Source organism: Duganella sp. 1224, assembly GCF_013408245.1.
In the GTDB taxonomy this organism is placed as follows: domain Bacteria; phylum Pseudomonadota; class Gammaproteobacteria; order Burkholderiales; family Burkholderiaceae_D; genus Rugamonas.
This window is the reverse complement of the sequence record NZ_JACBYS010000001.1, coordinates 2,616,219-2,673,056: the sequence shown is the minus strand read 5'-3', so window position 1 is coordinate 2,673,056 and position 56,838 is coordinate 2,616,219. Positions and strand designations below refer to the sequence as shown.

Below are 56,838 nucleotides of genomic sequence, written 5' to 3'. Positions count from 1 at the left end.
GTTCAGCGACAGGATATTGGTCTGGTCGGCCACCTTGGTGATGGTGGTCAGCACGCTGTTGATGTTGGAGGCCTTCTCCGACAGCGCCGCCAGCTTGGCGTTGATCGAGTCGGTGGCGCTGACCATGTGCTGCATGGTGCTGTCCATGCGGCGCAGGTTGTTCTGGGCGTCGGCGGTGGCGCTGGTGGTGTAGTCGGCCACCGCGGTGGCGTCCTCCATGGTCTTCAGCAGTTGCGAGGTGTTGGCCGAGATTTCCTTGGTGGTGCTGAGGATCTCGACGCTGGTCTGCGCCTGCTCGATGCCGGTGGCCTCCTGCTGCTTGGCCGAGGCGGCGATTTCGGTGGCCGAGGTGGTGACCTGGATGCCGGCCTTCTGCACGTTGTTGAGCAGCGCGCGCAGGTTGTCGAACATGCGGTCCAGGCCCGCCGCCAGGCGGCCGATGGCGTCGTCGCCGCTGACCTCGATCTTGCCGGTCAGGTCGCCCGAGGCGGCCTTGGACACCACGCCCAGCAGCGAGTCGACCTTGGCGCGCAGCGCGTTGGTGTCGGCCAGTTCGCGCGCCTGGTTGTCCTGGATGGCTTGCGCCATGCGGTTGAATTCCGTTGACACCTCGCCCAGTTCGTCGGCCGCCAGCACTGCGGCGCGCGCCGACTGGTCGCCGGCGGCGATGCGGTTGACCGCGTGGGTCAGGTTGTTGAGCGGCGACAGCAGCGCGCGCGCCAGCAGCCAGGCCACGCCCAGCGACAGCGCCACGCACACGGCGCCGCCGCCGGTCAGCAGCATGCGCATGGTGTCCTGCAACTGGTCGGAGGCCTTGGAGCGCTCGGCCAGCAGCTGGCGCTCCTCGGCGGCGGCGGCCGCCATCGATTTATAGATCTCGCTGACGCCCGAGGTGTTGTGCGCCAGCGGGCCGGTGCGGCCCATGGCGTCGGCGGCGCCGGGCTTGTCGCCCATCTGTTCGCGCAGCTTGAGCTGGGACTCGATCACCTCGCCGCTCCACACCTTGACCTGCTGTTCCAGCTGCTTGAAGCGCGCCACCTGCACCGGGTTGTCGGCGGTCAGCTTCTGCAGCATGGCGATGGTTTCCGGCAGATCGCTGATTTCCTTGCGGGTGCGCGCCAGCCGGTCCGGGGTGCCGGTCAGGTAATAGCCGCGCGCTTCCACCTGCACCTGCAGCATGTCGTTGCGCAGCTGGTCGATGGCCTGGATCACTTCCATCGTGTGACGGTCCCACGCGTTGGCGTCCTGCAGGCTGCTGAAGCGGTTATAGGCGATGGCCAGCAATACCAGGATGATGGCGAGGATGGCGCTGAAACTCAGATACAGCTTGGTCTTGATGCTCAAGTCTTTAAACATTTTTTCTCCAGGGCAGGCGGGTACCAGATGGCAACTGGCATTCTCCCACACCGGCCAGATTTATGGTGTGTTCAGGCCGCCACCGAGAAGGTGGCGACGCTGGTCTGCAGTCCGCCGGCCGCGTACTGCAGCTGGTGGACCGCTTCGCTGGTCGATTTCAGCGACTCCACGGTTTGCTGGGTGGCGTCGTTCAACTGCATCATGGTTTCGTTGATCTGGGCCGCGCCGACCGCCTGCGATTGCATGCCTTGCAGGACCAGGTCGAATTGCGGGGCCAGTTTCTGGACCTGGTCCATCACGCCGGACAGTTGTTGGGTCACCTGGCGCACCTCGCCGACGCTGCGGCGGATCTCTTCGGAGAACTTGTCCATGCCCATCACGCTGGCCGAGACGGCGGACTGCATTTCCTTGAGCATCTGTTCGATGTCCCAGGTGGAGACGGAGGTTTGGTCTGCCAGCCTGCGGATTTCGGTGGCGACGACGGAAAAGCCGCGTCCCGCCTCGCCGGCCTTCTCGGCCTCGATGGCGGCATTCAGCGACAAGATGTTGGTCTGGTCGGCCACTTTGGTGATTGTAATCAGAACGCTGTTGATATTGCTAGCTTTTTCGGACAAGGCCGCCAGCTTGGCGTTGATCGAGTCGGTGGCCGCCACCATGGTCTGCATGGTGCCGTCCATGCGCTGCAGGTTGGTCTGGGCGTCGGCGGTGGCGTGGGTGGTGTAGTCGGCCACCTTGGTGGCGTCCTCCATGGTCCGCACCAGCTCGCCGATATTGGCTGAAATCTCCTTGGTGGTGCTGAGGATCTCGATGCTGGTCTGCGCCTGCTCGACGCCGGTGGCCTCCTGCTGCTTGGCCGAGGCGGCGATCTGGGTGGCCGAGGTGGTGACCTGGATGCCGGCCTTCTGCACGTCGTTGAGCAGGGTGCGCAGATTGGCCAGCATGCGCGCCAGGCCGGCGGCCAGTTGGCCGATGGCGTCCTCGCCGTGCACGCCGATCTGGCCGGTCAGGTCGCCGGCGGCCGCCTTCGACACCACCACCAGCAGCGCGTCGACCTTGGCGCGCAGCGCGTTGGTTTGCGCCAGTTCCTTGTCGCGGCTGTCCTGGATGGCCTGGGCCATCTGGTTGAAGGCGGCCGACATCTGGCCCAGCTCGTCGCGCGCGATGATCTCGACCCGCGCGCCGTGCTCGCCGCGGGCGATGCGCTCGACCACCGCCGCCAGCTTGCCGATCGGCTCGCCAAGCGCCCGCAGCAGCAGCGCGCCGACGATCAGCGCCAGCACCGTGCAGACGCCGCCGCCGACGATCAGCAGCAGCATCATCGACTGCGACAGCGCGCGGCTGGTGCGGGTGCGCGCGGCCAGCAGCCGCTCCTCGTCGTCGGTGAGGTCCTTGATCATGCGGCGCGCCTCGGCCATGGCGCGGCCGCCGGCCAGCACCGCGTCCGGCGCCACGGCACCGCTGCGGCGCGCCGCCAGCTGCGGATTGACCATGTTGTCCAGCCAGTTGTTGATGAAAGGCGTCAGCCGCTGCAGGCGCGCCTGCTGGGCGGGATTGTCGGCGGTCAGGCGGGTGATGGTGGCCAGGTGGCCGCGCAGCGTGTCTTCCTCGGCGCTGATCTGGGTGGTGACGCTGGCGTCGCCGGTCAGCAGGTAGCCGCGCGCCGAGCTCTGGATCTGCACCATGGCGGTCTCGATCTGGTTGGCTTCCAGCAGCACCTGCAGCGTGTGCAGGTCCCAGCCGCTGGCGGTCGACAGCTTGGTGAAGTTGGCATAGGCCATGGCCAGCAGGACGACGATCAGCGCGACGATGACGCCGAAGCCGCTCGCGAGTTTTTTCTTGATACTGAGGTTGTTCAGCATGGTGGCTCCACTCCCGATCAGGACGTTGGAGCAATGTAGCAAAAAAAAGGCCGCTCAGCGAGAGCGGCCTTGGCCATGCGTGGCGGGATGCGGCTTATTGGCCGCGTTTCAGGCGGGCGTTGGCGGCGATGCGCATGCGCAGCGCGTTCAGCTTGATGAAGCCGCCGGCGTCGGCCTGGTTGTAGGCGCCGCCGTCGTCGTCGAAGGTGGCGATGGTGGTATCAAACAGCGAGTCAGTCTTGGAGTCGCGCGAGACCACGATGACGTTGCCCTTGTACAGCTTGACGCGCACCCAGCCGTTGACGGTCTGCTGGGTGTGGTCGATCAGCGTCTGCAGCGCCACGCGCTCCGGCGCCCACCAGTAGCCGTTGTAGATCAGCGCGGCGTAGCGCGGCATCAGGTCGTCCTTCAGGTGCGCCACTTCGCGGTCCAGCGTGATCGATTCGATGGCGCGGTGCGCCTTCAGCATGATGGTGCCGCCCGGGGTTTCGTAGCAGCCGCGCGACTTCATGCCGACGTAGCGGTTTTCCACCAGGTCGAGGCGGCCGATGCCGTGCTTGCCGCCCAGGCGGTTCAGCTCGGTCAGCACGGCGGCCGGCGACAGCCGCACGCCGTTCAGCGCGACGATGTCGCCTTTTTCGTATTCGATGTCCAGGTACTCGGCCTGGTCTGGCGCCTTCTCCGGGCTGACGGTCCAGCGCCACATCGATTCCTCGGCCTCGGCGCTCGGGTTTTCCAGGTGGCGGCCCTCGAACGAGATGTGCAGCAGGTTGGCGTCCATCGAGTACGGCGCGCCGCCGTTCTTGTGCTTCATGTCGATGGCGATGCCGGCGTCTTCCGCGTACTTCAGCAGTTTTTCGCGCGACAGCAGGTCCCATTCACGCCACGGCGCGATGACCTTGACGCCCGGCTTCAGCGCGTAGGCGCCCAGCTCGAAGCGCACCTGGTCGTTGCCCTTGCCGGTGGCGCCGTGCGAGATGGCGTCGGCGCCGGTTTGGTTGGCGATCTCGATCAGGCGCTTGGCGATCAGCGGACGGGCGATCGAGGTGCCCAGCAGGTATTCGCCCTCGTACACGGTATTGGCGCGGAACATCGGGAACACGAAGTCGCGCACGAATTCCTCGCGCACGTCGTCGATGTAGATGTTTTCCGGCTTGATGCCGAATTTCAGCGCCTTGGCGCGCGCCGGTTCCAGCTCCTCGCCCTGGCCGAGGTCGGCGGTGAAGGTGACGATTTCGCATTGGTAGTTATCCTGCAGCCATTTCAGGATGACGGAGGTGTCGAGGCCGCCCGAGTAGGCGAGGACTACTTTTTTAATGTCGCTCATGATAGATCCCAGTTGGTTGATTTACTGCCGTCGTCCCGGCGCAAGCCGGAACCCATACTCAGCATGGATTCCGGCTTGCGCCGGAATGACGGTGGTGTTACTTGTTCTCGATGCGGCCGAGCAGCAGGTACTCGATCAGCGCTTTTTGAATGTGCAGGCGGTTCTCCGCTTCGTCCCACACCACCGACTGCGGGCCGTCGATGACCTCGGCCGCGACTTCCTCGCCGCGGTGGGCCGGCAGGCAGTGCATGAACAGCGCGTCCGGCGCCGCGCGCGCCATCTTGGCGCTGTCGACGATCCAGCCGTCGAAGGCCTTCAGGCGGGCCGCGTTTTCCTCCTCGTAGCCCATGCTGGTCCAGACGTCGGTGTTGACCAGGTGCGCGCCCTCGCAGGCGTCGGACGGGTTGGCGAAGAAGGTGAAGCGGTCGGTGGACACCAGCGACATGTCCATCTCGTAGCCGTGCGGGGTGGAGACGTTGACGTGGAAGCCGAACACCTCGGCCGCCTGCAGCCACGAGTACAGCATGTTGTTGGCGTCGCCGACCCAGGCCACGGTCTTGCCGGCGATCGAGCCGCGGTGCTCGATGTAGGTGAAGATGTCGGCGAACACCTGGCACGGGTGGTGTTCGTTGGTCAGGCCGTTAATCACCGGCACGCGCGAGTTGGCGGCGAAGCGCTCGATGATGTCCTGGCCGTAGGTGCGCACCATGATGATGTCGCACATGCGCGACATCACCTGGCCGGCGTCTTCCACCGGCTCGCCGCGGCCGAGTTGGGAGTCGCGGGTGTTCAGGTAGATGGCGGCGCCGCCCAGCTGGTGCATGCCGGCCTCGAACGACAGGCGGGTGCGGGTCGAGTTCTTGTCGAACACCATGACCAGCGTGCGGTCGATCATCGGGTGGTAGATCTCGTAGTTCTTGAACTTGCGCTTGATGATATGCGCGCGTTCGATCACGTACTCATACTCGTCCAGCGTGAGGTCGGAAAACTGCAGGTAATGCTTGATCGGTTTTTGCATGGGCATAATGACAACTGACAGAATGGCTACGGCTTAGCCGATCAATTATAAAGGCAATTCGGCGAGTAGGGCTAATTACCGCAGAATATCCTGTCTAGACAGGCACTTAGCGGTGCCCGCACAGGCGCCATCGCGCACGCTGTCAGTTGGAACTCACGCCCCCTTGCGCGAACGGCGGCGGGCCACCATGCCCAGCATGCCGAGGCCAGCCATCAGCATGGCGTAGGTGTCGGCCTCCGGCACGGCGCTGACGGTGATGTTGGCGTTGGGCGCGAAGTCGGCCAGGCGGCCGGGGCCGGCCACGCGGCTGTCGATCGACCACACGGTCCAGGTGTAATCCTTCGGCGCCAGGCCCTTCGACGGCAGCAGCGCGGCCGACACGGTGGAGAAGATCTGGTCGCCAACGATGTGGGTGCTGATGGCGTTGGCGCCGGCGTTGCCGGTGCCGTCGGCGCGCAGCGTGACGGTGGCGTTGAACGTCACGCCTGGCAGGCCGACCGAGGCGAACGGCGCGTTGGTCGAGCCACCGACATCAAGGCCGAACACATAGGCGGCGCCGGCCACGCCAGCGATCGGGCCGGCGGTGGTGGTACGGAAAACAAACTCGTTGGTCGCGGCGTTGTAGGCGACGTCGGCCGACAGCACATCAAACGCCGCGTCATGGCTGCCGGTGTAGACCGACAGGAAGTCGTTGGCCGCGTCGGACACGGCGTAGGCGTTGCCTGCGGCGGCGAGGGCAGTGGCGGTAATCGCTTTCAGGAACATTTTTTTCATGGTGGTCTTCCGGATGTGGTTGTAGGAAGCGGCCTTGGGCGCGCAAACCGTATATTCCCGACAACATGTGAAAAGTTCATGTGTAGGCAAAATTGATGAGTTTGCACGGAGGCAATCTGTTATTCTCAATGTAATGCCAAGGTCGGCCGTCGGCTGACCGTCACGTGCGGAAGAAAATATGACTGCGTTTCCCAACCCGGATGGATCGAAGGCCTGCTCCAGTCAGGAGCGCCGTTTTCAGCTCATGTTTGTGGTGTGCTCCGGCCTGACGGTCCTGGCAGGCACGGTGGCGATCATCGCCACCGGCGCAGGGCCGAGTTTATGGTTGCGTAATCCGGTGATGTGGTGCGTTACAGTCGCACTGTGCGCGCGATTGCGCAGGTGGCGCATGCCGCCACCGTGGTTGCTGGTGGTGATGATCGCCGCGCTCGCGCTGAGCATCCTGGTGGGGCCCCATCAGTCAGGCGTGCATCGCTGGCTCGCGGTCGGTCCTGTGCTGCTGAATATTGCAGCGCTCATCATGCCCGCTGCAATCGTACTCATGGATCGCGGCTGCCGCATGCACGGGCGGCCGGGATATGCGCTGGCCGCGCTAGCGATGGCGGCCATGCTGGCGTGGCAGCCGGACATGTCACAGTTGACAGGCTTGATCGCCGCGGCCGTCATGTGGGCTCTGGCGCAGCGCAGATGGCGATCGCTGGTCTGGATCGCACCAGTCGCATTGCTTGCCTTGCTGATCTGCGCCAGCAGGCCAGATCCGCTTGCCGCCGTGCCTCACGTCGAGGGTATTTTTCAGCTGGCTGCGGACGTGTCGCCCCTGCTGGCCTTGGGCGGCGGGCTCTGCTTATTGCTCACATCCCTCAGCCCGTTGGCTGTGGCGAATGACGTCAACCAGCGGCCGGCGGCGGTGGCCTTGAGCGCGTACTTTTTGGTGTCCGGCTTCGCCTGGTTGTACGGCGCGTTCCCGGTGCCGCTGGCAGGCTATGGCATCAGTTTCATTCTTGGCTGGCTGATTGGTGCCACAACGCTTTTAATTCAACAAGCGAAAGGAAATTATCGGGGACTCACCGGCCCTGACTGATGCTGAGATGACCCCATGAGGTGCGCAGTACAGTTGATATTTCGCGGGCTAGTGATAGATCTGCGCGGTGGCGGCGGTCTGGTTGGCGGGGGCGGTCAGCGGCAGGTCGAGGGTGAAGGTGGTGCCGTCGCGCGAGCTGTGCACGGTGATCAGGCCGCCCATCAGCGAGGTCACGATGTTGTAGCTGATCGATAGCCCCAGGCCGCTGCCGCCCTGGCCCAGCTTGGTGGTGAAGAACGGGTCGAAGATGCGCGACATGTGCTCCGGCGCGATGCCGCTGCCGTTGTCGCGGAAGCTGATCTGCACCCGGCCGTCCGCCGGCGCGTGGGCGCGCAGCCACATGCTGCCGTTGTCCTCGCGCTCGAACGCGTGCAGCAGGGCGTTGTTGATGAAGTTGGCGATCACCTGGCCGTATGGCCCCGGATAGCTGTCCATCATCACCGAGTCCGGCACGTCGACCTCGATGCGGTGGCTGGCGGCGCGGATGCGGTTCATCATGGTGGCGATCACCTCGTGCGACACCTGCGCCAGGTTGAATTCGCGCCGCTGCTCGGTGGTGCGGTCCACCGCCACCTGCTTGAAGCTGTTGACCAGGTTGGCCGCGCTGGTCAGCCCGCGCATCACCAGCTCGTGCGCCTTGCGGGCGTCGTCCAGGTAGGCCGCCAGCGCCGAGCGTTTCAGGCCGCTGCCGTTCATCTGCGCTTCCAGTTCCTCGGTTTTTTGCAGCAAGGTGCTGGCGATCAGCAGGCTGTTGCCGATCGGCGTGTTCAGCTCGTGCGCGACGCCGGCCATCAGCGATCCCAGCGCCGCCAGCTTTTCCTGCGATACCAGCTGGGTCTGCGCATCCTTCAGCTGGCGATAGGCTTCGGCGTTGTCCAGCGCGATGGCGCCGTAAGCGCACAACGTGCGGAAAATCAGCCGCTCGCGCTCGCCGTAGGCCTGCGGCTGGCGGCTCTGCACTGTCATCACGCCCAGCACGCGCTCGCCCACCAGCAGCGGCACGTACAGCGCGCTGGCCATCAGCTGCGTGCCGGGGGCGAGGAAGATGTCGTCCGGGCCGGCGTCGGGCACGTAGATTTCGGCGCGCTCGCGCAGGCTGCGGGCGGCGTTGGCGCGCGGGTTGTCGACGTTGATGGTGTTGCTGGCCAGCGGCTGGCCGTTTTCCATGCCGAACACGCGGCTGATGGTGTCGCAGCCGGGGTCGCACATGTAGATGGCCAGCGAGTCGGCCGGCAGCAGCGCCTGGACGTGGCGGTACAGCGCCTGGAACACGGCGCCGGCATCGAGGTGGGTGGTGATTTCCTGGCCGATCACGGACAGCCGTTCCAGCGTGGCGGTGGTCTGCTGCAGCAGCTCGATGCGGCGCGCCTCGGACGCCGCCAGTTCACGGTGGTGGAAGCCGGCCGCGCGCGCGTGCTCGGTCTGGTGCTGCACCTGCATGGCGATGGCGCGGTTGGTGGCGTCCTGGCTGTGGGTCTGGGCGCGCGCGGCGGCCGCCTGCTGGGCGGCGAAGTAGGCCTGGCGGTAGTCGCCGATCAGCGCGTATTCGCGCGCCAGCGCCTCGTGCAGGTCGGCCGGCAGCGTGTAGCCGTTGATGTGGCCGGCCACGGCCAGCGCCTGGTGCAGGAAGTGCAGCGTGGCGTTGGGCTCGGTCATGCCGGGCGGCGGCGGCAGCGGATGGCGCAAGTGGATCAGCGACATCACGCGCAGCGCCGCCACCTGCTGGTAGCGGTCGGCCTGCGCTTGCGCCAGCGTGGCGGCCTGCTGCGCCATGAACAGCGCGTCCTGCGGCCGGTCGAGGAAGCACAGCGCGTGCGCCTGGCCGCGGCGGGCGATGCTCTGGAAGTCGGCGTGGCCGAGCGCGTCGCCGCGCGCGGCCAGCTGGCGGAAGGCGTCCAGCGCCACCGCGTAATTGCCCTGGTCGAGCGCGAGGTCGCCGCGGTATTGCAGCGCGGTGGCGTAGCTGCGGGCGCCGGCCAGCGGCGCCAGGATCTGCATTGCCTCCTGCAGCAGCTCGGCGGCGGCGTCCAGCCGGCCGAGGCGGCGCAGGCTGTCGGCGGTGTGGGTCAGGCAGGCGCCGATGCTGCGCGGCCAGCCGGCCGGGCGCGCCAGCTCCAGCGCGCTCTCCATCCATTCCAGCGCGGCCTCGTGGTCGTTCAGCGCGGTGAAGTCGAGGCCGATGTTGATGGCGGCGGTGATGGCCATGCGCAGCTGGCCGGTTTCCAGCGCCGCTTCGTAGCAGTGCAGGTTGTGGCCGGCGGCGGCGCCGAAGTCGCTGACCTGGCTGGCGGCGATGCCGTAGTAGTCGTAGATCCAGCTGGCCACGCCGGGCTGGTTTTCCTCGGCCGGGGTGAAGCGCTGGCCCCAGCGCTGTTGCGCGCTGGGCAGGTCGCGCAGCACGGCCCAGCGGGCGTTGACGGCGTCGGCAATGGCGCAGCGCTGCAGGTCGCCGGCGGCGCGGGCGGCGGCGGCCATCTGTTCCAGTTCGGTTTCGGCGCGGTCGTGGTGGCCGTGGTCGATGGCGATCCAGGCGCGCAGCCAGTGGGCGTCGGCGCAGCCCAGTTGCAGGCGCAGCGCGGCGAAGCGCTGGCCGGCCTGCACGGCCAGGTCGTCGGCGGCGGCCAGCTGGCCGGCCAGCCACGCGGCCTCGGCCTGCACCAGTTGCAGGCGCGCCGCCAGCGCGGCCTGATCGTCAGCGGGGAGGGCGGCCTGGTCCAGCAGCGCCTGCGCCTCGGCCGCCAGTTGCAGCGCGCGCGGGGTGTCGCGCTGGCGCAGATGCCAGGCCAGCGGCAGCAGCGTCGGCAGGCGCGCCGGCCCCCGCTGGGACGGCAGGGTGGCCTCCCAGTCGGCTAACGCGTCGTCCAGCGCAAACATGTCCATCGGCTTCCCCAGGATACTTGCTCCAAGGCATTATAGACGCAAGCTTGTAATTAATACAGTGTCTGTGATGACTCGTGCAATAGTTGTGCGTACAGCGTGTGGCGCATTTTGGCGATCTTGCCTGCCTCGACCGCGGCCAGCACCGCGCATTGCGGTTCGATCAGGTGGCGGCAGTTGTAGAACTTGCAGTGGCCCAGGTACGGCGCAAATTCTACAAAGGCGCGCTCCAGCATGCCCTCGGTCAGATGGTAGAGGCCGAATTCCTGGAAGCCCGGCGAATCGATGATCGCGGCGTCCGGCCCCAGGTCCGGCAGCGTGTACAGCCGGGTGAAGGTGGTGGTGTGCTTGCCGGTGTCCAGCGCGGCCGAGATTTCGCGGGTGGCGATGTCGGCCTCCGGCACCAGCAGGTTGATCAGCGAGGACTTGCCCATGCCGGACTGGCCGATCAGGATCGACGACTGGCCGGCCAGCAGCGGCCGCAGCGTGGCCACCGCCTCCTCCGGGCGGGCGGTGGCCGACACCTCGTGCACCGGGTAGCCTAGCGCGGCGTACGGCGCCACCCGTTCGCGGGTGCGCGGCAGGGCCTCGGCGACGTCGGTCTTGTTGAGGATCAGGTGGGCCTGGATGCCGGCCGCCTCGGCCGCCACCAGCGCGCGCGACACCAGGTCGTCGGTGAAGCCGGGCTCGGTGGCGACGACGATGAACAGCTGCGTCAGGTTGGCCGCCAGCAGCTTGGACTTGTACTGGTCCGAGCGGTACAGCAGCGTCTTGCGTTCCGCGATCTGGTCGATCACGCCCTGGTCGGGCGAGGTCAGCGTGATGTGGACGATGTCGCCCACCGCCACGTTGGTCTTCTTGCCGCGCGTGACGCACTGCAGCTTGCGGCCGTCCGACTCGGCCAGGTAGTGGCGGCCGTGGGCGGCGATGATGACGGCGGTGCGCTGTGCGCTCATGCCTGCGCCTCGTACAGCGCGCCGGCCTTGGCGGCGCAGATGAAGTCGTTGTCGGTCAGGCCGTGGGCCGAGTGGGTGGCGTAGCGCAGCACGCAGGTGTTGTAGGTGACGGTCATTTCAGGGTGGTGGTCTTCGTTGTGGCTGAGGTAAGCCACGGCGTTGACGAAGGCCATGGTGCGATAGTGGTTGCGGAAGCCGAAGCTGCGCGTCAGCCGGCCGCCGTCGAGCGACCAGTCCGGCAGCAGCGCCAGCAGGCGCGCGGCGGCGGCCGCGTCCAGCGCCGCCGTTTGCGGACGGCTGCGCGCGGCCAGCAGCGCGGCGACGGTGGTCGTCATGCGGCCGCCAGTTTCAGTTGGCGGATGCGCACGCTGGCCGGCGGGTGCGAGTCGTAGAACGCCGAGTGCAGCGGGTCGGGTGTCAGCGTCGAGGCGTTGTCCTCGTACATCTTGACCAGCGCCGACACCAGGTCGCGGGCGTCGGTGTGGCGGGCGGCGAAGGCGTCGGCCTCGAATTCGTGCTTGCGCGAGCCGAGCGAGGCCAGCGGCGCGAACAGGAAGGTGAACACCGGCAGCACCAGCAGGAACAGCAGCAACGCCATGGCGTCGTTGGCCTGGCCCGGCAGCAGCAGCGGGTTGACGCCGAGGCCGTCGTAGAACCACGGCTGCTGCTTCAGGTAGCCGAGCACCGCCATGAAGCCCAGCGACAGCACGAACAGCATGGCCATGCGCTTGACGATGTGCTTGAGCTTGAAGTGGCCCAGCTCGTGCGCCAGCACCGCCTCGATTTCCTGCGGCTGCAGGCGCGCCAGCAGCGTGTCGAAGAAGACGATGCGCTTGGTGGCGCCGAAGCCGGAGAAATAGGCGTTGCCGTGGGCGCTGCGCTTGGAGCCGTCCATGACGAACAGGCCGCGCGAGGCAAAGCCGACGCGCTTGATCAGCGCCTCGATGCGGCTTTTCAGCGCCTCGTCGGCCAGCGGCGTGAACTTGTTGAACAGCGGCAGGATCAGGTTCGGCGCCAGCGCCATCATCAGCAGCTGGAAGCCGGTCCACACCAGCCACGCGTACACCCACCACAGGTCGCCGGCCTGGGCCATCAGCGTCAGGATCACCCACGCCAGCGGCAGGCCGAGGGCGGCGCCGATGGCCGTCGAGATCGCCATGTCCTTGAAGAACAGGCCCTTGCCCATCTTGTTGAAGCCGAAGCGCTGCTCCAGGCCGAACTGCTTGTAGTAGTCGAACGGCAGGTCGATCAGGCCGGAGATCAGCGCGAACGCCGCCAGCAGCGCCAGCTGGTAGACCATGCCGGGGCCGGTCAGCTGGAAAATCTGCAGCGACAGCCACTGCAGTCCGCCCAGCAGCGTGAAGCCGAGCAGCACCAGCGTGTTGACCATCAGCGTCAGCAGGCCGTACTTGGTGCGCGCGACGGTGTAGTCGGCAGCCTTCTGGTGGGCCGCCAGTGGTATCTTTTCAGCAAATTCCGCCGGCACCGCGTGGCGGTGGGCCAGCACGTGGCGCAATTGGCGCGCGGCCAGCCAGAAGCGCACCAGCAGCGTCAAAATGATGAAAGATACGAACAAAATCGAAAACGCGAGTGAATACATTCTGTGCCTGTGAGAAAATGGCAGATTCGGATTAATTTAGCCAAGAGAAGAGAATTATGTCACAAGCTACTGCATTGCCAGAAGGTGGCGCCGCCACGCCGCGCCAGAACGAATTCAACCTGGTGTGGGTGGACATGGAAATGACCGGCCTGGAGCCGGACACCGACCGCATCATCGAGGTGGCGATGGTGATCACCGACATGCACCTGAACGTGCTGGCCGAGGGCCCGGTGTTCGCCATCCACCAGTCGGACGAGACGCTGGACAAGATGGACGCCTGGAACAAGGGCACGCACGGCCGCTCGGGCCTGGTCGACCGGGTCAAGGCATCGACCGTCACCGAGGCCGAGGCGGAAGAAGAGCTGATCAAGTTCATGAAGCAGTGGGTGCCGAAGGGCAAGGCGCCGATGTGCGGCAACACCATCGGCCAGGACCGCCGCTTCATGGTGCGCTACATGCCGAAGCTGGAGGCTTTCTTCCATTACCGGAATATCGACGTGTCGACGCTGAAGGAACTGGGCAAGCGCTGGAAGCCGGATATGGTCAGCGGCTTCAAGAAGGCGCAGAAGCACACCGCGCTGGCCGACATCGTGGAATCGATCGAAGAGCTCAAGTACTACCGCGAGCACTTCATCAAGCTGTAATGCGCCGTTCGCTGCTGGCGCTGGGCGCCTGCTTCGGCCTGAGCCTGGCCGTTGCGTCGCAGGTGCAGGCGCAGCAGCAGTTCAGCTTCAAGGACTGGGCGGTGGGCTGCGACAACACGCGCCATTGCGATGTCGTCGGCTACCAGGCCGAGGACGCCGAGCCGGCGGTGTCGCTGTGGCTGGGCCGCGATGGCGGCGGCAGCGCGCCGCTGCAGGCCAAGCTGAGCGCCATGTCGGCCGACGACACCGGCCTGCTGACCATCCGCGTCGGCGATGTCGTCATCAGCGGCATCCAGGAAGACCTGACGGCGGCGCAGATCGCCCGCCTGCTGCCGGCCATGAAGAAGGCGGACGCGGCGCAGGTGTCCGACGGCAAGCACCAGTGGCTGCTGTCGCTGGCCGGCTTGAACGCGGCGCTGCTGAAGATCGACGATCTGCAGGGCCGCATCGGCACCGTGACCGCGCTGGCGCGTCCGGGCGACAAGCCGGCCAGCACCGTCCCGGCAGCGCTGCCGGCGCCGCAACTGCGCGCCGCGCCCGTGCCCAGGCCGCGCGCCAGCGATGCCGCCTTGCTGCCGCAGTTGCTCAAGGCCATTCCGCTGGGCGATTGCAGCGATGATCTCAACACCGACTCGTTCAGCGAGGTGCACCGGCTGTCGGCCACGCAGCTGCTGGTGCTGCGCGAATGCGGGCGCGGCGCGTATCAGTCTTCGTTCACACTCTGGCGCGTCAACGACCGCAAGCCATACGCGCCGGTGCAGCTCAAGTTGCCGGCGGCCAGCGGCCAGCCGCGTGACGAGATCCTCAATCCGTCGTTCGACAACGGCGTGCTGGGCTCGTTCGGCAAGGGGCGCGGCATCGGCGATTGCGGCAGTTTTCACCGCTGGCTGTGGACGGCCGAAGGCTTCCAGCTGCTGGAGGCGTCCGACGGTCCGATGTGCCGCGGCATGCCGGGCGGCGGCTACACGCTGCGGCTGTGGACCGCGAAAAAATAGACATCGCATCAACGCCGGCCCCGCCGGCGTTTTCATTTGTGGTGCTGTGCCGCACGGTGTGCGCGGGACGGCTGGGCTAGAGTCCGGCTGTCTCCTTTCATTGTGCGCGCCATGAACCGATCTTCCCTGAAATTGCTGCTTGCCGTGCCGCTGTTGCTGACGGCGCTGGCGGCCTGTTCGCCGCTGAGCGCGCTGAATGCCTTGTCGCCCGGCGGCGATGCCGACCGCACGACCGATCTGGCCTATGGCGACGGGCCGCGCCGCAAGCTGGACGTCTACCGCCCGCGCAACGCGCACGGCCCGGCGCCGGTGGTGGTGTTCTTCTACGGCGGCAACTGGGTGGCCGGCGAGCGTGCCGATTATGCGTTTGTCGGGCGGGCGCTGGCGTCGCGCGGCATTGTCGCCGTGATCGCCGATTACCGGCTGCATCCGGAAGTCAGCTATCCGGACTTCCTGCGCGATGCGGCGCAGGCGGTGGCATGGGCCAGGCGCGAGGCGGCCCGCTACGGCGGCGATCCGCAGCGCCTGTATGTGATGGGCCACAGCGCCGGCGCTTACAACGCCGCCATGGTGGCGCTGGACGGCCGCTGGCTGGCGGAGCAGGGCATGGCGCCATCCGACCTGCGCGGCTGGATCGGACTGGCGGGGCCGTACGACTTCCTGCCGATTGAAAATCCGACCACCAAGCCGGTGTTTCACTTCCCCGACACGCCGGCGGATTCGCAGCCGCTGCGCCATGTGACGGCGACGTCGCCACCGGCGCTGCTGATCGCGGCGCGCGAAGACCGGCTGGTCGATCCGGCGCGCAACACCGCCAGGCTGGCGGCCGCGCTGCGGACGCAGCGCGTGCCGGTGCGGGAAATCTACCATGACAAGGTCAGCCACGCGACGCTGGTGGCGTCGATCGCCGCGCCGCTGCGCTGGCTGGCGCCCACGCTGGACGAGGTGGCCGCGTTCGCGCGCTGAACCGCGCGCCGGGTTTTTCTTGTTGGCATTATCATTTGTGGATATCAACTTATTAACAATGATCTGCAGAAACCATGTCCGACATCCTGGAACCCGTGCCGCCGGTCGTCTCGACCGAGTCGCCGCCCCCTGAGAAAAAACCGCGCCGCCGCTGGGGGCGTTATGTGCTGTATGTGCTGGCCACGCTAGGCGTGCTGGCGATCGTGCTGGTGGCAGCCGCCTACTACCACGCCAGCCGGGGGCCGCAACTGGTCAAGATTGACGAGGCCTACGCCATCGACGAATCGATGACGCGCAACTATGGCAAGTATTCGCCGGAGAAAAAAGGCTATCTGTACGTTGACCAGAACAATGAACCCTACCTGGTGCGGGTGGTGCAGCAGGCGCGCATCGAGGCGGTTGGCGCCAGCGACGAGCTGTATTTTGTGGCCAGCGGCACCTCGCTGAGCGGCAACGCCGGCCAGTTCTACGGCGTGTTCCAGATCCGTTCGGACGGCAAGGGCGGCGACGGCCTGGTTGAAGTGGCGGAGCCGCTGCGCTACGACACGACGGCGCCGATCACGCCGGAAAAAGTGCGCTTCGAGGCGCTGGCGGAAACCACCTGGGGCTGGGTGATCAAGACCCAGAGCGGGCTCAATCCGAAGCAGGAGCGGGTGACGGTCTCCAACGTGGTGCTGGCGCCGCACGGCGACCGCATCGCCGAACTGGCCACCTTCCGCGCCTCGGCCGACGCCGATCCGGGCAGCGACTGCGCGCAAGCCAACGCCGAGCACGCCGAATGGGAAAAGCAGGTGGCCGAGTACTACAAGCTGTCGGCCGAGGCGTCAGCGGAGCAGACCGCCGCCGGCGAGGGCCTGGTCGACAAGGAACCGCTGCGCTGCGAACACGCGCGCTGGACCTATGCCACGGCGCCGGTGATGGGCCCGCTGCCCGGTCCGCTGACGGTGACCGCCAAGGGCACGCAATACGGCGCGCCGCTGGAGGCCAGGAGCTGGAAGATCATGTTCGACAGCAAAGCCTACGTCTACAACGTGCCGCCGGAGCTGGAACCGGAAGACGCGCAGGGCGACTGACGGGGTAGCGCCTGCTTTCACCCCGGACGAAAGGGTCAGACCCCTCTGGGGTCTGACCCTGGCCGCAGCGGTGTGCGGGTCGCCGTGGTGCCGTCAGCAGTCACTGCCACAGAGCAGCAACGGCACCCCGCGCGCCCAGCGGTTGGACGACAGCGAAAACGTCAGCGCCCGCACCTGGTGATACCAGCCGGCCGGCACGTACAGCATCTGGCCCGGCTGCACCACCACCTCGATCAGCGCGGCCTGGCGCGCCAGCGGAAAACGCTGATAGTCCGGCGCCTCGGGATCGAACGGCGAGCCGAACAACATGGCGCTGGCTTCCTTCGTATACAGAAATTCGTCGTGGTGCGGCGGCGCCAGGAAGATGCGCTTGCTGCCCCAGATCTGCGCGAAGATGTTGTCGTCGTAATCGCAGTGCAGCGGCGTGACGGTGCCGGCCGGGCCGACCCAGAAGCGCGCCGGCCCCATCTTGTCGAACCACGTCGGCCAGTGGCACTGGCTGTTCAACTCGCGCAGCTCCAGGTTGCCGAGATAGGGCGGCAGGCCCTCGGTGCGCTCGGCCAGGTCGAGATACTCGGCCATCGTCATGTCCTGCATGGCGCGGTCCGGCGCAAAGGCGGTGTTGATGTAATCGCCCACGCGGGCGCGCACCGCCATGTGGCCGTAACGCTGGCGCAGCAGCGCCGGCGTCTGCGCGCTCAGCGGCCAGCGGCTGACCACGCCGTCGATCAAAAAGGGCTGGCCTTGCATGGCGCGCGCGCGGAAGGTGGCCGCCGTCAGCCCGCGTACGCGCGGCACGTGCGGCAGCGGCGGCAGCGCGCGCGAAGCCTGTTTGATCGCCTCGCGCATCGCGTGTATCGAACTGACGCCGCGCACCTGGGCGTCGCGCTGCTCGCGCGCCAGCTTGTTGGCGGCGGCCTGTTCCGGCGTCTCGGTGGCCAGCACGCGCGGCGGCAGGTTGTTTTGCTTTCTTAACATCATCAATGACTGTGGTAGGGCTGCCGCCATTGTAGCGCCGGCTCACTGGCAGACAAAGGACACCACGTCGTCGGCTTGCTGTTCGCGCAGGGCGGCGGTCAGTGCGCACTGCCTGGCCTCGGCCGGGATTTTCTTGGCCAGCAGCACGCGGGAGTTGCTGTACACGCATGCCATCCAGTATGGCGCCGAGTCCGGCGGCAGGCGCCACAGCGTGACGGCGGTGCGGGCGGTGGTGGTGGTCGCGTCCGGCACCAGGCTGCCGTCCTCCGCCGGATGGTCGGCGTACACCGCCACCGTCTGCAGCGCGGCGGGCGGGAGGCCGTGGTCGGTGACTTGTTCCCACGCGCGGTCCGCGGTGCGCGTGGTTTGCTGGATATCGATCTGCCGGGGACAGTCGAATGCGACCGCGGTGGCCAGGCCGAGCAGGGCGGCGATGAGCATGATCACTCCGATGACGTCGAGGGATCTCTTTTATATCGCCGCGCCCGCCGCGCGGTATTGATGCCGATTGACCCGGTGGCGAATTGCGCCTCAGTCCGCGAAGGCTTGCCACACCAGCCAGGCGTTGGCGGCCGAGATGATGGCAAACAGGAACCACGCCAGCGCCGTGGTCCACCAGGCGTTGACGAAGTTGCCCATGATGCGGCGTTGCGACGTCAGGCTGACCAGCGGGTACATGGCGAACGGCAGCTGCATGCTCAGCACCACCTGGCTCAGCACCAGCAGCTTGCCGACCGAGTGTTCGCCCAGCACGATCACGCCGATCATGGCCGGCACCAGCGCCAGCCCGCGCGTGATGGCGCGCCGCTGCCAGCACGGGATCTTCATGTTCAAAAAGCCTTCCATGATGACCTGGCCGGCGATGGTGCCGGTGAAGGTCGAGCTCTGGCCGGACGCCAGCAGCGCCAGGCCGAACAGGATGGCGGCCAGCGCCGTGCCGGCCACCGGTTCCAGCAGGCGGTAGGCGTCGTCGATGTCCAGCACGCGGTCGTTGCCGGGCTGGTGGAAGGCGGCTGCCGCCAGCACCAGGATGGCGCCGTTGATCAGCAGGGCCAGCAGCAGCGACACGACGGTGTCGATGCGCGACAGGCCGATGGCCTGCTGTTTGGCGCTGTCATGGCGCGCCACCACGCGCGTCTGCACCACCGACGAGTGCAGGTACAGGTTGTGCGGCATCACCGTGGCGCCGAGGATGCCGATGGCCAGGTACAGCGGCTCGCGCGACGACAGCGCGCTGATCGACGGCACCAGGCCGGCCGCCACCGCGTGCCAGTCCGGCTGGACGAACACCAGCTCGGCAAACAGGCAGATCGCCACCGTCAGGATCAGTCCGAGCACGATCGCCTCGACCTGGCGGAATCCCTTGCCCTTCAGGCCCAGCACGATCAGGGTGTCGAGCGCGGTCAGCGCCACGCCCACCGGCAGCGACACGCCCAGCAGCAGCTTGAACGCCAGCGCGCAGCCCAGCACCTCGGCCAGGTCGCAGGCAATGATGGAAATCTCGGCGAAGCCCCACAGCGTCTTGCCGACCGCCGGCGGATACTGCTCGCGGCAATGCACGGCCAGGTCCTTGCCGGTGACGATGCCGAGCCGCATGCTCAGGCACTGCAGCACAATCGCCGCCAGGCTGGACAGCACGACCACGAACAGCAATTGGTAGCCAAACTGCGAGCCGCCCTGGATCGCCGTGGCCCAGTTGCCCGGGTCCATGTAGCCGACCGACACCAGCAGGCCCGGCCCGGCGAAGCGGACGATTTTCTTCCAGAACGGATCGCCCTCGGGCACGCTGACGGTGCCGGCGACTTCGGATGGACAGAACGGCGCGGTGGCCGTGGTGGGCAGCTTGAAGGGGAGGGAAAACATAGGCATCCTGAACAAAGATGCCTGAATTCTACTTTAAGACAGAGGGACCCGCCCTCTGTCATTGTGCCGATCGGGCCGGTGTTACGCCTGTTCGGCGCCGTGGCACTTCTTGTACTTCTTGCCGCTGCCGCAAGGGCAATCGTCGTTGCGGCCGACTTTCGGCTCCTCGCGCTTGACGGTCTCGACGCCGGCCTTGCGGCGCGGCAGCCAGAACTTGTAGATGTTGGGCAGGTTGGCTTCCAGTTCCAGCGCCAGCTTGTGGGCCTTGACCGGGTCTTCCACCAGCGCCAGTTCTTCCTCTTCGATTTCGTCGGCGCCCAGCAGGTAGATCGGGCGCATCAGGTCGGCCACCTCGGAATCCCAGATCGGATCCCACGAGCCCGGACGCAGCTCCATGCCTTCCCAGAAGCCCCAGCACCAGGCTTCGGCGTTGATCAGGGTCTGGCCTTCGTGCTCGTGCTCGACGAACAGCGGCTCAAATTCCTTGGGCGCCACCTCGAACGTCACCAGCACCTCGTTCATGAAGCGCATGATCAGGTGGATGATGCGCTGCTCTTCCTTCTCGTGCTTGAAGGTGGGGACGTCGCTGTCTTCCTTGCCCCAGATTTTTTTCAGCCACTCGGCCGGCATGATGGCTTCCGGGCCGATGGCGATGGCGGTCAGGTAACCGTGGAGCATGTCCATGGTCATCGCGTCTTCGGGCGTGCGGTCGGACAGCAGGAAGTTGTCCAGTTCGTCGAATTCTTTTTCGCTCAGGGGCTGATCGAGTTGCATAACTTGCTCTTTTATTTGGGGGAAGGCGCTAGTATACACGCCCGCGACGCTTACAATGGCGCTTATGACTGCACCTCACCCTTATTCCGCGTTGAGCCCGGATTGCGTGCTCGACGCCCTCGACAGCATCGGCCTGCGCGGCGATGGCCGCCTGTTGGCGCTGAACAGCTATGAAAACCGTGTCTACCAGGTCGGCATCGAAGACGACAAGCCGCTGGTGGTCAAGTTCTACCGTCCCGGCCGCTGGAGCGACGACGCCATCCTCGAGGAACACGCGTTCACGCAGGAGCTGGCCGGCGCCGAGATTCCGGCCGTGCCGCCGCTGGCGCTGCACGGCGCCACCTTGCACCGCTACGACGGCTTCCGCTTCGCCGTGTTCGCCCGCCACGGCGGCCGCGCGCCGGAACTGGGCGACCCGGCGGTGCTGGAGTGGACCGGGCGCTACATCGGCCGCATCCACGCGGTGGGCGCGGCCAAGCCGTTCGCGCACCGGCCGGCGCTGGACATCGACACTTTCGGCACCGAGCCGTGCGCATTCCTGCAGACCCATGACTTCATTCCGCCGGACCTGAAAGCCGCGTACGCCGCCATCGCCGAGCAGGCGCTGGACGGCGTGCGCCGCGCCTACGACCGCGCCGGCGAGTTGCCGCAACTGCGCCTGCACGGCGACTGCCACGGCGGCAACGTGCTGTGGACCGACGCCGGCCCGCACTTCGTCGACTTCGACGACGCGCGCATGGGACCGGCCATCCAGGACCTGTGGATGATGCTGTCCGGCGAGCGCGCCGAGCAGGTGCGCCAGATGGGCGACATCCTGGCCGGCTACGAGGACTTTGGCGACTTCAATCCGCGCCAGATGCACCTGGTGGAAGCGCTGCGCACGCTGCGGCTGATCCATTACTCGGCCTGGCTGGCGCGGCGCTGGGACGATCCGGCCTTCCCGGCGGCTTTCCCCTGGTTCAATACCCAGCGCTACTGGCAGGACCGCATCCTGGAGTTGCGCGAGCAGGTGGCGCTGATGGACGAGGCGCCGCTGCCAGTTTGAAGAAATAGCGGGGTTTTCCGCTTCTGCTTGCGGCTAGGGTTGCCGGTTGGCTACATGATAATGAGAGCTCGGAAAACCTCTCAGCGAGACTCTCATGCAAGCACAACTGGTCAAACAAGAACGCGACGACGCCACGCTGCTGCCATTGCCGATGGCCACCGTGCATGCTGAAGACACCGCCGTCCCGGCCCAGCTGCCGCGCGCGGCGATGGAAATGAAAGCCATCCAGGAAGCGATCGCCCGGGTCGAAGCCGAAGCCAAGGCCGCCTGCGCTGCCGAGAGCCGCGCCCACGCCGAGGCGCGCGCCCGCGCGCTGGCCGAAGACCGCGCCGCCATGGACGCCGCCGCCGCCGCTGTCGCGCTGCAGAACGCGCAGGCGTCGGAAGCGGCGATCGCCGCCAACAAGGAGCGCCTGGAATCGCTGCGCGCCGCCGCCCAGGCCAGCGTCGCCCGGCTGGACGCGGTCAAGCAGGAAACCGCCGAACTGCGCGCCCGCGCCGAGGCCGACAACCAGATCCGCCTGGCCGCCGAGGAGCGCGCCAAGGCCGAACAAGAAAGCCGCAAGCGCGCCCACGAACAAATCGCCACCGAAGCCGAGCTGGCCGAGCAGGCATCGCGCGCCGCCGCCGAGCTGCAGGCGGAGACCGAACAGGCCCGCCTGCAGGCCGCCGAGCGCGTCGCCGCCGTGCAGGCCGCCAAGGAAGAAGTGGTCGGCATCGCCTCGGCCGACGCCCGCGTCGCCACGCTGGCGCGCGAGCGCGAGCGCCACGCCGCCGCCGCCCGCCAGACCGCGCAGCAACTGGCCGAAGCCGAAGCCGAAGCGCTGGAACTGACCAAGCAGCGCGAACGCGCCGACAAGATCGCGCTGGAAGCCGCCTTCAACCGCTCGGCCGCCGAAGTGCGCGCGCTGGAAGAGGCGCGCGCGCTGGCCCACCTGGAGCAAGAGCGCGAACAGATCGCCCTGGCCAAGGCCGAATCCGAGCACAGCGCCGCGCAATCGCTGCGCCTGCGCCTGCAAACCGAAAAGGAAATCCGTGACGCCGCCATCCACCGCGAGCGCATGGAAGCCGTGGCCGCCGCCAGCGCGCAAGCGCGCCGCGAGGCCGACGCCCGCATCCTGGCCGCCACCGAAGCGCGCATCGAAGTCGACAACCAGCTGCGCGCGGTCGCCCTGGCCCGCGTGCAGGCGGAAGAAGAAGCCGAACTGGCCACGCTGACCAAGGTGGAAGCGGAAAGCGCCGCGCTGGACCAGGCCAGGCAGCGCCAGGCGGCCGACGCCGCCGCCGCCGAAGCCGCCCGTGCCGACAGCCTGGAACAGCAGCGCGCGATGGACCTGGCCAACGAGCGCGCCGCGCTGTCGCGCGCCGCCGCCGAGCTGGCCGCCAGCCAGAACGCCGCCGAGCAAGCCGAAATCGCCACCCTGGCGCAACACGTGGAAGCGCAGAACGCCGCCAACGTGCTGGCCGCCGAACGCGCCGGGCATGCCGCCGCGCTGCTGAAGGCCGAGCAGGAGCGCGGCGCCGCCGAGCAGCAAGCCATCGCCGCGCTGAAAGACAAGCTGGACGCCGAACAGCGCGCCACCGAAGCCGCGCAGCAGCGCGTCATCGCCGAGCGTGAACAGACCGAAGCGCTGCGCCAGCAGCAGGAAGCCGAACAGCGCCTGGCCGCCGCCGCCGCACAGGAAGCCGAAGCCGCGCGCGTGATGGCGGCGCAAGTCTCGGCTGAAGCCGAACAGAAAGCCATCGCCGCGCAAGCGCTGGCGGTGCAAGCCCGCCTGGCGGTCGAACTGGGCGCGGTGCACGCCGAACGCGCCCGCGTGGAGCAGGAAAAGGCCGACAAGGCCGAGGAACTGCTGGCCGCCGAGCGCGAATTCATCGACACCGAGCGCAAGTCGCTGGCGCTGATCGACCAGAAACTGACGCAGCAGCGCATCACCACCGCCTCCGAGCTGCGCGCCTCGCAAGCGATCGCCGGCCGCCTGGAAGCAGAAAAGAACGTCGCCGCCAGCGCCCGCCAGCGCGCCGACGAAGCGCAAGCCGAAGCCGAGGCGATGCAGCAGCGCGAGCAGGCCGAGCGCGACGCCGCGCAAGCCATGGCCGACAAGGCGGCCGCGCAGAAAGCGCTGCTGGAAACCGCGCAGGCGCACGCCGCCATGCAGCGCAAGGTGGCCGACACCACGGCCGCGATGACGACCGCCAAGCAGCAACTGCTGGAACTGGAAACCCGGCGCCTGGCGGCCGCGCAAAAAGTGCTGTCGGCGGTGCAGGCGAAAGTGGCGGCCGAGGAAGCGCTGGCCGCCGACGGCAACATCGCCACGCTGGACGAAGCTCGCGCCCGCAAGGAAGCAGCCCGCCAGCTGCAGCCCGCCGAAGCCGGCAAAGCCGTCTGGCGCGCCCGCTAACCAGGCGCGGCATCTCCCTGGTGCCCAGGTATTTGCTACGTCATTCCGGCGCAGGCCGGAATCCATACGCAGCAAGCGTCATCTCTCACGCCAGCGTTCTATGGGTTCCGCCGTGCGCCGGAACGACATGCCCGACTGAGCGGGCCGGCGTTTAGAAACTGTAGCCGAGGCCGGCGAGGAAGAGGTCGGCGTCGCGGTGGTAGTCGCTGACCACGCGGTTCCATGTCGCTTCCGCCACCACCCGCCTGGTCAGGTGGTAGCGCCCGCCAATGCTGACCAGCCCGGCCTTGTGCGAGCGCTGGCCTTCGGCTTCCGGCACCTTGGCGTTGAAGTAAAAGCCCGCGCCCATGCCGATTTCCACCGTCTGACTCAGCGAACGGATCAGCCACAGCTGCGTGGCCACGCCGTTGCGCTTGCTTTGCGGCGTGTTGCCTTCGTTGATGGCCGTTACCGTCCAGTCCACATAGCGGCCGACCGCGCGCCGGTATTCAATCGCCGCGATCCGCGCCCGCTCCGAGTCCAGGCTGTTGGTGATGCCCTGGCCGGCCATGACGGTGATCGCTTCGTCGGTTGCCGCGTCTTCCTTGTGCAGCTTGTCGCCCTTGACGCCGTTGAACTGGTAGCCGACGCCAAACACCAGCGAGGTGGTGGCGTCCTTGCCGCTCGGCGCGATGCGGTTGATCTGCACCTGGTTGTACCAGCGGCTGTCCGGGTAGTGGTAGGTCGCCTGCACGCTGTAGATGCCGGCCCAGCCGTGGTCATTGGTGTACTTGGTCGGGCCGTCGCTGTGCAGCTCGGTCGTGTCGAAGTAGTAGTACTGGCCGGCGCCGGCGCCGAAGGTCCAGCCGGGCTGGTTGTAGCCGGTCCGCAGCCACACCTGGGCTGCCACGCCGTCGCGGTGGTGATCGGTCGGGTGGCCTTCGTTCAGGTAGCTCAGGCTCAGCGCCAGGTGGTCATTGACCGGATTGGTGAACGATACGGCGCCGGTGAAGGTACGCTGGTGGGATGCGTTGACGCGCAGCGCCCCGGCGTAGCCGGTCAGTTCCTGCGCCGGTACGCTGGCTGCGGCGACCAGCGCCACCGCACCTAAGAGAATTCGTTGCATGGGGATTAATTGATGTCCGGCAAAGGGCTGAGTGTACCGGAAATCAAAAAAAGCCGTCCTACGATAGCGAAAACGGCATTATTGCCATATTGCTATGGCTGGACGGCGACCTTGATGATGTAATACTCGGTTTCACCGAAGCACTGGGTCGGCACGCCCTTGTGCTGGGCGTAGGTGAGGATGACGCGCTTGCCAGTGGCGGCGGTCAGGTCCTTGGCGACCTGCGGGTCGCGCACGCTGAATTCGAACTTTTCCGGAATCGCGCCCGGCATCGAGGTCAGCAGGATTTCGCCTTCCCAGGTCTTGCACACCCAGCCGCGCGTGGAGAATTTTTGCAGGTAGCCGGCGCGTTCGCCATCGGAGTAGGAGACGTGCAGCATGGCCCAGGTGTAGGCGGCCAGCAGCAGCAGGGCGGCCACCAGCAGGCCGAGGAAGGTCAGGAATACGCGTTTGGATGTGGTCATGGTGAGCCCGGTGGTTGCGACGAGGGGATGGTATCACGCGCCGTTGCGGCGCTTGTAGCGCACCGACGACCACAGCGACACCGCGATGAAGGCCACGCCGGACAGCCCGGTGAACCATTCGGGAATGTGGTACTTGACGCTGGCCAGCATGATCAGCGCCAGGATGCCGATGGCGTAGTGGGCGCCATGCTCCAGGTAGACGTATTCGTCCAGCGTGCCCTTGTGCACCAGGAATACCGTCAGCGAGCGCACGAACATGGCGCCGATCGCCAGCCCCAGCATGATGATGACGACATCGGTGGTGATGGCGAAGGCGCCGATCACGCCGTCAAAGCTGAACGAGGCGTCCAGCACCTCCAGGTACAGGAAGCCGCCGAAGCTGCCCTTGGCAACGGTGGCGACGATGGGCGCCACGCCGGCCTCGGTGGTGTCATCGTCATCGTCCTTGGGCTCTTCCTCCTCCAGCAGCGAGCTGATCCAGCCGACCGCCAGGTAGACGATGACGCCGACCACGCCGGCCACCAGCACCTTGTATTGTTCGCCGGCCGGCACCAGCGCCACGCAGCCGAACACCGCCGCCAGCGCCAGCAGCACGGCCAGGCTTTCGCTGCCGTGCTGGCCCAGTTTTTCCTCGATCCAGCCCAGCCAGTGCAGCGCTTTCTGGTCGTCGAACAGGAAGTTGAGGAACACCAGCAGCAGAAAGGCGCCGCCGAACGCGGCCACCTCGGCGTGCGCGCCGGTCAGGTACTTTGAGTACAACTCGGGCGTGGTGGTGGCCATGTGCCACACTTCCAGCAGGCCGAGGCCGGTGGCCATGGAGACGATCAGCAGCGGGAAGATCAGCCGCATGCCGAACACCGCCACCAGGATGCCGACCGTCAGGAACAGCTTGCGCCAGAATTCGTTCCAGTGGCGCAGCACCGAGGCGTTGACCACGGCGTTGTCGAACGACAGCGATACTTCCATGATGCCCAGCACGGCGGCCACCCACAGCGCCTGCGCCAGCCCGCCGGCGCCGCCATGGTTGTAGCCCCACCAGCCGGCCAGCGCCAGGAGGATGAAAGTGACGGCGAAGGAAATCCTGAAGTGTTGCATGGTTGTCTTTATTGAAATGGGGGCAATGGGGTGAATTTTATATTACTTGCTTCCGCCGCTGGGGGGCCATCTGCCATAATGTCGCCACAAAAATGTTAAGGATATAACGATGGACATCGCTTACCTCGTCACGCCGCTGATTACCTGGATCACGGTGGGGCCGATCAAGTTTCTGATTAATAGTGTCAAAGCGCGCAAATGGGCCTTTAATCTGGTCGGCAACGGCGGTTTTCCGAGCAATCACAGCGCCGTGGTGTCCAGCATGGCGACGCTGATCGCGCTGCGCGAGGGCATCGGCCATCCGGCCTTCGGCGTGGCGGTGACGTTGTGCTTTATTGTCATCATCGACGCCAACAGCCTGCGCCAGCACGTCGGCAAGCAGGCCGCCGCCATCAACCGCCTGGCCGGCGAGGATGGCGGCCACAAGTGGCTGCGCGAGCGCATGGGCCACACGCTGGTGGAAATCGCCGGCGGCCTGGCCACCGGCATTGCCATCGGCCACCTCGTCCACGCCTGCTTCGGCCGCGGCTAAGCCCGCCAGCGCCGGGCCGGACCGTGTCCGCCCGGCTGTCCGCTAGCGGACACATCTCCCTCCCCAGCTTTACCGTTCATCCCCGTATTCGGCATTTCAGCCACAAATTCTGCCGTCCGTCGCACTGTGATTGACCTGATAACGCTGGTCGCGGATACTCCGTGCCCTGTAGTCTGGCTAAAATTTTAAGAAGCACTTCAATACTTCTCGGAGAACTTTATGTTGCGCAAAACCCTGTTCGCTCTTGCCATTGCCTCTGCCCTGGTGGCTTGCGGCAAATCAGCCAAGGAGCCTGAGAAAGGCGCCAGTGCTTCCGCCTCGGCCAGCGCAGCCAAAGACGAGAAAAAAGTGACCTTGCAGATGGCGCCGGAAGACACGCTGACCATCCAGTCCGACGCGCTGGCGTCCGGCCCGGTCATCACCGGCTCGATCCAGCCCGAGCGCCGCGCCGATCTGCGCGCCGAAGTCGGCGCCATCGTCATGCAGGTGCTGAAGGAAAACGGCGAAACAGTGAAAAAGGGCGACGTGCTGCTGCGCCTGGACGAGACCTCGATCCGCGACAGCCTGACCTCGGCCGAGGAGGCCACCCGCGCCGCCGAGCAGACCCTGGCCCAGACCCAGCGCATGTATGAGCGCCAGAAAACCCTGTTGGCGTCCGGCATGGTGTCGACCACCGCGCTGGAGGACGCCGAGGTGCGCCGCAACAACGCCCAGAGCGACCTGGCGGCGGCCCGCTCGCGCTCGGTGTCGGCGCGCCAGCAGCTGACCCGCACCGTGGTGCGCGCGCCGTTCGACGGCATCGTCAGCGAGCGCAAGGTGTCCAACGGCGACACCGCCCAGGTTGGCAAGGAGCTGATCAAGGTGATCGACCCGTCCAGCATGCGTTTCGAGGGCCTGGTGTCGGCCGACAAGATCGGCGTGGTCAAGGTCGGCCAGCCGGTGCTGTTCCGCGTCAACGGCTACCCCGACAAGCAGTTCAACGGCAAGGTCAAGCGCGTCGACCCGGCCGCCAACGCGGTCACCCGCCAGGTCGAGGTGCTGGTCGACTTCGCCGACAATGTGCGCCCCGGCGTGGCCGGCCTGTACGCCGAGGGCCGGGTCGAGGCGCAGACCACGTCGTCGCTGATGATACCGCCGTCGGCGCTGGTGCAGGCCGGCGACAGCAACTATGTGTGGCGCATCAAGGGCGGCACGCTGGCCAAGGTGCCGCTGACCATCGGCACGCGCGACGAGCGCACCGGCCGCTGGCAGGTGCTGAGCGGCCTGCAGTCGGGCGACATGGTGGTGCGCGTGCCGGCCTCCGGCTTCAAGGATGGCCAGAAAGTCGAACTCAGCACGCCGAAGGCGGTGGCCTCGGCCTCGACGCCGAAAGTGTCGGAAAAATAAACAGGATAAATCGCCATGTTCCTCTCAGATTTTAGTGTCAAGAAACCCATCGCCACGATCGTGCTGATCGTCGCGATGATGTGCCTGGGCCTGATGGCCCTGAGCAAGCTGCGGGTCAACCAGAACCCGGACGTCGAAGTGCCGTTCATCGTGGTCAACATTCCGTACCCGGGCGCCTCGCCGGAAACGGTCGAGCGCGAGATCATCAACCGCCTGGAAAAATCGCTGAACTCGATCACCGGCGTCACCGAGATCAACAGCACGGCGCAGGAAAGCGCGGCCAGCATCTTCATCAAGTTCTCGTTCAACAAGAACCTGATCGAGGCCTCGGACGAGATCCGCAACGCCATCGCGGCGGTGCGCTACAAGCTGCCGACCGAGATGCGCGAGCCGATCCTGCAGCGCATCGACCCGTCGGCGCAGCCGGTGATGCAGCTGGCGCTGTCGACCAGCACCCAGACCCACGCCGAGATCTCGCGCCTGGCCGAGGACAAGCTGGCCGACCGCTTCCGCAGCATCGACGGCGTGGCCTCGGTCAACATCGACGGCTCGCTGAAGCGCGAGCTGAGCGTGCTGCTGAAGGCCGAGAAGCTGCGCGAATACAATGTCTCGGTGGGCGACGTGGTCAACGCGCTGCGCAACCAGAACGCCAACGCGCCGGTGGGCAAGGTGCGCGGCGACCTCGACGAGAAGAGCATCCGCCTGGTCGGCCGCATCGAGCGGCCGGAGGAGTTCCAGCAGGTGGTGGTCAAGCGCAATGGCAGCGAGCTGGTGCGCCTGTCGCAGGTGGCCACCATCGAGGACGGCTTTGCCGAAGTCAACAGCCTGAGCGTGCGCTCCGGCAAACCCAACGTCGGCATCTCGATCACCCGCTCGCGCGACGCCTCGACCGTGACGGTGGCCAAGAAAATCCGCGACATGGCCAAGGAAATGCAGAAGGAAATGCCGGCCGGCACCAAGCTGGAGGTGACCGAGGATGACGGCGAAAACGCTGAGAGCAGCCTCAACAACGTGATCGAATCGCTGGTGTTCGGCGCCGGCCTGACCATCTTCGTGGTGTACGCCTTCCTCAACTCGTGGCGCTCGACGCTGATCACCGCGCTGTCGCTGCCGACCTCGGTGCTGGCGGCCTTCATCGGCGTCTGGCTGTGCGGCTTCACGCTGAACTTCATGACGCTGCTCGGCCTGTCGCTGGCGATCGGCGTGCTGATCGACGACGCCATCGTGGTGCGGGAAAACATCGTGCGCCACATGCAGATGGGCGCCGACCGCCGCACCGCCGCGCTGAAAGGCACGGCCGAGATCGGCATGGCGGTGGCTGCCACCACCTTCTCGATCATGGCGGTGTTCATTCCGGTGGCCTTCATGCCGGGCATCACCGGCGAATGGTTCCGGCCGTTCGCGCTGACCGTGACCTGCTCGGTGGCGGTGTCGCTGGTGATTTCGTTCACGCTGGACCCGATGCTGTCGGCCTTCTGGGGCGACCCGCCGGACCACCACGACGCGCCGCGCCGCGGCATCGAAAAGTATTTCGCCAAGTTCAACCACTGGTTCGACCACCAGTCCGACCGCTACGGCCACGTGATCGCCTGGGCGCTGCACCACCGCCGCTCGATGGCCGTGATCGCCATCGCCACCTTCGTCGGCGCGCTGTTCCTGCAGGGTAAATACGGCGGCGCCAGCTTCGTGCCGGCGTCCGACTGGGGCACCATCGCGATTGACGTGCGCACGCCGTCGTCGTCGTCGCTGGAATATTCGCGCCTGAAGCTGGAAAAGGCGGCGGTGATCGCGCGCGGCATCAAGGAAACCAAGGAAACCAATAGCTACGTCAACCTCAGCGGCGGCCGCATCTATGTCGACATCGGCAAGAAGACCGAGCGCAAGCGCGGTGCGGTCGAGGTTGCCAAGGAGCTGCGCGAGAAGCTGGCCGGGCTGGTCGGCGCCGAGTACACGGTGCTGGACGACCTCAGCAATGGCGCCCGCAAGCCGGTGCAGATCGAATTCACCGGCACCGATTCGCGCAAGCTGATGGAAATCACCAACGCCTTCATGGACCGGCTGCGCCGGGTGCCGGGCGCGGTCGACGTCGGCCTGTCCGAGATGGATCCGAAGGACGAGCTGCAGATCGTGCTCAACCGCGGCCTGGCCAACTCGATGGGCATCGCCACCGGCGACGCGGCGCAGGCCCTGCGCGTGGCGTTTGCCGGCATCGAGGTGGGCGACTGGGTCGACCCGACCGGCGAATCGCGCGACGTCGCGGTGCGCCTGGCGCCGGAAGACCGCACCAGCGCCGAGAACATCGAGCGCCTGCCGATCTCGGTGGTGGGCACCAACCAGATGGTGCCGCTGGAGCAGATCGCCGAGGTGACCATGGGCAAGGGCCCGTCCACCATCAAGCACAAGGATGGCAAGCGCGTCATCACCGTCACCGCCAACGTCGAGGGCCGCTCGCCGGGCGAGGTGACCACCGACGCCATGAAGCTGGTCAAGGACATCGACTTCCCGCCCGGTTACGGCCTGGCGCTGGGCGGCGCCGGCAAGGACATGCAGGAAGTGTTCGGCGCCATGGCGATCGCGCTGGTGGCCGGCGTCGGCCTGATGTACCTGATCCTGGTGATGCAGTTCGGTTCCTTCACGGCGCCGATCGCGGTGATGCTGTCGCTGCCGCTGTCGCTGATCGGCGTGGTGCTGGGCCTGCTGGCCACCAACAGCACGATTAACCTGATGAGCCTGATCGGCGTGATCATGCTGATGGGCCTGGTGGCGAAGAACGCCATCCTGCTGCTGGACGCGGCGCGCAAGCGCCAGGAGGAAGGCTTCAGCCGCGAGGACTCGCTGATGTACGCCGGCCGCATGCGCCTGCGGCCGATCCTGATGACCACCTTCGCGCTGATCGCCGGCATGTTCCCGGTGGCGCTGGGCCTGGGCGAGGGGGGCGAGTTCTACCGTCCGATGGCGATCGCTATTATCGGCGGCACCATCACCTCGACCCTGCTGACCCTGCTGATGGTGCCGACCTTCTACGACAGCATCGAGATCAAGAAGGACAGCGCGCTGCTCAAGCTGCAGCGTCGCGCCGAGCGCTACGGCATGGTGCTGGCGGTGCTGTCGATCGTGGTCGAGGCCATCCTGTTCCTGGTGCTGCTGCGCTTCGTCTACCGCTCGGTGATGTGGTTGGTGCGCAAGGTGCTGGGCCGCAAGACGCCGCCGGCGCCGCCGGCCGAGCAGGAACGAAAAATTGCCTAAAGAAACAATTGCTTAACTTAAAGAAAGGGCCTGCGGGCCCTTTTTTTACGCTCCCGATGCAGAGCAAGTGCTCGGTTTCAAGGTCTTAATTAGTATTCGCCCTCTAACGTCTTGCCTTTTGCGTTGTTTTATTTGTGTAGTATGCTGCTGGCCTTCCCGTACCGCACGAGTCCGGGACTATAACCAATTCATAAAGCGAGACCTTCATGCAGCCCAAATACCTCCCCCTGATCCTGGCCGCCGCCCTCGGCACCCTGTCGATGGGCGCCAACGCGTCCGGTTACCGTTTCGGTTCGCAGAGCATTTCCGGCCAGGGCACGGCCGACGCCAACGGCGCCGAAGCGGCCGACGCCTCGACCATCTTTTACAACCCGGCCGGCCTGAGCCGCCTGGACGGCACCCAGATCAGCGTCGGCGCCACCGTGGTCGTGCCGCACTCGACCTACAACGACACCGGCTCGACCCACTTCACCGGCGCGCCGACCGGCGGCACCCCGGCCAAGGACTACGCGCCGGATTCGGTGACCGCGCCGTCGCTGTACGTCAGCAAGAAGCTGAACGACCAGTGGACCGCCGGCCTGGGCCTGTTCGTGCCCTACGGCGCCAAGCTGAACTACGGCGACACCTGGAACGGCCGCTACGCGCTGTCCAACATCAAGCTGGAAGCGATCACGCTGAACCCGTCGGTGGCGTGGAAGCTGAATGAACACCACGCCTTCGGCTTCGGCATCGACGCCGAGTTCATGAAGGCCGAACTGGGCCAGGCCGTGGACGTGCCGGGCTCGATCGCCGCGCTGTCGAGCGGCGCCGGCGCGGCGCAGGGCGCGCTGCTGATTCGCCAGATCGCCGCGCTGGGCGGCAACCCGGCGCTGCTGCGCACGGCGGGCGACGCCCACGGCGCCAACGACGGCAAGGACTGGGGCTGGGGCTTCAACCTGGGCTATATGTACACGCTGGACGAGAACACCCGCTTCGGCCTGGCCTACCGCTCGTCGGTGGCGCACTCGCTGAAGGGCAGCACGGTCTGGGACTTCTCGAAGGTGACCAGCGATCCGATCGTCAACCAGGTGCTGCAGGCCGCCTCGCACAAGGCCAACTCGGCCGCGCTGGTGCAGCTGCGCACGCCGGAAACGCTGTCGGCCAACGTGTTCCACCAGTTCAATGCGAAGTGGGCCGGCATGGCCGACGTGACCTTCACCCGCAACAACCGCATGGGCGACCTGGACATTCAATTCCCGGGCACCGGCGAAGGCGCGGAAGTGATCCGTCAGCAGTGGAAGAACACGGTGCGCGTATCGCTGGGCGGCAACTACGCCTACAACGACAACCTGACGCTGCGCGGCGGCATCGCCTACGACGAGTCGCCGGTCAAGAGCGCCGAGCTGACCCACCCAGCGCTGCCGGACAGCGACCGCATGCAGTACTCGATCGGCGCCAACTGGAAGCTGAGCCCGCGTTCGTCGATTGATCTGGCGTACAGCTTCCTGGACTTCAAGGATGCCAAGATCAACTACACCAACCTGTGCAACCCGCTGGCCACCAGCTGCACCGGCAACGGCGAAACCACGCGCGGCTTGTACCAGACCCATCTGTCGCTGATCGGCCTGTCGTACAACTACAAGTTCTAACGCGCGCAGCACCCCAACCGAAAGGGTCTGACCCCGTACGGGGTCAGACCCTGGCCGCAGCGGTGTGCGGGTTGGGGGTGTGCCGCATGCTATCGCTGGTTGGCGCCACCGGAAGGCGGTGTCTGCTGTTGCGGCGGCGGTGTGGTGCTTCCAGTGCCCGTGCCACCGGTCGCGCTTCCCCCGCCAGCCGGCGAGCCGCTGGTGTCGGGGGTGGCGGTGGTGGGGGATTGCGGCTGGTCCGCCGGACGCTTGTTGCAGGCGCCCAGCAGCGTGACCGCCAGCGCCGCGCCCAGCAGCATCTTGATGGAGTGGGAAAGCGTAGTCATCATTTCTCCTTTCAGCTAAAAGAAAAAATTAGACCCCGCTGGCAGGCCGGCGGTTCCCTGCCTTGTCAGGCGGCCTTGCGCTCGCTGTCGAGCGGCGGTTCGACGTCGCTGTTGAAGACCGCCACATCGGTCTCGCCCAGCACCCGGCTGGCCACCGCGCCGGCGGTCACCGAGCCGCTGACGTTGAGCGCGGTGCGGCCCATGTCGATCAGCGGTTCGATGGAAATCAGCAGGCCGGCCAGCGCCACCGGCAGATTCATCGACGATAGCACGATCAGCGCCGCAAACGTGGCGCCCCCACCCACGCCCGCCACCCCCACCGAGCCTATCGTAATAATCGCCAGCAGCGGCGCGATGAAGCCGATGGTAAACGGGTCCACGCCCACGGTCGGCGCAATCATCACCGCCAGCATGGCCGGGTAAATGCCGGCGCAGCCGTTCTGGCCGATGGTGGCGCCAAACGAGGCGGCGAAGTTGGCGATGCCTTCCGACGTGCCCAGGCGCTGCGTCTGCGTCTGCACGCTCATCGGAATGGCGCCGGCGCTGCTGCGCGAGGTGAAGGCAAAGGTCAGCAGCGGCAGGATTTTTTTGGTCCAGCGCAGCGGATTCAGCCCCAGGCCGGAGACGATCAGCAAGTGCACCACGAACATCAGCAACAGCGCGCTGTACGAGGCCAGCACGAAGTCGATCAGGTGCAGGATGTCGGTATAGCTGGAGGTCGACACCACCTGCGCCATCAGCGCGAACACGCCGTACGGCGTCAGCCGCAGCACCAGCGTGACGATGCGCATCACGATCGCGTGCGCCACCTGGATGAAGCGCTCGAACGAGGCGTAAATGTCCGGCTTTTTGTCATGGATGCCGGTGGCGGCGATGCCGATGAACACCGAGAAGATCACCACCGCGATGGTCGAGGTCTTGCGGCCGCCGGTCAGGTCGAGAAAGGGATTGGCCGGAATAAAACTCAGCAGCATGCTCGGCAGCGAAATCGCCTGCGCCGTCTCGACCTTGCCCTGCAGGTAGACGCCGCGCGCGATGTCGGCCGCCGAAGCGGTCAGGCCGACCGCGCTCAGGTGGAACAGCTTGGCCATGACGATGCCGATGCTGGCGGCGATCAGCGTGGTGATCATCAGCGTGCCGATGGTCAGCGCGCTGATCTTGCCCAGCGAGTTGATGCCCTTCAGCTTGAGGATGGCGGAAATGATCGACACCATAATCAGCGGCATGATGATCATCTGCAGCAGCTTGACGTAGCCGGTGCCGACGATGTCCAGATAGTCGCTGGTGGTCTTCAGTTCGGCCGAGCCGGCGCCGTAGATGGCCTGCAGCACCGCCCCCAGCACCACGCCCAGCCCCATGCCGGTGAAGACGCGCACCGAAAACGAGCCGTGCCGGCGCTGCTGCGCATACAGCAGACCGATCAGCGCCAGCGCCGCCAGCAGATTGAGGATCACATTGATTGCCATGGCTGTCCTTTACGACTTTGTTGTAACCGATCGTGCATTTTATCTGCGCTCATAAATGGTTTAGCGAATATTTGGCTATATAACTATGCGAAATCGGTATATAGAACTGTTGTAAGTTGTTTTCTTTAAGCAATTAAATAAAACTACACGAAGGTTGTAGGCGTACAATTTAGCTCTCACTTTTCGAGGAGCGCGTCGCATGGCTACTGCAAACATGAAAGTTGGTACCCGGCTCGGCCTGGGTTTCGGACTGGTGCTGGTGCTGCTGTTACTGGTGGCCATGCTGGGCGTGTTCAATATGAGCACGATTCATGCCAAGCTGGAAAGAATCGTCAACGAAAACGCGGTCAAGACCGAGTTGGTCAACGAGATGTCGGAGTCGGTCCACATCGTCGCCCGCGTGGCGCGCTCGGTGGTGCTGCTGAACGATGAGGCGGCCATCCGCACGGAGCTGGAAAAAGTCAGCAAGGCGCGCGCCAACTACAACGCCTCGGTCGAGCAACTGGGCAAGATGCCGGCCACGGCCAAGGGCATCGAGATCCGCGCCCGCATTCTCGACCTGCAAAAGACCGCGCGTCCGCTGAACGACAAGGTCTTCGAGCTGGCGCTGCAGAACAAGGATGAGGAGGCCACGCAGGTGCTGATGAAGCAGGCGGGCCCGGCCACGCAGGTCTGGCAGGACACCATGGACGAATACGCGGCGCTGCAAAAGGCCACCAACCAGGCCGACGCGGCCGAGGCGAGCGCCGCCTACCAGCGCGCGCGGGTGCTGATGCTGGTGTTGAGCGGGCTGGCGATCGCGGTCGGCGCGGTGGCGGCGGCGCGCATTGCGCGCGGTCTGTTGCGCCAGCTGGGCGGCGAGCCGGATTACGCGGCGGAGATCGCTGGCCGCATCGCCGCCGGCGATCTGACGGTGTCGGTCGATACCCGCAACAACGACACCCACAGCATGCTGCACGCGATGAAGATGATGCGCGACGCGCTGGCGCGTATCGTGGCCGAGGTGCGCGTCGGCACCGAGACGATCGCGTCGGCGTCGAGCCAGATCGCCAGCGGCAACCAGGACTTGTCGGCGCGCACCGAGCAGCAGGCCTCCAGCCTGGAGGAGACGGCGTCGTCGATGGAGGAGCTGACCAGCGCGGTGCGCGCCAACAACGACAACGCGCGCCAGGCCAACCAGCTGGCGCAGTCGGCGTCGGCGGTGGCGCAGCAGGGCGGGGCGGTGGTGTCGCAGGTGGTGGATACGATGGGCGCCATCAACGATTCGTCGCGCAAGATCGTCGACATCATTGCGGTGATCGACGGCATCGCCTTCCAGACCAATATCCTGGCGCTGAACGCGGCGGTGGAGGCCGCGCGTGCCGGCGAGCAGGGGCGTGGTTTCGCGGTGGTGGCGTCGGAGGTGCGCACGCTGGCGCAGCGCTCGGCCTCGGCCGCCAAGGAGATCAAGGAGCTGATCGGCGATTCGGTGGAAAAGGTGGAGATCGGCAGCAAGCTGGTGGAGCAGGCCGGCCAGACCATGGATCAGGTGGTGGCCAGCGTGCAGCGCGTGACCGATATCATGGCGGAGATTTCCACCGCCGGCGACGAGCAGAGCGCCGGCATCGAGCAGATCAACCAGGCGGTCAGCGAGATGGATACGGTGACGCAGCAGAACGCGGCGCTGGTGGAGGAGGCCGCCGCCGCGGCAGAGGCGATGCAGACTCAGGCGGCCAACCTGGAGCAGGTGGTGAGCATTTTCCGGCTGGAGGGCAATCACGGCGGCGCCGCGTCCGCGTCGACGTCCCCAGCGGCGCGCGTGCCAGCGCCCGGGTCTGCGCCGGTGACCAGGCCGACGGCGGCGCGGCTGGCGGCGGTCAAGCCGGCCCGGCCAGCGATGACGCGCCCGGCGCCAGCGGCGGCGGTGGCCACGCCGGCCAAGCCGCAGAAACGCCTGAGCACGGTGTCCAGCGGCGACGGCGACTGGGAAGAATTCTGACGGCGGGCGCGGCCGCCGGCGTGGTCGGCGCGGCTTACGCCGTCATCCACAAATCGAAGCTGGTGGCGCCGTTGCCGGTGGCCGCCAGCCGGTAGGCGAAGCCGTGGCGGTTGAGCACTTCGCGCACGAACAGCAGGCCGATGCCCTGGCCGCCTTTCTTGGTGGTGAAGAACGGCGTGAACAACTGCCGTGCCGGCACCTCGCCTAGCAGGTCCGCGCTGTCGATCACCGACAGGCGCACGCGGCCGCCCTCGTGCGCCAGTTCGAAGACGATGCGCCGTTCATTGCCGGCGCCGGCGCTGGCTTCCACCGCCTCCATCGCATTCTTGACCACGTTCAGCAGCGCCTGTTCCATCAGATGCCGGTCCATGGCGATGGCCGGCACCGCGTCGCAGCGGCCCCAGGCGATGCTGATGCCACGGCTGCGGCATTGCTCGCGGTACAGGTAGAGGATGTCGTCCATGATGTCGTGCACGGCGGCCGGGCGCAGTTCCGGCGCCGGCATCTTGACCACGCGCGTAAAGCGCTCGATGAACTCGCCCAGGCTGGCGTTGCGGCGCTGCACCGCCAGGATCGCCGTGCTGAAATCTTCGCTGTCGCGCGCGGCCAACTGGCTGCGGTAATACAGCAGCGAATCCAGTACCGAACCGGTGGCCGCCACCGTGTTGTTGACCTCGTGCGCCAGCACGCGGATCAGCTTGTCGTAGGTGGCTTTTTCCGAACTTTCCAGTTCCTCGGTCAGCTCCTCGACCAGCAGGAAGTGGCGGGCGAAGCCGCGATCGTAAAAATGGCCGCGCTGGCCCCGGTAGCGGCGGCCATCGGTGTCGGTCAGCAGTTGCGATTCGCCCAGCGGCAGCGCGTCCAGCTGCGCCAGCAGGCCGGCGTCGCCGGCGTCCGCCGCCTGCGCGCGGTCGGCCAGCGTGGCGCCGCGCGCGTCGTGCAGGCCCGGCAGCGCTTGCGCGCTGGCGTTGAGCAGGCTGATGCGGCCGTCGAAGTCGAACACGATCACCGCGCTGGGCGTGGCTTCCAGCAGCTTGTCGAGAAAACCCTGCTGCTCGCCGATCTGCAGGCGCTCCTGGTACAGCGCGCCCAGCATGGTGTTGAATAGCTGCACCAGCTCGTTCAGTTCCTGGTCGGTGCTGTGTTGCAGGCGGGCGGCGTAATGCTGGTCCTGCAGCAGGTCGTGGAAGTGGCGCGTGTAGCCCAGCGGCTCCAGCGCGCGCCGGATCAGCCGTACGCCCAGCGCCAGGCTGAGCAACACCAGCGCCTCCAGCCCCAGCATCAGCGCCGGCTCGGTGCGGAACAGCACCACGGTGATTCCGAGGAACAGCAGATGCGCAGCGATCAGATAGGCGTACAAGCGCCAGCGCAGGCTCATGGCGGCGCTTCGCCATCCGGCGCGCCGCCGAGGCCGTGCCGCTCCAGGCGCCGGTACAGCGCCGTGCGGCTCAGTCCCAATGCCTTGGCCACGCGCGAGATATTGCCGTGGTGCTGTTCCAGCGCGTGCGCAATCATGTGGCGCTCGACCTGTTCCAGCGTCATGCCGTCCACGCCCAGCCGTTGCGCCCCCAGCGCGCCGCCATGCTCGTGCTGCTCGGCGGCCACGAAGTCGGCCTGCCGCAGCTCGCTGCGGCCGACCAGCAGCAAGGTGCGCTCCAGCGTCTGCTTGAGCTGGCGGATATTGCCCGGCCACGGCTGCGCGCTCAGCCACTCCAGCGCCTGCGGCGCGATCGTCGCCGACGGCAAACCGTAGCTGGCCGCCACTTCGCCAAGGATGTGGCGCGCCAGCAGCGGAATGTCGCTGCGCCGCTCGCGCAACGGCGGCAGGCGGATGGTGATCAGGTTGAGCCGGTAGAACAGGTCTTCGCGGAACTCGCCGCCGGCCACCAGCTCGGCCAGCTCGCGATTGGTGGCGGACACCACGCGCACGTCGGCCTTTTCGCTGCGGCTGGCGCCCACCGGCTGGTAGGTTTGGTCCTGCAGCACGCGCAACAGTTTGACCTGGTCGGCGCGATTCAGTTCGCCGATCTCGTCGAGGAACAGCGTGCCGCCGTTGGCGCTGGCGATGTGGCCCTTGCGGTCGCTGCGGGCGTCGGTAAAGGCGCCGCGTACGTGGCCGAACATCTCGCTTTCAAACAGCGTGGGCGTGATCGCGCCCATGTTGATCTTGACGATGGGCTGGCTTGCGCGCTGGCTGTTGCGGTGGATGGCGTCGGCAATCAGCTCCTTGCCGCAGCCGCTTTCGCCGAGGATCAGCACCGGCGCGCGCGTGTTGGCCACCTGGCCGATGGTGGTCAGCACCTTCAGCAGGCGCGGATGTTCGCCGACGATGCCGCCGAAGTCGAACTGCGCGTCGAGCGCCTGGCGCGCGGCGCTGCCGCTGGCGGCCGGCGCGGCCGGCGTGGCCGCCTCCAGCGTGGTGCGGATCAGCTCGGCCAACTGGGTGTTGTCCCACGGCTTGGTGAAGAAGTTGGCGGCGCCGGCCTGCATGCCGCGCACCGCCAGCGCGATCGAGCCCCAGGCGGTCATCAGCAGCACCGGCAGCGCGGGCTGCGCGGCGCGCAGCTCGGCCAGCAGTTGCAGGCCTTCCTCGCCGCTGGTGCGCAGCGAGAAGTTCATGTCCTGCAGCACCAGGTCGACCGGTTGCTGCTGGATCAGGGCCAGCGCTGGTTGCGGGCCATCGGCGCACAGGGCCTCGTAGCCCGACTGCTTGAGCAGCAGGGCCAGCGACACCTGCACCGCGCTGTCGTCATCGACTATCAGTATGCGTTGCTTGCGGGTAGAGTCCATTATTTATTCGTAGTGCAGCGCTTGCGTCGGACTCAGGCGCGCGGCGCGCCAGCCGGGGTACAGCGAACATAGCAAGGATAGCAGATAGATCACACTGGCCGATAGCGCGGCGGCGATCACGAATACCTTCCAGTTCAGGCTGTCGCCGAAGACGCCGGTCAGCGGCAACTGCACCAGCAGCACCAGCGCGATCAGCATTGCGCCCGTGCTCAACAGCAGTTGCTCGGCGACGATCTGCTGGTAGATGTGCTTGGCGCTGGCGCCCAGTGCGCGGCGCAGGCCAATTTCCGGAATGCGCTGGGTGGTGTTCTGCCACAGCACGCCGAACAGGCCAAAGGCCACCATCACCAGCAGGAAGGCGGCGATCACCGACAGGATCATCAGCGGCAGCATTTGCATGCGCAGCATCCAGCGGCGCGCCTCGGTTTGCGGCGTGATCACATAGTTCCAGTCGCCGCGGACCTGCTTCAGCCGGGCGCTGAGGCGGCTCTCGAACGCGCGCGGCGTGCCCGGCCTGACCTTCAGCATGATGACCGAGGCCGGCTCGTTGCCGACGCCGGGAATGAAGCGCGGCAGCATGAACGGGTGGGGATCCATGTATTCGCCCTGCGAGCGGAAGGCGTCCACCACGCCGGTGACGCGGTAGCGCGCTGGCGCGCTGGTGCTGTTGGGATCGGACTCGACGAACACCTGGCCGGCCGCCTTCTGGCCGGGGAACAGCTGGTCCGCCAGGATGCGGTTGATGACCACCGGCGCGGCGTCGGCACCGTCGTCGATGGCGGAGAACCAGCGGCCCTCGACCAGCTTCATGTCCATCGCCTCGAAAAAGTCGTCGGTGACGGCCAGCCCGTCGACGTTGACGCGGTGGCTGCCGTCGCTGCGCGCGTAATCGCTGGTCCAGCGCGACATTTCGTAAGTGCCGAACGAGGTGAAGGCGACTTTTTCCACCTCCGGCATGCTCAGCAGCGCGCGCTTGAACTGGTCGAGCAGCACGGCGTCGTTCTTCAGGTCGGTGGCGCGCAGCCGCACCGCCCACTGGTTGTGCCAGTCGAAGCCGGTCGGCAAATGGTACAGCTCGTAGTTGCGGGTGCCGAAGGCGGCAATCGCGAACAGCACCAGGAAGGCCAGCAGGATTTCCAGCGTCAGCATCAGGTTGCGCGCCTTGCGCTTCCAGATCAGTTTGAGCAGATGACGCAGCATTATGCAGTTCCTTTCAGCGCCCGCACCGGGTCCAGGCGCGACATTTTGAGGGCCGGGATCAGGCCCGACAGCACGCCGAACACCAGCGTGACCAGCAGGCTGTAGCCGAACACCGGCAGGTTGATATCGATGTGCAGGTAGGGGATCAGGCCCGAGCTTTCCAGCCACAGGATGACGCCGGCCGCGCACAGCAGGCCGCAGACGCCGCCGGCCAGGCACAGCAGCACGTTTTCCAGTACCAGTTGCGCCACCAGCTGGCGCGTGGTGGCGCCAAACGCGCGCCGCACGCCGATCTCGCCGCTGCGCTCCATGATGCGGCCGACGTTGAGGTTGACCAGGTTCAGCGCCGGCAGCGCCATGAACAGCAACATCAGGCCGACGATGGTGGCCAGCAGCTTGGGCGCGCCGGCATCCTCGGCCTCGCTGCTCAGCAGCGTGCGCGAGAACACTTCCAGTTTCGAGTCGCCCCAGAACTGCATGGTGTCGAACTGCTTGGGGTCGTCCAGCTTGACGGTCCTGGCGGCGTCGATGATGGCGCGTTTGACGCGCGGCACGTCGTCGGCGCTGTGCGCCAGCAACATGGCGGTGAACGTGCCCCACTGCTTGGTGCGGTAGTCGCTGGACGGCTGCGCCGTGAGCGGCACCCAGATGTCGGCGTAGGCGTTCAGCTGCAACGCGTCCTCGACCACGCCGATGACCGTCATCTGCTGCGTGCCGACGTTGAATTTCTGCCCGAGGTAGGGCAGGCCGGGGAACAGCTTGCGCGCGGTGGACTGGTTGAGCACGGCCACGTAGCGGCCCTGGGCCACGTCGTCATCGTTGTACAGGCGGCCGGACAGCAGCTTGAAATCGAGGATCTGCCAGTATTCCGCGTCGGTGTAGCGGACGTCGACGTTGGTGATGCGGCCGTCCTGGTAGATCGAGGTCGATTCGGCCAGCGCGCTGGCCGACACCGCCTCCACGCCCGGCAGCGGCTTCAGGTATTGGTCGATGATCTTGTAGCCCAGCGGGCTGGTGCGGCGGCTGTGCCTGTCGGTGTGGGTCGCCTGCGTCATCAGGATCTGCACGAAGCGCTCGCTCTTGCCCTCTACGCCGGTGGGGTGGAAGGCGTTCTGCAGCAGCGCGATGGCCACCAGCAGCACGGTCAGCGTCAGCACGATGCACAGCAGGTTGATGGCGGTGAACAGCTTGCGGCGCATGAAGACCTTCCAGGCGGTCAGCAGGTAATTTCTCAGCATGGCGGCCCCTTACGACACCAGCTGGCCGTCGAACACGCGCACGATGCGGCCGGCCTGTCTGGCTTCCTGCTCGTTGTGCGTGACCATGACGATGGTCGTGCCTTCGCTGTGCAGCTTGAGCAGGATGTCCATGACTTCCTGGCCCATCTTGCTGTCCAGGTTGCCGGTGGGCTCGTCGGCCAGCAGCACCTGGGGCTGGCCGACGATGGCGCGGGCGATGGCCACGCGCTGCTGCTGGCCGCCGGACAACTGGTTCGGATAGTGGTCCATGCGCGCGCCCAGCCCGACTTTCTCCAGCGCCTCGCGCGCCAGCCGCTGGCGCTTCTTGGCCGACATCGTCCGGTACAGCAGCGGCAGTTCGACGTTGTCGATCACGCGCAGGTCGTTAATCAGGTGGAAGCTCTGGAAGATGAAGCCGAAGGTGCTGTTGCGCAGCTTGGCCACGTGCTTGTCCTTGTACGAGGCCACCGGCGTGCCGGCCACGTGGATGGCGCCGCTGCCCGGCTTGTCGAGCAGGCCGATCAGGTTGAGCAGCGTGCTCTTGCCGCAGCCGCTCGGCCCCATGATGCTGACGAACTCGGCTTTTTCGACGTGCAGGTCGATGTCTTTCAGGGCCAGCGTTTCAACCTTGTCGGTCTGGTAGGTCTTGCTGACGTTTTGCAGGCGTATCATGTTTTCCCCTCTGTTATTGGGCCACGCGGACGCTGTCGCGGTCCTTGTAGCGGCTGGTATCTGAAATGATGAGTCGGTCGCCGGCGCGGGCGCCGGACAGGATTTCCACGGACTTGCCATCGCTGGCGCCGATGTTGAGCGTGGTCTTGCGGGCGACGCCGTCGCGCACCACGAAGATGTCCTGCAAGCCGCGGCCGTTGAAAGCGGGGCCGTTGTCGGCCAGCAGCGTGTTCTGCTTCTGCTCGGTGAGGATGTTGACCTCGACGCGCAGCTTGTTGCGCAGCATCGCGTGGTGCGGCTCGGCCAAGGTGACCAGCAGCTTGACGGTGCCGTTCTGGATTTCCGGCAGCACCGTCTGCACCACGCCCTTGAGCTTGACGTTGCCCTGCTCAACCAGCACCTGCTGGCCGGCGCCGAGCGCGCGCGCGTGGAAGTCGGACAACGAGGCCTCGACCTTGTAGTTGTTGAGCTCGGACACCTTGGCCACCAGCTGGCCGGTGGCCACGCTGGCGCCCTCGTCGGCCAGCAGCCAGGTCAGCATGCCGGCGAAGGGCGCGCGCACCTGCGTCTGCGCCAGCAGTTGCTGCTGCTCCTGCAACTGCTTTTGCAGGATGCTTTTTTGCAGCCGCGCGCCTTCGATGCTGGTGCTGGTGGTGCGCTTGCTGTCCTCGATCTGCTCGCGGTTCTGGCGCAGCTGGATCTCGTTGCGCTTGACGTTGAGTTCGGCCGTCAGCAGGTCTTCGGCGGAGACGCCGCCGGCCTTGCGCAGCGTCTGGTTGCGGGCCAGGCGTACGCGGCTGGCTTCCAGATCGAGTTCCAGCAGTTCGATGGCGCTGCTCAGTTGCTTGCGCTTCTGGTCCATCTCCAGCGTCAGGGCGAGGATGCGGTTTTCCTGCTGGGCCAGTTGTTCCTTGAGCGCGTCGATGGCCAGCACGACGGTGCGGTTGTCCAGTTCCAGCAGCAGTTCGCCCGCCTGTACCTGCTGGCCCAGCTTGGCGTGGACCTTGGCCACGCGCGTCTGGATCGGGCTCGACACCAGCTCCTCGTGCACCGGGATGACGATGCCGGCGGCGTTGATGGTGTTGGCGATGCTGCCGCTGCGCACGGTGGCGATGCTGACCTCGCCAGCATCCACGCTGGGACTGACGGCGCGGTTGATGGCCCAGGCACCGAGGCTGAGCGTGGCCAGCAGGACGGCGACCGCCAGCACGGTCTTGCGCTGGCGGCGGGCGATGATGTCGGGGGCGATGAGGGTATCCATGCCTGTCCTTATTGCAATCCCCGTGCCACACCTTGGCTAACAGGACAAACCCAGTCAAATCAAGGCCCTGGGCTGATCGCGCCAGCGCGCGCCGCGCCATTCTTGCCCGTCTTCGCCCACACCCGTCCGGAAACGGACACCCATTCGCGCTGGCGCCGACGCGGTAATGGCCTGTGGGAAATTACCAACAAGTGATCCAGGCCAATGTGTTAGGGTGACGCATGTGCTTCGCTTGTGGAGGAGTCATGCGTCTCAAGAGGATTGCTGCGCTGCTGCTGGCCTTGCCCTTGCCCGTGTCGGCGCTGGCCGATGAAAAGGACCAGATCGTTACCGATCGCCCGGATTTTGTCGAATCCAGCAACGTCGTCGGTGCCGGACGCTTTCAGATTGAAACCAGCGTCGCGCTGGAACGTAACAAGGCCAACGGCATCAAGGAGCGGACGTATTCCACCCCCACGCTGCTGCGCTTCGGCCTTGGCGACACCATCGAGGCCCGCCTTGAAACCGACGGCCGCATGCGCCTCGTCACTGACGACCTCAACACCGGCACCCACACCACCGACAACGGCTACGCCGACGTCTCCCTCGGCCTCAAATGGCACGTGGCCGACGCCCAGGGCGCGCGGCCGTCGATGGGCCTGCTGGCTCACATCGACCTCGACAGCGGCTCCAGTGCCTTCCGCGCTCCCGGCAAGGGCGGCTCGCTGCGCCTGGCGGCCGAATGGGAGCTGCCCGACGACTTCAGCCTTGGCGTCATGCCCGGCATCGCCTGGCAGCACGATGACAGCGGCGCGCGCTACACCAGCGGCATCTTCGGCATCGTGCTCGGCAGGGAATGGAACGAGCGTTTCCGCAGCTTCATCGAATACTCGGCGCCGCAGATCGCCAAGGGCCGCTACGGCGGCAACGTCAGCACCTTCGACATCGGCGCCGCCTACCTGCTGACCGACACGGTGCAGGTCGATACCGCGCTGTCCCGCGGCCTGAACAAGAACACGCCGGATTGGAGCTGGACGGTCGGGCTATCCATCAAATTCTAAGCAGGAGACCTCATGCGACTGACGATCAAGCAGCGCTTGTTGTTGATGAATCTGGCGACACTGGTGTTCGTCAGTGTGGTTGGGCTGGTGGGCTATTACGCGGTGCACGTGCTGGACCAATCGATGGACGGCATCAGCGCCAACAGCGCCGCCATGAAGGACCAGTTGCAGGCCGACCAGGCGCACGACGCGCTGCGCGCCGACGTGCTGGCCGCCCGGCTGGCGGCGGAAAAGAACAACCCGGCCGACATCAAGGAAGTCCGCCAGGACACGGCCGAGCACGTCGCGCTGTTCCGCAAGCTGATCAAGGAGATGGACGCCGCCAGCACCGACGATGAAGTGCGCCGCGCGATGGAACAGGTGCGTCCCGATGTCGAGCGCTACCTGAAAAGCGCCGAAGAGATGGTCGAGCTGTCGCTGACCAATCCGCCGGCCGCGCAGGCCAAATTCCCGGCCTTCATGGACAGCTTTCACGTGCTGGAAAAAAGCATGGCCGCGCTGAGCGACCTGATCGAAAAGAATTCCGACGCCACCAAGGCGGTGGGCGACGAAGCGGTGGTGCGCTCGCGCATCCACATACTCGGCTTTGGCGTGCTGGCGGTGGTGGTGTCGCTGGTGGTGGGGCAGATGATGTCGCGCGCCATACTGGGGCCGCTGGGCGAGGCAGTGGAGTTTGCCGCGCGCGTGGCCCAGGGCGATTTGTCGTCACGGCTGGAGGTGTCCGACCTCGACGTCAGCGAAACCGGCCAGCTCAAGCGCGCGCTGCACGAGATGAACGGCAGCCTGCACGGCATTGTCAGCCAGGTGCGCGGCGGTACCGACGCGATCGCGCTGGCCGCCGGCGAAATCGCGGCCGGCAATATGGACCTGTCGGCGCGCACCGAATCGCAGGCCAGTTCGCTGCAAGAGACGGCGTCGTCGATGGAAGAGATGACGTCGGCGGTGCGGCAGAATTCCAGCAACGCCGGCGAAGCCAACCGGCTGGCCTCATCGGCCGCAGACGTCGCCACGCGCGGCGGCGCGGTGATGGCGCAGGTGGTATCGACGATGGGCAGCATCAGCGCCTCGTCGCAAAAGATTGTCGACATCATCGCGGTAATTGAAGGCATCGCCTTCCAGACCAACATCCTGGCGTTGAACGCGGCGGTGGAAGCGGCGCGGGCCGGCGAGCAGGGGCGCGGCTTTGCCGTGGTGGCCTCGGAGGTGCGCGGCCTGGCGCAGCGGTCGGACGCGGCCGCCAAGGAAGTGCGGCAACTGATCGAAGCCTCGGCCGCGCAGGTAGGCGAGGGCAGCGCGCTGGTGGGGCGGGCGGGCGGCACGATGGAAGACATCGTCAGCAGCATCCAGCGGGTGACGGCGATCGTGGGCGACATCGCCACCGCCAGCCGCGAGCAGGAAATGGGCATCGAACAAGTCAACCAGGCCATCGGCACCATCGACAGCGCCACCCAGCAGAACGCCGCGCTGGTCGAACAGGCGGCTGCTGCAGCAGCCGCCTTGCAGGACCAGGCCGACCGCCTGGCCGACGCCGTCAAAGTATTCCGCCTCGCCCAATAACCCACCTCCGGGGTCAGGTCCTCCATTTATACACGAGCCCAACCGTAGCGAAGGCTACGGTTGGGCTCGTGTATAAATGGAGGACCTGACCCCGGAGTTTGTTTCGGGCAAGCTTGGCATTTTGTTCACTTGGTGGAGACCCATGACTATAACGACAACAAGCTCCCGGCTGGAGGTGATCGACGCGTTGCGCGGCTTTGCGATAGTGTCGATCATGCTGCTGCATAACATCGAGCATTTCGACTTTTATTTTTCGCCGGCCGGCTTGCCGGCCTGGTTGCAGGCCGTCGATAAGGTGATCTGGGATGGCCTGTTTTTCTTGTTTGGCGGTAAGTCTTACGCCATCTTTGCTTTGCTGTTTGGTGTCACTTTTTATATCCAGTACCGCAACCGGGAGGTGCGCGGCGAGGATTTTCGCGCCCGGTTCGCCTGGCGGCTGATGCTGCTGCTGGCGTTCGGTGTGCTCAATTCCATGTTTTATCACGGCGATATCCTGAGTATTTATGCTGTGCTGGGATTTGCGCTGATTCCGGTGGCGCGATTGTCTAACCGCTGGGTCGGCATAATCGCCGTGCTGTTATTGTTGCAGCCGTATGCCTGGTGGGAGGTGTTTCAGGCATTGCCAAATCCGAATGAGAAATTGCCCGATCCGGCGTCGTGGGCTTATTTTGGCCGCGCCAATGGTTATTTTGCGCATGGCTCGGCATTGGATGTGTGGGCAGGTAATCTCACCAATGGCAAAATCGGCGTGATTCGCTGGAGCTGGGAAAATGGCCGTCTATTCCAGATTCCCGCTTTATTTATGCTGGGTCTGCTGGCTGGCCGGATGGGATTATTCCGGCAGCCATTATTCTGGCGCCGCGCTGTGATTGTCGCGGCGCTGGCATTTATTCCGTTTTATGTGCTCAAAACCTGGCCGGAATTAATGGGCGTGGGCGAAGCAGTGCGTCGGCCGCTGCTGGTGATGATGACGTCATGGTCGAATCTGGCGTTGATGGTGGTGCTGGTGTCGGTATTTGTGCTGCTGTTTTATTCGCGGGACTGGCTGGGTTTCTTTTCGCCGCTGGGACGTATGAGTTTAACCAGCTATGTCATGCAGTCGATTATCGGGACGTCGATTTATTATGGTTTTGGACTGGGCTTGTACCAGTACACCGGCGCCAGTTTTGCGCTGGCGATTGGCGTCGCGCTGGCGCTGGCGCAGCGGCAGTTCAGCGTGTGGTGGCTGGCCAGGCACCCGCAGGGACCGCTTGAAACCGTGTGGCATAAGCTGACCTGGCTCGGCAGTCATGCCAAAAATTAGCGCGAATGCACCAACATTCAGCTTGCGGAGGGCGTGTCGTCAGGATCGATCCAGAGGATGCGTCCATGGCCCGCTTCGTTGAGACGGGTTATCAGCGCATCGGCGGCGGCCTCGGGGAGATTCAGTTCGAACTGTACCGCGTCTGCATGCTGGACATTATTCAGGCTGGCGCCGGCCATTTCTATTTCCCGGCGTACCAGGCCTTCCATCGCATAAGGCGCGCTGCAGATCAGATAACGCTGTCGGATAATCGGGATTTTCTCGGATTTTAATAAGGCTTGCGCCACGCTGTCGGTATAAGCGCGCACCAGTCCGCCCGCGCCCAATTTAACGCCGCCAAAATATCGCACCACGGTGGCTAATACGCCTTCCAGATCCTGATGGCGTAATACGTCGAGCATCGGGCGGCCGGCTGTGCCGCTGGGTTCGCCGTCGTCCACTGCCGCTGATTGGCCGCCGGCTAATAATGCCCAGCAGACGTGGGCGGCGCCGGGATGCTCTTGCCATAATCCGTCGACGATTTTCTGCGCGCTGGCGCGATCGGTCATCGGCTGAACGCAGGCGATAAAGCGGCTTTTTTTAATCAGCAGTTCGTGGTGAACGGCTGTATTTAATGTCTGGGGCATGGGAGATTTCCGGCGGGCCTGCGGCGTAAAAGGGCGATGGTGCCAGAAATCAGACGCGCGCGCCATGCGGCGGCCGGCGGCACGGTATAATCCGGGCCGAGTTCACCCCACCTGATACGCCATGACCCATTCCCCCGCTTCCCTCGTTCTTGCCACCGACGGCGATCCGGCGGAGGACGATGATCTGATGCGCCAACTGGGCCTGAGCGACCATGGCGTCGCCCTGGTCAAGGCCGAGGGCAGGGTGTTTCTGCGCATGCGCGGCGTGGTCGAGTACGGCGGCCGGCGGGTCGAGTACGACCTGGTGCCGACCCAGGGCGTACTGGCCAAGTCGTCCAAGTGGCGCAAGATGGATGCCGATATCCGCGCCGCGCTGTTGCGCGAACGGGCCGGCGCGGCAGTGGCGGACGAGTTGCACGGCCACGTCCGCGACTTCGTCCAGGAGTTGGCCGACGCCTGCGACGATTGCGAGATGGACGCCGAGCCCTTCCTGCACGCGTTGACGGATATGCAAGTGTCCGAACCGGCCGGCATGGTGTTCGACCGCATCCGCATGCGCCTGGAACACGCGGTGGAGCGCGAGATGGAGGAGCAGCACGCCGAGCGCACCCGCCAGAGCATCAACCTGGCCGAGTATCCGGCCTCGTTCGACGTCGCCCGCCGCATCAAGCGCAAGTTCATCGCGGTGCTGGGGCCGACCAATTCCGGCAAGACCCATATGGCGATGGAGGCCCTGGGCAAGGCGCCGAGCGGTGTCTATCTGGCGCCGCTGCGCCTGCTGGCGCTGGAAAACTATGAGCGCCTGCAGGAAATGCAACAGCATGGCCAGCCGCTGAAGGTCAGCCTGGTGACCGGCGAGGAGCGGCGGCTGGTGCCGGGCGCCACCCATGTCGCCAGCACGGTGGAGATGCTGGACACGCAAACACCGGTCGACGTGGCGGTCATCGATGAAATCCAGATGCTGGCCGACCGCGACCGCGGCGCCGCCTGGACCGCCGCCGTCTGCGGCGCGCCGGCGCGCATCGTCTACCTGGTGGGGGCGCCGGAGGCGCGGCGCGCCATCGAGGTGCTGGCGGCGCGGCTGGAGTGCGAGCTGGAAGTTCACCTGCTCAAGCGCAAGGGGCCGCTGACGATGGAGCCGACCGCCGTGCGCAAGCTGAGCAATCTGCGCCGCGGCGACGCGGTGATCTGCTTCTCGCGCCGCGAGGTGCTGATGTGGCGCGACATGGTGACCGAGATGGGCCTGTCGGTGGCCACCGTCTACGGCAATCTGTCGCCGGAGGTGCGGCGCGCGCAGGCCCAGCGCTTCCGCGAGGGCGCGGCCGACGTGGTGGTCGGCACGGACGCCATCGCCATGGGCCTGAACATGCCGATCGCGCGCGTGGTGATGACCACCACCGTCAAGTACAACGGCTACGAGGAGGAAGAGATTCCGGCCGCGCTGGCGCGCCAGATCGCCGGCCGCGCCGGCCGCTTCGGCGTGCACGAGGAGGGCCTGGTGGCCGGCTACGACAACGAGACGCACAACGTGATGCGCTCGCTGCTGCGCGAGAAACCAGTGCCGCTGAAGACCACCGGCTTCGCGGTGGCGCCGACGCTGGAGCACCTGCACCGCATTTCGTCGGTGACGCACGAGCAGGCGCTGGCCAAGCTGCTGAAGCGCTTCGTCCACAATATCGACGTGCCGGATGGCTTCTTTTACCCGCGCATCACCGAGGATCAGTTTGAACGCGCCGCCTGGCTCGATACGTTGGACCTGACCGTGGCCGAGAAGTTCGCGCTGTCGCTGGTGCCGGTGTCGTCCAAGGTGGCGTCGCTGCAGCACGCGTGGGAGACGTGGGCCAAGGCGCTGGCGCACAAGAAGGTTACGCAGCTGAAGGCCAACGATCGGCCGCTGCATTACATGAATCTGCAGGAGGTGGAGGACGCCTGCCGGCTGTATTCGGCCTATGCCTGGCTGGCTTATCGCCAGCCGGAGTATTTCCCGGATACCGAGCTGGCGCAGCGCCTGTCGCGCGAGGCGTCGGAGCGGGTCGATTCCATCCTGCAGGAACAGAACTCGGCGGCGCGCAAACGCCAGCCGCGCAAGTTCCGCCGCTAGCCATGGACGCGGAACGCTGCCCGCTGTGTGGCCGTGTGCTGGGGACGGTCCACATCGATCGCCATCATCTGGTGCCGAAGACGTTCAAGGGCAGGGAGCAGTTTCCGATTCATAAAATCTGCCACCGCAAGATCCATTCGGTGTTCACCGAGCGCGAGCTGTTGCAGCACTATCACACCTGGGAGGCGCTGCGCGCGCACCCCGATATCCAGACCTTTATCGCCTGGGTGGCCAACAAGCCGCCGGGCTTTTACGTGCGCACCGACACGTCGGCGCGCAAGAAGGCGCGCTGACTCAGTCGAAGGTAAAGTCGCAGTCGCCGCTGGAGCAGGACAGCAGGAGCATGGCGGCCGGGAAGGTCACGCCTTCCAGCAACTCCTGGCCGTCCACCAGGAAGTGCGCCTGGCGCTCGTCCACATAGAGCTTCAGCGTGACCGGTTCGCCGAGCGGGAATTGCCGCTCCAGCGCGTGGCCCTCGCCGAGCGGGCGGCTGTCCGCCGCGTACAAGCGGCTGGATGCGCGCAGGCGGTCCGTGTCACCGTATTTGGACAGGGTCAGGCAGGCGCGGTCGCTGGGGGCCTCGGCGCTGATGCACATGACGATGGAGGGCGCCCATTGCGCATGCTGCTGCGGATTGCTCAGCTTGACCGTCATGCCGCGCGCCTTGCTGGCATCGAAGCGGAATTGGCTGAGATTGAAGCGCCCGGCTGCTGCGCTGTCGTGGAAGCTGCGATTGTTGAACACAACGGGCGCTTCCAGCTGCGGATTGTCGCTGGCCGACGGCACCGGCATGCCCGCCTTGGCGCACCAGCGCTCGGCCGGGTCGGCGTCGCCGGCCACGCCATAGCGGCGGCACAACTCGGCTGCCGCGAAGTGGTCGCCGTTGTGACCGAATAGCAGCAGCTGCTCCAGCGCGCGGTCGCGCCACAGCAGTTCGGTGGGCAGCGTGTGGTCGTCCTCGGGTGGCTGGCGGGTTTGCTTGTGCAGCTTGGCCAGCAGTTCGATCAGCGTGTACGGCTGGGCGCGGCCGTTGATGGTGATATGGTTATGCTGGATGTCGATGTCCGCCACTAGCTGGTCCTTTTCCAGCCGCGCGTAGCCGTCGCCCAGCAGTTTGCCGAGCATGTAGGAATAGGCTTGGTCGGCCGGCTGGTCCAGCACCTGCGCGCCGGGCGACTTCAGCGCATGGTAGGTGCTCAGCACGGCGAAGCTGCGCAGCGTGGCCAGCGGCAGTTCCACGTGCAGGTGCGCTTCGACGGCGTTGAAGGCAGCCACCGCGTCGGCCAGGTCGCCGGGTTTCACGCCCGGCATGCCGAGGCTGCCGTGCAGGCGTATCTTGCCGCCGCCGAAGGTGCCGCTCAGGTCGGCCAGCTCCAGCCGCGCACCCTGCAGCATCAGCGGCTTCAGCAGCTTGCGGATAACCGTGTCCTCATCGCCGTTGGCGGCTTCGGTGAGCTGCTGCCACAGGCTGGCGTTGAGGTCGCGCAGGCGCAGGTCGGCGTGCAGGTCGTCCAGCGCCACGCCGTTTTCGAAGCGCAGGCGCTGGATGGAGAATTCGATGCGCTGGTCGAGCTTGTTTTTGGTGGCGGTGGTTTCTTCGCGCACCGCCAGTTCTTCGGCATGGGCGCGGCCGTGCCCCTTGGTTTCGATGAAGTCCACGCTGCCCACCTGCACTTGCTGCTGATGAGCCAGGGTGCCGCGCGTTTGCCGGGTGGTGCCGCGGATGTCCGCCACGTCGAGATTGAAGTCCGGCCAGTAGGCCTTGAAGCCCGGCCAGCGGAGCGTGGCGTCCACCGTGTTGCCATTGACGCTGTATTGCCAGTTGGCGTCCTGCCAGGTGACGCGCGTGTCGTCCTTGCGGTAGTCGACGGCGGGCAGGGTGGCGCGGTACTGGATGGTCTTGCCGCTGTTGCCGGTGCGCTTGATTTGTAGTGGCTGCTCGGTGCCGAAAACCGCCTTGAGCGCGGCTTTTTCCGCCTCGCGGGGCTGCTGGCCGCTGGGCTGGTCGAGGCGGATCGGCTTGCCTTTGCCGGGATCGGTGCGGCGCGCCAGTTCATTCTCGACCGCTTGGCGGGCAATGCGGATGTCGGAGGGAAAATCAGCCGGCTTGGCGGCCAGCGCGTTGCCACTCAGGCAGGCAGCCGCGACGGCGGCAAGGACGGACTTTTTCAATGTGGGCAGCGAAAATGATGATGTATTGCAATAATACAGAATGATCCAGCTTGAAAAAGCTTCAATTCTCACGCCGGCCGGCGTGCGCATGGCCCGAGGATAGCAGTTGCTTATCCGTGAAACAACAAAGCCCACGCGGCGGACCGGGTGGGCTTTGTGAAGGAATCTTGGTAGGCCGTGCGGGATTCGAACCTGCGACCAACGGATTAAAAGTCCGCTGCTCTACCAGCTGAGCTAACGACCCAAGGGCCAGCATTGTACTGGCTGGTGCGCCAAAGTTCAAGTGCTCTGCGAAAAGCGGGAGGCGGCGGTGGCGGATAGTGGGATGCTGCCCGCCGGCGCCTGCCGTAGTATCGCCGGGCCCTTTATCTTTAACCACTCCGGGAGATAGCCATGAAGTATTCCATCCTGTTTGGCGCTGCGGCGCTGCTTGCCGGCGCCGCCACCGCGCAGCCGCCGGCCAAGGAAGTCATCGCCACCAAGGCCGCGCCAGAGGCGATCGGTCCGTATTCGCAGGCCATCAAGTCCGGCCAGGCGCTGTATTTGTCCGGCCAGATTCCGATCGATCCGCAGACCGGCCAGCTGGTGGCCGGCGGCGTAGAGGAGCAGGGCCAGCGCGTACTGGAAAACCTCAAGGCTGTGCTGGCCGCCAACAATATGACGTTTGACGACGTGGTGTCCACTACCGTCTACGTCAAGGACCTGAACGACTTCGCCAAGGTCAACGCGGTGTACGCGCAGTATTTCCAACAGAAGCCGCCAGCGCGGTCGACGGTGCAGGTGGCCCGCCTGCCCAAGGATGCGTTGCTGGAAATTTCCGCCATCGCTATCCGGCCCTGATTGCAAAGCTGGCTGTTTCGCGCGACAGCGTCGGCCATCCTCGGCTATCATATCGCCCTGCTATAAAAATAAGCCGTATTTCTAACGGTAAATTGACAGCAAGGAACACGAATGAAAGCAGTTACAGGCCCGACGTTTGGCACGGTGAAGCCGGCCCCGTCGCAGTTTGGTTTGATTAATCTATTGAAGGCTGGCGCGGCGCAACTGATCGTGCTGCACCATCTGGCGTTTTACGGCCCCATGTCCGATCACGTGCGCTTTATCTTCCCGGCGCTGATCGACTGGTTGAGCAGCAACGCCCGCATTGCCGTGCAAGTCTTCCTCGTGATTGGCGGTTTTCTCGCGGCCAAGTCGCTGGCGCCGTCCGGCGACGCCGGCTATGCGCAACCGCTGGGCGCCGTCTGGCGCCGTTACGCCAAGCTCGCGCCACCCTTTATCGCCGCCACTTTATTTGCCGCGGTCGCCTCGTCGTGGGCGGCCGAATGGATGACGCATGACTCGATCTCCGCGCCCGCCACGCTGAGCCAGCTGACCGCGCACGCGCTGCTGCTGCATGGCGTGCTGGGCTTCGCGTCGGTCTCGGCCGGCGCCTGGTACGTGGCCATCGATTTCCAGTTGTACGCCTTGCTGGTGCTGGCGCTGTGGGTGGGCGGCATCGTCGAGGGCAAGCGGCCGATGCGCTGGCTGATGCCGATGGTGGTGGGCGTGGGCATCACGCTGTCGCTGCTCAACTTCAATCTCGATGCCGACTGGGACAACTGGGCGCCGTACTTCTTCGGCAGCTATGGCCTGGGTGTGATGGCGTGGTGGGCCAGCGATCCGCGCCGCAAGCCGGGCGAGGCGCTGATGCTGATGATGATGGCGCTGCTGCCGGCCGTGGCCGGCCTGGTGCTGGAGTTCCGCAGCCGCATCGCGCTGGCGGCGGTGGTGGCTTGCGCGCTATTCCTGTTTGGCCGTTTCAGGAGCGCCGCCCAGGGCCACGTGTGGCGCGCCATCCACGGCATGGGCAAGATTTCCTACTCGGTGTTCCTGATTCACTTCCCGGTATGCCTGCTGGTGAACGCCGCTTTCACCCGGTTTGCGCCGGCCGAACCGGCCTGGCAGTTGTTGGGCATGCTGGTGGCCTGGGCGTCCAGCCTGACTGCCGGTGCGGCCTTCCACCGTTGGGTGGAAGTGCCGTTGGGGCGCCTGATCCATGCGCTGGGCGAACAGCTGGCGGTGCGCGATGTGCACATTCCCCGGCGCTTGCCTGAGCGGCGCAACGGCGTGTCGCTGCGATAGTTGCTTTTTGGCATCGTTCAATATATTTATTGCATTTCCGCTTCTCTGGTGTTATATTAATTTCATTAAGGAAATTTTTATTGCCCAATTGGATTCCCAGCCAGCCGCCCGGAGACCGAAATGAAAACCGCCATCAAAGCTGCTCTGTTCAGCATTCTGCTTGTCGCCACCGCTGCCCATGCCAAACCTGGCGGCGGCAACAACAATAACAACAACCAGGGCAGTAATCCTGGTCCAGGCCACTCGGGCGCCGGCGACGTCACCTTGAGCAGCCAGCCCTCCAGCGCGTTTGCGCTGGTCCAGGGGCAGCAGATTAATCCGGTGCAGTCCAACGCCGGTTTCGCCACGCAGTTCGCTACGCCTTCCCAAACGCCAGCCAATGGCTGGACGCTGGCGGGCACGGTGGAAAAGGACAACGGCATGGCGTTCAGCGACAAGGTGGTGGGCGACGGACTGTCGTTCTCCCTGTCCAAAGCGACTGGCAGCGATGTGAACGGCACCTGGTCGGTGTCCAATTCCAGCAGCAAAAACACCACGCTCGACCTGGTGCTGTCGTTCCACGCCGGTAATAACGTCGGCAGCTTCCTGTTCAACGACCTGACCATCAATGCCGGGCAGACCATGAACGGCACCTGGCTCATCCAGTGGCTCAACAACGCCAATAGCGCCAACAGCGTGCCGGCGTTCTCGAACGTGGCCTTCTACACCGGCTCGTTCTCGCAAACCGCGGCGGTGCCGGAGCCGTCGACCTATGCCATGCTGCTCGGCGGCCTGGCGCTGATGGGCTACGTCGCCCGCCGTCGTAAAGCCTGACCGCCGCGCTATCTCGGCAATCCGCTCAGGGCGACGCCGAGAAGCGGATCACGCCAGCGCTGACGCGCTGGCCGGCGCGCATGCCGCCAAACAGGCCGTATTCGCCATTCCCTAGCGGCACCAGGCCGCGGAAGTCCATGCCGGCCTGCGGCAGCGGCGCATGCGTCTGCCAGCGGCCGCGTGCCGGGTCGTAACTGAACACGGCGTCCGACGGCTCCGCCGGCAACTGGTCGTAGCCGATGCCGTTGTAGTTGTAGGGCCGGCCGCTGCCTCCCGCAAACACAATACGACCGTTGTCGCCCACCGCGCCGGCCCGGTACAGCGGCACGCCGGGATGCGGCGGCAACGCGCGCCAGCTGATCAGCGCCGGCTGCTCGGTGTCCAGCGTCCCTTGCCAGCAGGCGTTGCTGATGGCGAAGACGTTCTTGCCGTCCGCGCCCTTGTCGGCGGTCACGCCATCGCAGAGCACCATGGTGTCGCCGATCAGGCCGCCGGCATGGCCGAATACCGGCCGGCCGGGGAAGGGCGTGGCGCTGGTCCAGCGCCGCGTGTGCGTGTCGTAGATCTGCACGTCGGTGACGTTGGCCTTGTCGTGCCAGCCGCTCACCAGCACGATCCAGCGCTCGCGCCAGGGCAGGGCGACGCTGTCGTCCACCGGCACCGGCATTGTTGTCTCGGCCTCAAAGCGGCCGCTGTCCGGCAGAAAGCGCAGCACCTCGGGCGTGGAGACTTCTTCGCCCTTGGCCGAGACGGTATAGCCACCGATCAGGTAGATCTTGCCGCCGACCGTCAGCGCGGCGCTGGCCAGGCGGCCCTGGGCCACCGGAATGTCGGCCACCTTGCGCCAGGCGTCGCTGCGCAGGTCGAGCGCATGCACGTCTTGTTGAATATCCGCCCAAGTCTTGCCCGGCCCCAGGCCGAAGAAGGTGTACACCTGGTCGCCATCGCGCGCGACCGCCCAGTTGGTGCGCGCCACCGGCGCGTCCGCTTGCGCCAGCGCGGTGCCCGAGGCCAGCGCGGCGAGTAAAAGTAGTGGTTTCATCATGGGCAGGATTATGGCCGCTGGACGGCAAAAGCCCATCCATCGAAAGAGGAAGGGATGGCGCAACGCTGCAAACTTTTTCAAACTGT

47 protein-coding genes and 1 tRNA gene (1 of these 48 cut by a window edge) are annotated in these 56,838 nt (G+C 65.9%); 20 read left to right on the top strand and 28 right to left on the bottom strand.

The genetic code is table 11. The features are described 5' to 3' along the window. The 5 genes from FHW58_RS11980 to FHW58_RS11960 form a co-directional block, all read right to left on the bottom strand. A protein-coding gene (locus FHW58_RS11980; RefSeq protein ID WP_179673198.1) for a methyl-accepting chemotaxis protein crosses the window boundary here: on the bottom strand, positions 1-1,356 show its 5' portion. 459 nt of this gene lie to the left of the window's left edge; only the first 1,356 of its 1,815 coding nucleotides appear in the window; the start codon lies at positions 1,354-1,356; the stop codon falls past the left edge of the window. 71 nt (positions 1,357-1,427) lie between these two features. Then, complete coding sequence (locus FHW58_RS11975; protein WP_179673197.1) at positions 1,428-3,215, bottom strand: methyl-accepting chemotaxis protein; 1,788 nt, start codon at positions 3,213-3,215, stop codon at positions 1,428-1,430. Between the two features lie 94 nt (positions 3,216-3,309). Next, positions 3,310-4,542 carry an argininosuccinate synthase gene (locus FHW58_RS11970; RefSeq protein ID WP_179673196.1) on the bottom strand — a complete coding sequence of 411 codons (1,233 nt, stop codon included), beginning with the start codon at positions 4,540-4,542 and terminating at the stop codon, positions 3,310-3,312. Positions 4,543-4,639: 97 nt separating this feature from the next. Continuing rightward, complete coding sequence (gene argF, locus FHW58_RS11965; RefSeq protein WP_179673195.1) at positions 4,640-5,566, bottom strand: ornithine carbamoyltransferase; 927 nt, start codon at positions 5,564-5,566, stop codon at positions 4,640-4,642. A gap of 147 nt (positions 5,567-5,713) precedes the next feature. After that, complete coding sequence (locus FHW58_RS11960) at positions 5,714-6,334, bottom strand: PEP-CTERM sorting domain-containing protein (RefSeq protein WP_179673194.1); 621 nt, start codon at positions 6,332-6,334, stop codon at positions 5,714-5,716. Positions 6,335-6,512: 178 nt separating this feature from the next. Here FHW58_RS11960 and FHW58_RS11955 point away from each other — a divergent pair, with 178 nt between their 5' ends. Beyond that, positions 6,513-7,415: a hypothetical protein gene (locus tag FHW58_RS11955; protein WP_179673193.1), complete on the top strand. Its 903-nt coding sequence runs from the start codon at positions 6,513-6,515 to the stop codon at positions 7,413-7,415. A 48-nt stretch (positions 7,416-7,463) separates the two neighbouring features. Here the strand turns inward: FHW58_RS11955 and FHW58_RS11950 are convergent, their stop codons facing one another. Genes FHW58_RS11950 through FHW58_RS11935 form a run of 4 tightly spaced genes read right to left on the bottom strand, consistent with a single transcriptional unit; the run spans position 7,464 to position 12,848 of the window. Beyond that, positions 7,464-10,295, bottom strand: a complete 2,832-nt coding sequence (locus tag FHW58_RS11950; RefSeq protein ID WP_179673192.1) for an ATP-binding protein — start codon at positions 10,293-10,295, stop codon at positions 7,464-7,466. 50 nt (positions 10,296-10,345) lie between these two features. Then, positions 10,346-11,248, bottom strand: a complete 903-nt coding sequence (gene rsgA, locus FHW58_RS11945) for a ribosome small subunit-dependent GTPase A (protein WP_179673191.1) — start codon at positions 11,246-11,248, stop codon at positions 10,346-10,348. Continuing rightward, on the bottom strand, positions 11,245-11,583 hold the full coding sequence (locus tag FHW58_RS11940) for a 4a-hydroxytetrahydrobiopterin dehydratase (protein WP_179673190.1): 339 nt from the start codon (positions 11,581-11,583) through the stop codon (positions 11,245-11,247). Before FHW58_RS11940 ends, rsgA begins: the two co-directional genes overlap by 4 nt. Then, a complete protein-coding gene (locus tag FHW58_RS11935; RefSeq protein WP_179673189.1) occupies positions 11,580-12,848 on the bottom strand; it encodes a M48 family metallopeptidase in 1,269 nt (422 codons plus the stop codon). Before FHW58_RS11935 ends, FHW58_RS11940 begins: the two co-directional genes overlap by 4 nt. A gap of 56 nt (positions 12,849-12,904) precedes the next feature. Here FHW58_RS11935 and orn point away from each other — a divergent pair, with 56 nt between their 5' ends. From orn to FHW58_RS11915, 4 genes are all read left to right on the top strand, one after another. Beyond that, positions 12,905-13,492: an oligoribonuclease gene (gene orn, locus FHW58_RS11930; RefSeq protein WP_179673188.1), complete on the top strand. Its 588-nt coding sequence runs from the start codon at positions 12,905-12,907 to the stop codon at positions 13,490-13,492. Next, on the top strand, positions 13,492-14,487 hold the full coding sequence (locus tag FHW58_RS11925) for a DUF1176 domain-containing protein (protein ID WP_179673187.1): 996 nt from the start codon (positions 13,492-13,494) through the stop codon (positions 14,485-14,487). The genes orn and FHW58_RS11925 overlap by 1 nt, the downstream gene beginning before the upstream one ends. 111 nt (positions 14,488-14,598) lie before the next feature. Further along, positions 14,599-15,453, top strand: a complete 855-nt coding sequence (locus FHW58_RS11920) for an alpha/beta hydrolase (protein ID WP_179673186.1) — start codon at positions 14,599-14,601, stop codon at positions 15,451-15,453. Positions 15,454-15,527: 74 nt separating this feature from the next. Further along, positions 15,528-16,526: a hypothetical protein gene (locus tag FHW58_RS11915; protein WP_179673185.1), complete on the top strand. Its 999-nt coding sequence runs from the start codon at positions 15,528-15,530 to the stop codon at positions 16,524-16,526. 93 nt (positions 16,527-16,619) lie between these two features. Here FHW58_RS11915 and FHW58_RS11910 read toward each other — a convergent pair whose 3' ends face one another. From FHW58_RS11910 to FHW58_RS11895, 4 genes are all read right to left on the bottom strand, one after another. After that, positions 16,620-17,507 (bottom strand): cupin-like domain-containing protein, encoded by an 888-nt coding sequence (locus FHW58_RS11910; protein WP_179673184.1) that lies wholly within the window; start codon positions 17,505-17,507, stop codon positions 16,620-16,622. Positions 17,508-17,546: 39 nt separating this feature from the next. After that, the gene (locus tag FHW58_RS11905; protein ID WP_179673183.1) at positions 17,547-17,945 is read right to left on the bottom strand and encodes an STY0301 family protein; all 399 of its coding nucleotides are present in this window, start codon (positions 17,943-17,945) and stop codon (positions 17,547-17,549) included. A gap of 90 nt (positions 17,946-18,035) precedes the next feature. Further along, positions 18,036-19,367 (bottom strand): Nramp family divalent metal transporter, encoded by a 1,332-nt coding sequence (locus FHW58_RS11900; protein WP_179673182.1) that lies wholly within the window; start codon positions 19,365-19,367, stop codon positions 18,036-18,038. Positions 19,368-19,448: 81 nt separating this feature from the next. Then, positions 19,449-20,141, bottom strand: coding sequence for a UPF0149 family protein (locus FHW58_RS11895; protein WP_179673181.1), 693 nt, complete (start codon positions 20,139-20,141; stop codon positions 19,449-19,451). Between the two features lie 64 nt (positions 20,142-20,205). On the opposite strand from FHW58_RS11895, the gene FHW58_RS11890 reads away from it, so the two are divergent. After that, positions 20,206-21,186, top strand: coding sequence for a serine/threonine protein kinase (locus FHW58_RS11890; protein ID WP_229265144.1), 981 nt, complete (start codon positions 20,206-20,208; stop codon positions 21,184-21,186). 94 nt (positions 21,187-21,280) lie between these two features. After that, on the top strand, positions 21,281-23,587 hold the full coding sequence (locus FHW58_RS11885) for a hypothetical protein (protein ID WP_229265143.1): 2,307 nt from the start codon (positions 21,281-21,283) through the stop codon (positions 23,585-23,587). A 151-nt stretch (positions 23,588-23,738) separates the two neighbouring features. Here FHW58_RS11885 and FHW58_RS11880 read toward each other — a convergent pair whose 3' ends face one another. The 3 genes from FHW58_RS11880 to FHW58_RS11870 form a co-directional block, all read right to left on the bottom strand. Next, a complete protein-coding gene (locus tag FHW58_RS11880; protein ID WP_229265142.1) occupies positions 23,739-24,692 on the bottom strand; it encodes a hypothetical protein in 954 nt (317 codons plus the stop codon). Positions 24,693-24,784: 92 nt separating this feature from the next. Then, complete coding sequence (locus FHW58_RS11875; protein ID WP_179673179.1) at positions 24,785-25,156, bottom strand: hypothetical protein; 372 nt, start codon at positions 25,154-25,156, stop codon at positions 24,785-24,787. A 33-nt stretch (positions 25,157-25,189) separates the two neighbouring features. Next, positions 25,190-26,251 (bottom strand): DUF475 domain-containing protein, encoded by a 1,062-nt coding sequence (locus FHW58_RS11870; protein ID WP_179673178.1) that lies wholly within the window; start codon positions 26,249-26,251, stop codon positions 25,190-25,192. A gap of 109 nt (positions 26,252-26,360) precedes the next feature. Here FHW58_RS11870 and FHW58_RS11865 point away from each other — a divergent pair, with 109 nt between their 5' ends. The 4 genes from FHW58_RS11865 to FHW58_RS11850 all read left to right on the top strand — a co-directional run bounded on the left by FHW58_RS11865 (position 26,361) and on the right by FHW58_RS11850 (position 33,043). Further along, positions 26,361-26,783: a divergent PAP2 family protein gene (locus FHW58_RS11865; protein WP_179673177.1), complete on the top strand. Its 423-nt coding sequence runs from the start codon at positions 26,361-26,363 to the stop codon at positions 26,781-26,783. A 219-nt stretch (positions 26,784-27,002) separates the two neighbouring features. Next, the gene (locus FHW58_RS11860) at positions 27,003-28,169 is read left to right on the top strand and encodes an efflux RND transporter periplasmic adaptor subunit (protein WP_179673176.1); all 1,167 of its coding nucleotides are present in this window, start codon (positions 27,003-27,005) and stop codon (positions 28,167-28,169) included. Positions 28,170-28,184: 15 nt separating this feature from the next. Beyond that, the gene (locus FHW58_RS11855; RefSeq protein WP_179673175.1) at positions 28,185-31,415 is read left to right on the top strand and encodes an efflux RND transporter permease subunit; all 3,231 of its coding nucleotides are present in this window, start codon (positions 28,185-28,187) and stop codon (positions 31,413-31,415) included. A 206-nt stretch (positions 31,416-31,621) separates the two neighbouring features. Next, complete coding sequence (locus tag FHW58_RS11850) at positions 31,622-33,043, top strand: OmpP1/FadL family transporter (protein WP_179673174.1); 1,422 nt, start codon at positions 31,622-31,624, stop codon at positions 33,041-33,043. Positions 33,044-33,132: 89 nt separating this feature from the next. On the opposite strand, the gene FHW58_RS11845 is transcribed toward FHW58_RS11850, so the two are convergent. Next, a complete protein-coding gene (locus FHW58_RS11845; protein WP_179673173.1) occupies positions 33,133-33,369 on the bottom strand; it encodes a hypothetical protein in 237 nt (78 codons plus the stop codon). Positions 33,370-33,434: 65 nt separating this feature from the next. After that, the gene (locus tag FHW58_RS11840; RefSeq protein ID WP_179673172.1) at positions 33,435-34,835 is read right to left on the bottom strand and encodes an L-cystine transporter; all 1,401 of its coding nucleotides are present in this window, start codon (positions 34,833-34,835) and stop codon (positions 33,435-33,437) included. A 199-nt stretch (positions 34,836-35,034) separates the two neighbouring features. Here FHW58_RS11840 and FHW58_RS11835 point away from each other — a divergent pair, with 199 nt between their 5' ends. Then, a complete protein-coding gene (locus tag FHW58_RS11835) occupies positions 35,035-36,813 on the top strand; it encodes a methyl-accepting chemotaxis protein (RefSeq protein WP_229265141.1) in 1,779 nt (592 codons plus the stop codon). A gap of 34 nt (positions 36,814-36,847) precedes the next feature. Here the strand turns inward: FHW58_RS11835 and FHW58_RS11830 are convergent, their stop codons facing one another. From FHW58_RS11830 to FHW58_RS11805, 6 genes are read right to left on the bottom strand one after another with little or no spacing between them, the layout of a single operon-like run. After that, positions 36,848-38,191 carry a PAS domain-containing sensor histidine kinase gene (locus FHW58_RS11830; RefSeq protein ID WP_179673171.1) on the bottom strand — a complete coding sequence of 448 codons (1,344 nt, stop codon included), beginning with the start codon at positions 38,189-38,191 and terminating at the stop codon, positions 36,848-36,850. Next, positions 38,188-39,603, bottom strand: a complete 1,416-nt coding sequence (locus FHW58_RS11825; RefSeq protein ID WP_179673170.1) for a sigma-54 dependent transcriptional regulator — start codon at positions 39,601-39,603, stop codon at positions 38,188-38,190. Before FHW58_RS11825 ends, FHW58_RS11830 begins: the two co-directional genes overlap by 4 nt. A gap of 3 nt (positions 39,604-39,606) precedes the next feature. Beyond that, complete coding sequence (locus FHW58_RS11820; RefSeq protein WP_179673169.1) at positions 39,607-40,803, bottom strand: ABC transporter permease; 1,197 nt, start codon at positions 40,801-40,803, stop codon at positions 39,607-39,609. Further along, on the bottom strand, positions 40,803-42,041 hold the full coding sequence (locus tag FHW58_RS11815) for an ABC transporter permease (RefSeq protein WP_179673168.1): 1,239 nt from the start codon (positions 42,039-42,041) through the stop codon (positions 40,803-40,805). The genes FHW58_RS11820 and FHW58_RS11815 overlap by 1 nt, the downstream gene beginning before the upstream one ends. Positions 42,042-42,050: 9 nt before the next feature. Beyond that, a complete protein-coding gene (locus FHW58_RS11810; protein ID WP_179673167.1) occupies positions 42,051-42,713 on the bottom strand; it encodes an ABC transporter ATP-binding protein in 663 nt (220 codons plus the stop codon). A 13-nt stretch (positions 42,714-42,726) separates the two neighbouring features. Further along, positions 42,727-43,974, bottom strand: a complete 1,248-nt coding sequence (locus FHW58_RS11805) for an efflux RND transporter periplasmic adaptor subunit (RefSeq protein WP_179673166.1) — start codon at positions 43,972-43,974, stop codon at positions 42,727-42,729. A 245-nt stretch (positions 43,975-44,219) separates the two neighbouring features. On the opposite strand from FHW58_RS11805, the gene FHW58_RS11800 reads away from it, so the two are divergent. The 3 genes from FHW58_RS11800 to FHW58_RS11790 all read left to right on the top strand — a co-directional run bounded on the left by FHW58_RS11800 (position 44,220) and on the right by FHW58_RS11790 (position 47,874). Beyond that, entirely contained in the window at positions 44,220-45,014 is a 795-nt protein-coding gene (locus tag FHW58_RS11800; protein ID WP_179673165.1) for a transporter, read from the top strand. Between the two features lie 12 nt (positions 45,015-45,026). Beyond that, positions 45,027-46,571, top strand: coding sequence for a methyl-accepting chemotaxis protein (locus FHW58_RS11795; protein WP_179673164.1), 1,545 nt, complete (start codon positions 45,027-45,029; stop codon positions 46,569-46,571). Positions 46,572-46,647: 76 nt separating this feature from the next. After that, positions 46,648-47,874: a DUF418 domain-containing protein gene (locus FHW58_RS11790; RefSeq protein ID WP_229265140.1), complete on the top strand. Its 1,227-nt coding sequence runs from the start codon at positions 46,648-46,650 to the stop codon at positions 47,872-47,874. Positions 47,875-47,891: 17 nt separating this feature from the next. Here the strand turns inward: FHW58_RS11790 and FHW58_RS11785 are convergent, their stop codons facing one another. Then, positions 47,892-48,500 carry a YigZ family protein gene (locus FHW58_RS11785; RefSeq protein WP_179673163.1) on the bottom strand — a complete coding sequence of 203 codons (609 nt, stop codon included), beginning with the start codon at positions 48,498-48,500 and terminating at the stop codon, positions 47,892-47,894. 121 nt (positions 48,501-48,621) lie between these two features. Between FHW58_RS11785 and FHW58_RS11780 the strand changes: the two genes are divergently transcribed. Both FHW58_RS11780 and FHW58_RS11775 read left to right on the top strand, forming a co-directional pair. After that, positions 48,622-50,601: a helicase-related protein gene (locus tag FHW58_RS11780; RefSeq protein WP_179673162.1), complete on the top strand. Its 1,980-nt coding sequence runs from the start codon at positions 48,622-48,624 to the stop codon at positions 50,599-50,601. 2 nt (positions 50,602-50,603) lie between these two features. After that, positions 50,604-50,894, top strand: coding sequence for a hypothetical protein (locus FHW58_RS11775; RefSeq protein ID WP_179673161.1), 291 nt, complete (start codon positions 50,604-50,606; stop codon positions 50,892-50,894). A 1-nt stretch (position 50,895) separates the two neighbouring features. Here the strand turns inward: FHW58_RS11775 and FHW58_RS11770 are convergent, their stop codons facing one another. Next, positions 50,896-52,773, bottom strand: a complete 1,878-nt coding sequence (locus FHW58_RS11770; protein WP_179673160.1) for a DUF945 family protein — start codon at positions 52,771-52,773, stop codon at positions 50,896-50,898. A gap of 168 nt (positions 52,774-52,941) precedes the next feature. After that, positions 52,942-53,017 (bottom strand) — tRNA-Lys (locus tag FHW58_RS11765). A gap of 149 nt (positions 53,018-53,166) precedes the next feature. Between FHW58_RS11765 and FHW58_RS11760 the strand changes: the two genes are divergently transcribed. The 3 genes from FHW58_RS11760 to FHW58_RS27500 all read left to right on the top strand — a co-directional run bounded on the left by FHW58_RS11760 (position 53,167) and on the right by FHW58_RS27500 (position 55,707). Further along, on the top strand, positions 53,167-53,613 hold the full coding sequence (locus FHW58_RS11760) for a RidA family protein (protein ID WP_179673159.1): 447 nt from the start codon (positions 53,167-53,169) through the stop codon (positions 53,611-53,613). Positions 53,614-53,724: 111 nt separating this feature from the next. Beyond that, positions 53,725-54,894, top strand: coding sequence for an acyltransferase (locus FHW58_RS11755; protein WP_179673158.1), 1,170 nt, complete (start codon positions 53,725-53,727; stop codon positions 54,892-54,894). 120 nt (positions 54,895-55,014) lie between these two features. Next, complete coding sequence (locus tag FHW58_RS27500; protein ID WP_229265138.1) at positions 55,015-55,707, top strand: PEP-CTERM sorting domain-containing protein; 693 nt, start codon at positions 55,015-55,017, stop codon at positions 55,705-55,707. Positions 55,708-55,732: 25 nt separating this feature from the next. On the opposite strand, the gene FHW58_RS11745 is transcribed toward FHW58_RS27500, so the two are convergent. Further along, positions 55,733-56,752: a galactose oxidase gene (locus FHW58_RS11745; protein WP_179673157.1), complete on the bottom strand. Its 1,020-nt coding sequence runs from the start codon at positions 56,750-56,752 to the stop codon at positions 55,733-55,735. Between the last annotated feature and the right edge of the window lie 86 nt (positions 56,753-56,838).

Bases quoted from the DNA above. Each gene is read 5' to 3' on its own strand.
- FHW58_RS11975 (WP_179673197.1), bottom strand. From the start codon at position 3,215: ATGCTGAACAACCTCAGTATCAAGAAAAAACTCGCGAGCGGCTTCGGC.
- FHW58_RS11970 (WP_179673196.1), bottom strand. From the start codon at position 4,542: ATGAGCGACATTAAAAAAGTAGTCCTCGCCTACTCGGGCGGCCTCGAC.
- argF (WP_179673195.1), bottom strand. From the start codon at position 5,566: ATGCCCATGCAAAAACCGATCAAGCATTACCTGCAGTTTTCCGACCTC.
- FHW58_RS11960 (WP_179673194.1), bottom strand. From the start codon at position 6,334: ATGAAAAAAATGTTCCTGAAAGCGATTACCGCCACTGCCCTCGCCGCC.
- FHW58_RS11955 (WP_179673193.1), top strand. From the start codon at position 6,513: ATGACTGCGTTTCCCAACCCGGATGGATCGAAGGCCTGCTCCAGTCAG.
- FHW58_RS11950 (WP_179673192.1), bottom strand. From the start codon at position 10,295: ATGGACATGTTTGCGCTGGACGACGCGTTAGCCGACTGGGAGGCCACC.
- rsgA (WP_179673191.1), bottom strand. From the start codon at position 11,248: ATGAGCGCACAGCGCACCGCCGTCATCATCGCCGCCCACGGCCGCCAC.
- FHW58_RS11940 (WP_179673190.1), bottom strand. From the start codon at position 11,583: ATGACGACCACCGTCGCCGCGCTGCTGGCCGCGCGCAGCCGTCCGCAA.
- FHW58_RS11935 (WP_179673189.1), bottom strand. From the start codon at position 12,848: ATGTATTCACTCGCGTTTTCGATTTTGTTCGTATCTTTCATCATTTTG.
- orn (WP_179673188.1), top strand. From the start codon at position 12,905: ATGTCACAAGCTACTGCATTGCCAGAAGGTGGCGCCGCCACGCCGCGC.
- FHW58_RS11925 (WP_179673187.1), top strand. From the start codon at position 13,492: ATGCGCCGTTCGCTGCTGGCGCTGGGCGCCTGCTTCGGCCTGAGCCTG.
- FHW58_RS11920 (WP_179673186.1), top strand. From the start codon at position 14,599: ATGAACCGATCTTCCCTGAAATTGCTGCTTGCCGTGCCGCTGTTGCTG.
- FHW58_RS11915 (WP_179673185.1), top strand. From the start codon at position 15,528: ATGTCCGACATCCTGGAACCCGTGCCGCCGGTCGTCTCGACCGAGTCG.
- FHW58_RS11910 (WP_179673184.1), bottom strand. From the start codon at position 17,507: ATGATGTTAAGAAAGCAAAACAACCTGCCGCCGCGCGTGCTGGCCACC.
- FHW58_RS11905 (WP_179673183.1), bottom strand. From the start codon at position 17,945: ATGCTCATCGCCGCCCTGCTCGGCCTGGCCACCGCGGTCGCATTCGAC.
- FHW58_RS11900 (WP_179673182.1), bottom strand. From the start codon at position 19,367: ATGTTTTCCCTCCCCTTCAAGCTGCCCACCACGGCCACCGCGCCGTTC.
- FHW58_RS11895 (WP_179673181.1), bottom strand. From the start codon at position 20,141: ATGCAACTCGATCAGCCCCTGAGCGAAAAAGAATTCGACGAACTGGAC.
- FHW58_RS11890 (WP_229265144.1), top strand. From the start codon at position 20,206: ATGACTGCACCTCACCCTTATTCCGCGTTGAGCCCGGATTGCGTGCTC.
- FHW58_RS11885 (WP_229265143.1), top strand. From the start codon at position 21,281: ATGCAAGCACAACTGGTCAAACAAGAACGCGACGACGCCACGCTGCTG.
- FHW58_RS11880 (WP_229265142.1), bottom strand. From the start codon at position 24,692: ATGCAACGAATTCTCTTAGGTGCGGTGGCGCTGGTCGCCGCAGCCAGC.
- FHW58_RS11875 (WP_179673179.1), bottom strand. From the start codon at position 25,156: ATGACCACATCCAAACGCGTATTCCTGACCTTCCTCGGCCTGCTGGTG.
- FHW58_RS11870 (WP_179673178.1), bottom strand. From the start codon at position 26,251: ATGCAACACTTCAGGATTTCCTTCGCCGTCACTTTCATCCTCCTGGCG.
- FHW58_RS11865 (WP_179673177.1), top strand. From the start codon at position 26,361: ATGGACATCGCTTACCTCGTCACGCCGCTGATTACCTGGATCACGGTG.
- FHW58_RS11860 (WP_179673176.1), top strand. From the start codon at position 27,003: ATGTTGCGCAAAACCCTGTTCGCTCTTGCCATTGCCTCTGCCCTGGTG.
- FHW58_RS11855 (WP_179673175.1), top strand. From the start codon at position 28,185: ATGTTCCTCTCAGATTTTAGTGTCAAGAAACCCATCGCCACGATCGTG.
- FHW58_RS11850 (WP_179673174.1), top strand. From the start codon at position 31,622: ATGCAGCCCAAATACCTCCCCCTGATCCTGGCCGCCGCCCTCGGCACC.
- FHW58_RS11845 (WP_179673173.1), bottom strand. From the start codon at position 33,369: ATGACTACGCTTTCCCACTCCATCAAGATGCTGCTGGGCGCGGCGCTG.
- FHW58_RS11840 (WP_179673172.1), bottom strand. From the start codon at position 34,835: ATGGCAATCAATGTGATCCTCAATCTGCTGGCGGCGCTGGCGCTGATC.
- FHW58_RS11835 (WP_229265141.1), top strand. From the start codon at position 35,035: ATGGCTACTGCAAACATGAAAGTTGGTACCCGGCTCGGCCTGGGTTTC.
- FHW58_RS11830 (WP_179673171.1), bottom strand. From the start codon at position 38,191: ATGAGCCTGCGCTGGCGCTTGTACGCCTATCTGATCGCTGCGCATCTG.
- FHW58_RS11825 (WP_179673170.1), bottom strand. From the start codon at position 39,603: ATGGACTCTACCCGCAAGCAACGCATACTGATAGTCGATGACGACAGC.
- FHW58_RS11820 (WP_179673169.1), bottom strand. From the start codon at position 40,803: ATGCTGCGTCATCTGCTCAAACTGATCTGGAAGCGCAAGGCGCGCAAC.
- FHW58_RS11815 (WP_179673168.1), bottom strand. From the start codon at position 42,041: ATGCTGAGAAATTACCTGCTGACCGCCTGGAAGGTCTTCATGCGCCGC.
- FHW58_RS11810 (WP_179673167.1), bottom strand. From the start codon at position 42,713: ATGATACGCCTGCAAAACGTCAGCAAGACCTACCAGACCGACAAGGTT.
- FHW58_RS11805 (WP_179673166.1), bottom strand. From the start codon at position 43,974: ATGGATACCCTCATCGCCCCCGACATCATCGCCCGCCGCCAGCGCAAG.
- FHW58_RS11800 (WP_179673165.1), top strand. From the start codon at position 44,220: ATGCGTCTCAAGAGGATTGCTGCGCTGCTGCTGGCCTTGCCCTTGCCC.
- FHW58_RS11795 (WP_179673164.1), top strand. From the start codon at position 45,027: ATGCGACTGACGATCAAGCAGCGCTTGTTGTTGATGAATCTGGCGACA.
- FHW58_RS11790 (WP_229265140.1), top strand. From the start codon at position 46,648: ATGGAGGACCTGACCCCGGAGTTTGTTTCGGGCAAGCTTGGCATTTTG.
- FHW58_RS11785 (WP_179673163.1), bottom strand. From the start codon at position 48,500: ATGCCCCAGACATTAAATACAGCCGTTCACCACGAACTGCTGATTAAA.
- FHW58_RS11780 (WP_179673162.1), top strand. From the start codon at position 48,622: ATGACCCATTCCCCCGCTTCCCTCGTTCTTGCCACCGACGGCGATCCG.
- FHW58_RS11775 (WP_179673161.1), top strand. From the start codon at position 50,604: ATGGACGCGGAACGCTGCCCGCTGTGTGGCCGTGTGCTGGGGACGGTC.
- FHW58_RS11760 (WP_179673159.1), top strand. From the start codon at position 53,167: ATGAAGTATTCCATCCTGTTTGGCGCTGCGGCGCTGCTTGCCGGCGCC.
- FHW58_RS11755 (WP_179673158.1), top strand. From the start codon at position 53,725: ATGAAAGCAGTTACAGGCCCGACGTTTGGCACGGTGAAGCCGGCCCCG.
- FHW58_RS27500 (WP_229265138.1), top strand. From the start codon at position 55,015: ATGAAAACCGCCATCAAAGCTGCTCTGTTCAGCATTCTGCTTGTCGCC.
- FHW58_RS11745 (WP_179673157.1), bottom strand. From the start codon at position 56,752: ATGATGAAACCACTACTTTTACTCGCCGCGCTGGCCTCGGGCACCGCG.